This is a genomic window from Enterobacter sp. Bisph1, assembly GCF_000814905.1.
In the GTDB taxonomy this organism is placed as follows: domain Bacteria; phylum Pseudomonadota; class Gammaproteobacteria; order Enterobacterales; family Enterobacteriaceae; genus Kosakonia.
In genome coordinates, this window is sequence record NZ_JXAG01000046.1 from 1 (window position 1) to 57,671 (window position 57,671).

Genomic DNA, 57,671 nt, shown 5'->3' on the forward strand with positions numbered 1-57,671 from the left:
CACCTGCCCGCCGATATCAGCCGTGGTCTGCGCGGTCAGCGTCACATCGCCTTTCGCGGTAATAGTGGAGCCGGTGCCGCTAGTCAGCGCGCCGGCCTTGACGTTCAGGGAATCGTCTGCGGCAAGGGTGCCGCTGTTCTGTACCCCATCGCCGGAGGCAGCAAGCGTCTGCCCCTGCAGTGTGCCACTGTTATTCAGCGTCGAGGTGGTGGCGATGAGACTGCCTTTTGCCGCTACCGTCCCCTGGTTATCCAGTTGGGTGGCCGTAAGCCGGGTATCGCCTTCAGAGAGCAGCGAACCGCTGTTGTGCAGCACATCGCCGGTCACGCCCAGCGACTGGCCCTGTAATGTTCCGCTGTTGTTCAGCGTGGTTGTCGTGGCGGTCAGGCTGCCTTTCGCCGCCACCGTGCCCTTGTTATCAATCTGGTCAGCGCTGATCTGCGTGCCGCCACCAGTGATCAGTTGCCCCTGATGAGTGACGGTCTGTGCCGTCAGTACCGCACTGCCTGCTGCATTGGACCGGGTGTTGGCATCGCTGGTCAGCTGTTTCCCGTTAAGCGCCATGTCGCCGCCGCTGGTGAGTGAGCTGTTCGCCAGCGAGGTATTGCCGTTGCTGCTGAGCGTCAGTTTTCCGTCCGCAGCCAGCGTGGCGTTATTCAGCGCCACATCCTGCGCGCTGTTTACTGCGATATCACCCCCCGCTTTATGGCTGCCGGTCAGCGTCACGCCGTCGCCCTTCGCCGTCAACGACCCGCTGGCGACACTTTCCCGAACGGTCATTTTTCCGTTCGCGTCCAGGGTGATATCGCCCTGCCGCGCGGCCAGGTTGCCGAGGTTCACCCCCACGCCTTTTTCCGTGGAGACCAGGTGAATACGGTTGGCATACATCCCGCCGAGCGCCCCGGTATCAACTGCCACCACAGGTGCCGCACCTTCGCCGGCAATCGCCGTTGCTTTGCCGCTGGCATCCACCCGGTTGGCACCGGTGGTGACGGTTAAATCTTTCGCATGAATAGCGGCATTGACTTCGGTGGCGCGGGAAATCAGCGACAGTGCGTCGCTGCCGCTGGCATTCAGCCCCTGGCCTTCGACGGTAATGGTGCCTTTTGTCACTTCGAGTGATGAGAGGTTGCCCGCGGCATCAAACTGCGGTTTGCCGGTGGTCAGCGTCGCGTTCGGCGTATTGATAAACCCGCAGCCGTTACAGGTGATGCCATACGGGTTGGCGACCATTACGTTCGCGGCTTTACCCGCCACTTCGGTATAGCCCTGCAACTGCGAGCGGCTGCCGCCCGTCACTTCGTTGATAATGCCCTTCGCTTCCTGCCCGGCACGCAGGTTGGGGTTGTTCTGAATAAGCCCGCCGAGCTGGGTCTGCGTCAGTTGCCCGGTGGCGTTGTTAAGAATGAGCCCCTGCTGGCCGACGTTGTACTCGTTAAACTGGTTGTGCGAGATGCCCGCGCCGTTCGGCGCGGCGATATTGACCACCGGCACGCCGTTACCGGCTTTGTCCATGGTGGTCGGGCCTGTCGGCGTAATGGCGGCGGCAAAGGAAGGTGCGACGGGTTGCCACACCAGCAGACCGATAATCAGCCAGCTGAGTGCGCGCTGCGTGAAACGAACCGGTTTATCGGTATTCATTCTTTTCTTCCTTTAAAAAATGACAGCCATGCGCCAGTTAACAGTGAGATGATCGGGGCCAAGCCAGTCCGGGTAATGCAGCGGCGTACCGACAGAAACCTGGCTGGCAAACCAGCGTCCGCTGCTGCTCAGCCCTGCCGCCGCGCCCCATAGCGTGCCCGCAGCCTGGTTATCGAGAGGGTCTTTTTCCAGCCAGCCGCCATCGAGCGCTGCCGTGGCGCTGATTTGCCCGAGCACCGGTAGCGTGAAGAGGGCATAACTGAGTTCATTGCGCCAGTAACCGCCGTTGTCGCCGGAGATATACTGTTCTTTAAAACCGCGCACCGAGCTTTCACCGCCGAGCGTCAGGCGCTCGCTACCGTAGAGCCGGTCCGGCGACCACTGGCCATAGAGGCTGGTGAGCCATAACAGATCGTTAGTGACCGGGCGCTGAAAGCTGGCGCTGAGGCTCCATTTGCGAAACTGCGCACGCGGCACGTCGCCGGTTTTATCTTCGTCGGTCTCGCCGTTGAACCACGGCATACCGTGGCTCCAGGTCGGGTTAAAGGTCGCCACGCCGCCCAACATTTTTTGCGTGTGGTTAATACCAAGTTGCAGGCTGGAGAGATTGCGCGTGCTGCTGGTAAGCGGTGCGTCGTTGAGCCAGTTGCGCGATGAGCGCTGCGTGATGCCGCCGCTGAGCGCGGTTTTGATATCGCCGTTGCGGAACACCACGCGTGAAAGATTCAGGCGGTGGGTTTTTGTGTCGCCGGTGGAAATCCACGGGAAACCCCGATTCAGAATGGTGGTGCGGTAGTTACTCCAGGCGTAGCTGTAGTCCAGCAGGTTATAACCCAGCGGCAGGCTTACCCCGGTCTGAAAGGTTTGTGCGTCGTAACCGGTGGCGAAATCACTGCTGCGCCCGCCGCTGACAAACCATTTATCCGCCAGACCCAGCAGATTATTGCCGCTCAGCGAGCCGTTTAATTGATCTTCGCCGGTGCTTTTCTGCCCGCTGTTATCCAGCGACACGCTGGCACTTAACGGAAATTCTGGCGTGGCGGTTAAATTGACAATCGAATAACCGGGCTCAGTATCCGGGACGATTTCTATCTGAACGGGATTATTGCGCAGGCGGTTAATCTGCTCCATGCCCTGTTCGATATCCCGCAGATTGAGCACCTTTCCTTTCAGCCGAGGAAAGACCATGTTCAGCATATTTGGCGATTCACCGTTCAGGCGGATATCACGTAATTTTCCTTCCATTACTACAATACGTAATTCGCCCTGTGATAAGTCTTGCTCGGTAAGAAAGGCGCGGCTGGTAATATATCCCCGGCTGATATACCAGTCAGATATTGCGGTAGTGAGTTCGGTGATGTCCGCCATATTCAGGCAGCGATCCTGCCAGGGCGAGATCAGTTTTTGCTGCACTTTTGCACTGATTAGCGTCACGCCGGAAAGCATAATGGCGTGGATAGTAAAACAGGGGCCGCCGCTCTGCGAAGCAGGCGTGCTCTGGCCTGCGCGCGGCAGGGGCGTGCTGCGCTCCAGTTCATCGCGCTGCTGCTGGTTCTGGCGTAACAGTTGTTCCTGCTGCTGACGGACGGCATCACGATCCGCCGGAGATAATGGCGCAGCCTGCAATGTCGCCGTCACAAATAATAACAATACCGCTAAATAGCGCATGTTTACCCATCTCTGAACAATGCAAACGTCACCCAGCACTAATAATTTTGCTTAGGTAAATGGTAATGAGGATTTTTAAGTATTTTCCTATGGGATTAAGGTAAAAACAATAATTATGCTGCAAATAGATAATTGCCATTAAAATTTAACTTTAGTTTTGGATATATCCCAAATTAATTATTTCGTACGGGTAAAATCCTCAGAAAGCCGCAAAAATAAAAAACATCAGGTACTGCACACTCTTATTCACGACCTCTGGTTATTATTCATTTCGCAATCATTCAATTAAACCCGTTGTTATTTAATTTGATGGACGTCATATTTAAACCTTAATACAAACTTATTATTTAGCGTTCGGATAGTCGCTCGCTAATGGCGCGAGGCGGTAAATATTCCTTGCCCGGTCTTCATGCCGATGGACATGCGTGAAAGGAGGATTAGCAGAGAAACGGTGTGCGGAGAGGTGCAAAAAAATACCCCACCCGCGTGACGCGGGCAGGGTATCGGTGGCTATCTTAAATAAAGTAAGGACTTATTAAAGAGTAACACCGTGCTGGATCGCCAGCGCGGACAGCCCACCGGCAAAACCCTGGCCTACCGCTTTAAACTTCCATTCTGTGCCGTGGCGATACAGCTCACCAAACACCATTGCGGTTTCCGTCGACGCGTCTTCGGAGAGATCGAAGCGCGCAATCTCGGTGCCGTTGTCGTAATTGAAAACGCGCATATAGCTGTTGCTCACCATACCGAAGTTTTGTTTACGCTCTTCTGCTTCATAAATGGTAACGGCGAATACCAGCTTTTTGATATCGGCGGAGATATTCGCCAGCTGGATTTTGACCTGTTCGTCATCGCCATCCCCTTCACCGGTACGGTTATCGCCCTGATGCTCGACCGCGCCATCAGGGCTGGTTTTATTGTTAAAGAAAATAAAATGCGCGTCAGAGAGCACTTTTCCATCTTCGCCCACGGCAAAAACGGATGCGTCCAGGTCGAATGCCTGACCATCGGTAACGCGTGCATCCCAGCCCAGGCCAACCATGGCAATATTCATGGTTGGCGCTTCTTTGGTTAACGATACGTTACCGCCTTTTACAAGAGAAACTGCCATTTTTAGCTCCATCTAACCGTTGAATTTGAGCTGCGGGCACAGCCCAACATTAAAATGCAACGCCCTGTCAGGAGGCGTTAATACCGTACTGCGCACAGACGGATCCGAGGCCACCGGCATAGCCCTGGCCTACGGCGCGGAATTTCCACTCGGCGTTGTGGCGATAGAGTTCACCGAACAGCATTGCGGTTTCAGTAGACGCATCTTCCGACAGGTCATAGCGCGCCACTTCGTTCCTGGTATCGTCGTTGACCAGACGAATAAACGCGCCTGCGACCTGACCAAAACTTTGACGACGCGCCAGCGCATCATGGATGGTGACCACGAAGATGATTTTGTCGACGTCCGCCGGCACCGCATCGAGTTTGATTTTCAGGGATTCATCATCACCGTCGCCTTCACCGGTACGGTTATCGCCCGTATGGGTGACCGAGCCTTCAGCGGAAGTGAGGTTGTTATAAAAAATAAAATCCGCATCGCCGCGTACCTTACCGTTGGCGGCCAGCAAAAATGCGGAAGCGTCGAGGTCGAAATCCTGACCGTCGGTAGAACGCGCATCCCAGCCCAGACCAACCAGGACATTTTTCATTGACGGGTCGGCTTTGCTTAGCGAGACGTTGCCGCCTTTAGAGAGAGAAACACTCATAAATCACCTCTTCGAGAAGTAAGGGGTTTGGGTTTAATAATCGGGAGATTAATTCTGCTTTTTGTCTTCTGAGTTATCGGGGAATATCACGCTGGCAACGATGCCCAACGCCAGCACGCCCAGCACCACATACAGGCTGGTGGTCGCGGCGATACCGTAACCGTGATGCCAGATATGATCCGTCGCGTTTAGCCCGAGTTTGATGGCGATAAAGAACAACAGCGCAATCACGGCTTTTTCCAGATGAACGAGATACTGCTTCAGCGCTTCCAGAACGAAATAGAGCGTACGCAGGCCGAGGATGGCAAACATCATGGCGCTATAGACGATCAGCGGTTCGCGGCTGACGGCAATAATGGCGGGTACGGAGTCGAAGGCGAACATCACGTCGGAAAGCTCAACCACCGCAACGCAGAGGAAAAGCGGTGTGGCATACAGCGCCGCTTTCTTTCCGCGGCCAATGGTCACGTCGCTGTTCTCGGGTTTCGCCAGCTCCGCATCTACTTCTTTTTGTGTCAGCAGGAAATCGTGACCTTTAAGTTTCGGCCAGATGGGAAAAAAGCGTTTCACCATGCGGTACGCCAGGTGTTGGGAATAGTCCTCAAGCTCATCACCGTCATCGCCACTTTTCAGCATCATCACCGCGGTCCAGGCGACAATCAGGGCAAAAACGATTTCCACATACGGCCCGAGGCTCAACAGGCTGGTCCCGATAGCGACAAAGATCCCCCTGAAAAAGATGGCACCGATAATGCCCCAGTACAGCACCCGGTGACGGTAGCGATCCGGTACTGAAAACCATGAGAAAATAGCCATCATCACGAACAGGTTATCGACGGACAGCACTTTCTCAAGCGCGTAGCCGGTAATAAACAGGCTGGCGACTTCTTCGCCATGGTGCATATAGAGGAAACCGGCAAACGCCATCGCCACTACAACCCAAAAGACGGACCACAGCGCGGCGCTTTTCAAAGCGATAGGCCGATCGCTGCGGTGCATAAATAAGTCAATGCAGATGGCACCGACCGACAGCGCAACAAAAACGAGGACTGTTTCAGTCGGAAAACCGATGGATGTTGAAACCATAGCGTACCTTCAGGAATATCATTAGAGGGCGAATTCGGCCGGTTCAAAGCCCAGTGAAAGGGCAATTTCACGCGCGGCATGTTGCTCATCGGCATCAAAATCACCGTCGCTTTTCGCCACGGCGATACCGACGCGCAGCGCCAGTTGGGCGGCTTCAGGCTGATCTTTTAACGCCAGGATGTATTTCATCGCTTCGCCTTTGCCAATCTCGACGTCGAATTCGAAGCTCGCCACCAGCTTGTTGAAAAATTCGATTACCTCGCTGGTATCGAACACTTTCAGCTCTTCAGAGGCGCGCAGGAAGCTCATCATTTTTTGCTTCTCCTCCGCACTGACGCCATCGCTGGAAACCGCAATGCGAACGCATACGGCCACCGTGCCCTGCATAAATTTTTTGTTTTTGAAACGCCCGACCTGGCGGGTCAGTTCTTCGCGGCCAGAATTCAGCGCGCCTTTCACTTTGTTGAAAAAGCTCATCTTTACGTCCTTACCAGGATTGTTATTTTGAACCGGCGCTCCAGCGGAATCCCCAGCCAAACGCCCGGTCCAGTTCAGCCTGGCCTTTGAAATACTGGTTAATGCGCTCAACCTTGATGGTGCCGTTTTCATTCACCAGCCGGGCCACAGCACACAGCGTGCGGCGGTTTTCACCCTCAGTGAGACAGGTTTCAATCGGCGGCTGATCCGGGATGTGAACGGTGACGACGCCATTGGTCTTATCCCAGCTCGCCACACCTTCGTAGATAAAGGCGTAGATCAGCACTTCATGGATCCGTTGCCATTCGCGGCCGTTGATATGCAGCCATTCACCCTTCGAAACATCGCCGGTGCGATCGTCGCCCTGCAGCTGAACGTAGGGCTTATCGCGGTAATTCCCAAAGGCGTTACCCAGCGCCTGAATGACCGTTTTATAGCCGTCCTGCAATTTCACAAACGCGCCCAGATCCAGATCGATCCCTTTCTGGCCAAACATGCCGAACAGACCAGCGTTACCTGAACCGCGCTGCCAGTTAAGGTTGATGCGGATCTCACCGAAGTTATCCCGCTTGATCAGGCTGATGGCGGGCTTCTCTTTGGTCAGGGAAACTTTGCTGAGGTTGATTTTTGTTGCGGCGACCGGCGGCGTAACCACCGGTGGGACGGCGGCTGGCGGCGCGACGGGAGCAGGTTCGTCGGCGATATTCACGCCGAAATGCTCCGCCAGCGGCTTAAGGCCCCCATTGAAACCCTGGGCGATAAAGCGGAATTTCCACTCCTGATTGCGGCGATAAAACTCGCCGAGGATCAGCGCAGCCTCCTGACGCCCTGAGAGATCAACCAGGCCGCTGACCAGGCTTGTCGCCCCCTGCTCCACCTCAATGGATAAGTTACGCAGCGCGGAAACGGTCTGGCCGCCGTCGCAGGTCACGGTAAAAGCCACTTTTTGCACATCGGTGTTCAACTGATTGAGACAGACCGTAAAGGTGGAGAACTGCCCTTCGCTGGCGAGGCTAATTGAGCCGTCATCGTTACGCGGCTGGCCGTAAAAGACCATATCGGCGTCACCCTGTACTTTCCCGTCGGCGAAAAGGCGGAATGCGGCAGCATCAACCGCGCCGCCGGAAGTGACACGCACGCGAAGCTGCTGGGCTGGAACGGAGGCGTTTCCTCCCGGTGCCAGGTTCATGAGCGTACAACCGTCGCAACGATATCCGCCTGCATATCGTCAATGGTGCGCCCGCGACAGGCGTGACCATGGGCGGTGAAATCCCAGTTGCCGCCGTTTCGGCACAGCGAGGCAATCACAATGCCGGTATGGGCACCCTGCTCGGTGAGCTCATAGCGCGCCTGCTCTTTTCCAGACTGATCGACCACCCGGCAGAAGGCGTTTTTGACATCGTTGAAGCTCTGCCCGCGAAAGCTATTCACGGTGAAAGCGAGATATTCCACCCTGGCGGGCAGACGGGTGATATCAACCTTAATGACTTCATCATCACCGTCGCCTTCGCCGGTAAGGTTGTCCCCGCTGTGCATCACTGCGCCGCAGCTTGAATGCAGTTTGCGAAACCAAATGGTGTCAATTTTATTTCCGCCGCTGTCCATCAATACGCAACCGGCATCGAGATCGATAGAGTTATTGCCGCTCAAGAACCCCATAAGGCCTTTTTTCTTAATCGGATCCCAGCCGAGGCCAAAATGCAGCTGATTTAATGAAGAGGATTGTTTGCTAAGAGATACCGTCTGGTTTTTACTGAGGGAAACCATATTCAGTCCTTTAAAGGGTAATTAGCGGGGCTATCTGAGGCATTATTTAACGCCGGGAAAGAAAATCATATCATGATGAAGTTCTCTCTTAAGGTAAATTCAAACAAGGATATGTTTAGCACAGGAAAACAATTATAAAGTAGTGAAAATAAGGTTTTTAACTGATTGAAAATTTTTGGCTTTTCATCGTTATATATAAAGAAAAAAATTATGCCCCATTCTTTTTAATAAATGGCATCTTGCTAAACACCCAGGAATTACACCGCATAATTCTTTTCATCTTTACTCTTTTTTAATCCCCCGGATAGATATAAAACATGAATAATAATATTTGGCTGATGGAAGGTTTGTCATCACAAAAGCAGATTATTTCGCACATTAAACTATTTTGTGAGCAATTCCATTTCCCGGTAACGGTTTTTGCTTCCCATCGAAATAAGCGCCACGAGATCCTTTCTGTTTCTGATTATTGCTTAATAGAGCCAAGAAATTCAGAAAATCGTCTGCAATTTATCCGCGATAATATTGCGAAGTATGGCATTAACACCCTTCACGCCGGTACCCATCGTAAGTGGTTCGCCGAGAATCGTGCGGCGATCGAGGCGTGTGGCGTGACGTTAACGACCGGCGCGATGGATGCCAGCAGTCTTAAGCTTGCCGATGATAAAGCCGAATTCGCCGATGTGATGGCACACCACGCGCTCCCGGTGGTGCCGAGCTGGCGGGTGAATAGCCACGCAGAACTGCAGGCGTTTCTCGCGGCTCCGCCGTTTAATGACAGCCCGGTCTGTGTAAAACCGGTGGCCGGTATTTATGGCATGGGTTTCTGGCGCTTTGATGAAAACGCCAGCCCAATGGCGCTGTTTAATAACCCTGATAACCGCATCGTCCAGCCGCAGCAATATCTTGCCGCCCTGAGCGCCAGTACAACATTTACGCCGCTGGTTGCCATGCCTTATCTGCCCGGCCCGGAATACTCCGTCGATATTCTGGCCGATAACGGGGAGGTCCTTGCGGCCGTGGGCCGCCGTAAAGAGGGGGCAATGCAGTATCTCGTTAACGAAGGTGAAGCCGTTGAACTGGCCTGTGCCTGCGCGCGCATTATGAAAGCGGACGGCCTGGTAAATGTTCAGACGCGAAACGACAACCGGGGAAAGGCGCAACTGCTGGAAATCAATATGCGTCCCTCCGGCGGCATCGGGTACATCCTGCACAGCGGTGTCAATTTACCAGGTTTATTTGCCGTAAATCGGCTCGGGCTGATGTCTAAAGAAAAGATCATGGAGCACGCAAAAACCGCCTTTTATCCGGTGAGCGTAAGAACCGTTACCGACGCGATTATCTGTCCAGAAAGCCTCGCTAACAGACTGAATGAAGGATGAATGATGTCTTTGCACAAACAACAGGATGTTTTTTGTCGCACCCTTTCCGGCGGCACTATTCAGGTTAACCGGGAGCAGGGAGAGATTGCCCTTGCAGACTTGTTCGAGATTGCCGAGAGACGGAATCCAAAGCGGGCTTTCCTGTTCGTCAGTAAGGTGCTTGGTCGGCACATTCCGGTAGCGCCTTCGGTTATGCGCCAGGCCTATCGGCAGCTCGCCAAACGCTTCCCCGCGACCCTGCCCGGCCCGGTACTGTTTATCGGTCTGGCGGAAACAGCGGTTGGGCTTGGGGCGGGCCTGTTTGACGAAGTTCATCCGCGCTTTGCCGAAGCCGTTTATCTCACTTCAACTCGCCATCCTGTCGACGGCGAAATGCTGTGCGAATTTAAAGAGGCGCACAGCCACGCCACCGATCATCTGCTCTATCTGCCCGATGATAGCGAATTGCAGCGCCAGGTTACCCAGGCGCGTACCCTGGTGATGATTGATGACGAAGCGACAACCGGTAATACCTTCCTCAATTTACTCTTGGCGCTGATTGCCACGGGCAAGCTGCAACAGCTGGAGCGGGCGGTCGCCGTTACGCTCACAGACTGGAGCAATAATGCGCTGGCAGAACGTTCACCCCTGCCCGTCACGTCCGTTTCGCTGGTAAGCGGCCAGTGGCGCTGGGCACCCTTTCCCGATGCGCCAGTACCGGTTATGCCCGCGGTGAATATCACCGCCCGGGGAAAATGGCCGATCGCCGCAAAACAGTCGTGGGGACGCAAAGGGATGTGCAAATCTACCGACGATTTGGGCGCAGAGGTTACAACCCTATGCGATGAGCGGGTGCTGGTGCTGGGCACCGGAGAATTTGTCTGGCAGCCTTTTCTGCTAGCCGAGCGCCTTGCGGCAAACGGCGCGCAGGTTCTTTTCAGTGCGACTACCCGCTCGCCGATAGCGCCAGGGCATGCCATCCAGTCGGCGCTGGCCTTTAGCGATAACTACGGCCTCGGCATTGCCAACTTCCTCTATAACGTCGTCCACCAGCGGTTCGATCGCGTCTTGCTCTGTACCGAGACGCCCGCCGCGAGCGTGGACCGTCATTTGCTAAACGCGCTGGCTGAGATAGCCCCGGCGGTGGAGATTATTAGCTATGAATAAGCCCGTTGTACTGAGCGATCTTGATGACACGCTTTTTCAGACCCGCCGCAAGATGGTGAATGAACTGGCGCTGGAGCCCTTTCGCACCGGTGCGCTGGACCGGTCTATGCAGGCCCGCAGTTTTATGACCGAGGAACAGGCGATGTTCGTTGACTGGTTGCTGGAACATGCTGAACTCATCCCCGTCACCGCGAGGGGAACGGAGGAGATGCGCCGCGTGCAGATAGCTTTCCGCTCCTGGGCGGTAACAACCCACGGCGCGGTGATCCTGACGCCTGCGGGCGAGGCCGATAAACAGTGGCAATCCCATATGCTGCAGGCGCTGACGCCTTACCGCGAGAAGCTGATTGCCCTGCAGGGCGCTATCACCGCGCTGCTCGAGGCTCGCGGCATCAAAGCCTGGGCCAGGCTCAATTACGAATATGATGACACGCCCGTTTACCTGGTGATGAAGCACACGGACAGCACCCGGCTTGCCGAACTCAACGCTATCGCCGATGAAATCGATACGTTATTGCCATTGGAAGGGTTCTATATGCACCGTAACAGCAATAACGTGGCCTGGCTTCCCAACCCGGTTGATAAAGGGCTCGCGGTACGCTGGCTGCTCGACAAACTGCGGGCCGAGCGCGGCGTTTTCCCGCTGATGGGTCTGGGCGATAGCCTTAGCGATCATCGTTTTATGAAGCTGTGCAGCTGGTACGGCGTCCCTCATCAGAGCCAGTTCGCCGACGCTATCGCTAAGCGGCTGTTTGGAGAAGAATAAATGCAGCCGAATCACGTCTTTTCAGGCGCTTACTTACCCGGCGATGTTGAATTTCTGCTTCAGCCCATCACCATGGATATGACCTCCATCGCCGATAAAGAAGCGCTTATTCAGTCCGGCGAGAAGCATTATTCCGACATGCTGAGTCAGGAGCCAGCTCCTGAACAGTGGCACCTTGATTTATTCGCCCGCGCGCTGGATAGCGGCGCAGAAAGGCTCGCGCGTGACGTCGCGCAACTCGCCCTGACCCTTGCTCAACGCCAGGAGGATGAGCCGGTCATTCTGGTGAGCCTGGTGAGAGCGGGCGTACCCCTGGGCGTGATGCTGCACCATGCGCTGCGGGACAAAGGAATAGCCTCTTTTCATTACGGGATCAGCATTATCCGCGATCGCGGTATCGACACCACAGCGCTGGGGATAATCGAACAGCGCCACGGCTGCAAAGGTATTATTTTTGTCGATGGCTGGACGGGCAAAGGGGCTATCGCGGCTGAGTTGAAACGGTCGCTGGATGGGCGGGAAGGTTATCCGCCGCAGCCGCGCCTGGTGGTGCTGGCGGATCCTTGCGGTAGCGCCTGGCTGGCGGCCAGCGATGATGACTGGCTTATCCCGTTTGGCATTATGGGCGCGCCGGTATCCGGGCTTATCTCGCGCTCGGTCTGGTCGGCAAAGGGCCTGCACGGATGCGTGGTGTGCGATCACCTGCGCGAGTTTGAATGCAGCCGCATGCTGGTGGACACGGTATCTCATTTTCGTACCCGGCTGCCTGCCGCTTCTTTACGGCCGCTGGAAGGGGACGAAGAAGCTCGCCAGGGGCTGCAGCAAACAAGCCGCGAGGTCATCGCCTGGCTTGCGAAGACCTTCTGCGTCGATACGGTTAACCGCATTAAACCCGGCATCGCCGAAGCGACAAGAGCGGTATTACGGCGCGTGCCGGATCATGTTTTTGTTCGCACCATTGACGATGCGGACGTCGCGCTGCTGGTCGGTCTGGCGCGAGAAAAAGGGATTGCCGTGAGCGAAATGGGCAATCGTCTCGGCCCGTACCGTGCCGTCACCATTATCAAAAAGGTGCGCTGATGAATCATCGACTTTCACCCTGGCGCCTGGGCGCGACGCTGTATATGCCGGCGACCAGAGAGGATATCGCCGACGCTGTGCTACACGGTAAGATCCCCGGGCTGCGATCGCTGGTTATCTGTCTTGAGGATGCCGTCAGCGAAGCCGATATTCCCTCGGCTCTCGGCAATCTCGAACAGGTGCTAAAAGAGCTGAATCACGCCCGCAAAAAAGCGGGCAATAGCGCGTGGCCGCTGGTGTTTATTCGCCCCCGTCACGTCGAAATGGGTAAACGGTTAATTGACTACTTTAATCTGCACGCCGTAGATGGCCTGGTATTACCGAAATTTACCTTACAGGCGCTGCCGGTGTGGTGGGAAATGATGGGCGACACCCACCTTTGCCTGATGCCGACCCTCGAAACCGAAGAGGTGTTTGACGTGATACAGATGCGCAGCCTGGCAAGCGAAATCGTTACCCATCCCTGTCGTGCGCGCATTATCGCCCTGCGCATCGGCGGCAACGACCTGATGAACGTTATCTCTCTGCGTCGGCCCCGCAACCTGACGCTGTATGACAGCCCGCTGGGCTATATCATCAAAATGCTGGTCTCGGTTTTCGGCCCGCATGATTTCGCCCTCACCGCGCCTGTCTGCGAACATATTGACGATCACGCCGTTTTAACCCGTGAACTGGCCCTCGATATGGCGAACGGGCTGGTAGGTAAAACGGCCATCCATCCGCAGCAGATTCCGGTGATAGAACAGGCGCTAATGGTGACCCAGGGCGAGTATTCCGATGCGCTGCGTATTCTCAACTCAACCCAGGCGGTATTCAAATCCCAGGGCGCGATGTGCGAGCCCGCAACCCACCGCCGCTGGGCAGCGGGGATTTTAGAGCGCGCCAACGTGTATGGATTGCTTAGCGAGCACAGCGCGGAAGCGATCAGATGACACTCTCCCCGGCCACCCCATAATCATCCGTGCGGCGCGAATGTTCCAGCCACCTCGCGCCCTTCTCTTTGTGCGTTAGCAGGCATCCTTTCCTGCCAGCGCATATTTCTTAATTTTCCGGTACAGCGTCGCGATACCGATACCCAGCACTTCTGCCGCCTGCTTTTTATTACTGTAGCGGGAGAGCGCATCGTAAATCATCTGCCGCTCCATCTCTTCCAGCGCCGTTGCGCCTTCATCCTGAACCGCCGATGGGGTCACGCTTACGGCTAAGTCGACGACAGGTGTGAAAGTGCCGCTCAGCAACGTCGGCGGCAGCAGCGTCATTTCAATCACTTCTCCCGAGGGCACAACGTTGACCAGATATTCGATTAAGTTGCTCAGCTCACGAATATTACCCGGCCAGCTATAGCGTTTAAGGAAATCCACCACCTCCTGCGCCACGCCGGGGTAAACCAGCCCCAGCTGGTGGGTGTGCAAATTAAGGAAATAGTGGATCAGCAGTTCAATATCATCCTGCCGCTCACGCAGGGGCGGCAGACGCAGCGGGATCACGTTGAGGCGGTAATAGAGATCTTCGCGAAATTTCCCCTCCGCGATGAACTGCTCAAGGTTCTGATGGGTGGCAGAGATAATACGGATATCCACCGGGACCGGGCAACTGGCACCCACCGGCTGGATCTCACGCAGCTCAATGGTGCGCAGCAGCTTGGCCTGCAACGTGAGCGGCATATCGCCGATTTCATCCAGAAACAGCGTGCCCTGATTGGCGGCCTGAATCAGCCCGACTTTCCCGTGTGCCGACGCACCGGTAAACGCGCCTTTCACGTAACCAAACAGCTCGCTCTCAAGCAGTTGCTCAGGGATGGCGGCACAGTTAATGGCGATAAACGGCTTTGCCTGGCGGCCGCTCAGCTTATGAATAGCCCTCGCCACCACCTCTTTACCGGTTCCGCTCTCACCGGCAATCATCACGCTGGAAGGGCTTGGCGCAACGCGGCCAATTAGCTTTTTAAGCTGGCGCATCGAACGGCATTCCCCGACCATGGCTTCAATTTGCGGCCCCTCCTGAACGGCACTCAGATCCGCCGTCGAGTGCGACTGATGGAAAGCCATCAAAAACAGCCATTGATCCTGCACCGCATGCAGTTGCCCAATCACCAGCTCTTTGCGAGCATCAAAGGTAATAACGTGCTGCATATGGCCATGTTTGAAATTATCCTCAAAGGTCAACGGCTGAAACTGGACCGATTTACCTATTATCAGGCCCCGCCCGGTGCCGATAATTTTTAATGCCGTCTGGTTAGCGAATTTCACTTTTTGATCGTTACCCACCACCAGCACGCCCTGATCCATATTTTCAATCATGGTGAGAAATATTTGCTGAATATTGCCACCGGCCGGGTGATCGGATAAAAAACGTGAAACGAAGATATTGGAGACATGGCGAACATAATCAGAGAACTCTGGAATATTATCATTAATCCGTTTCTGCTGTTCGCGGGTAAGGGCCACCAGGCTTATCACGCCGACACACTGGTTATTGAACATAATGGGCGTCCCGAGAAAAGCTTTCTCGTTACACGCTTCTTTATTACTGCAATTTTTACACAGCGGGTCAAAGCGCGAATGGGTAACGACCTTCTCTTTTTCAGTTTCAATAATGTAATGCAAAAGTCGCGAGTTTGTAGATAATTTCCGTCCAATCTGGCTGCTGAAGATGCCGGTTCCCGCCACGCGATAGAGTGAACTATCAATAATCTCAACCTCAAGCTGGAGTACACTGGAGAGCATTCTGGCAAACTTTTGAATTTTAGGTTGAATTTCCATCAAAATGGAGAGAGATGTGGACGGTATCATTGTCTACCTTTTATCGTGCTTATCCGTTATGAACCAGTTGTTAACAGCCTGGAGATGACTTTTCATATTGATATTACGTTTTCTCACCCGGCCGTTAATACAGAAAGTGTTAATCATCCAGGCCTGAACAAAATATGCAGTTGATATCACAATTCATTATCAAAATGATAATTTAGATCGTCCATTTATCATATTGGCGCATACGACACTCGATAACCCTGCCTTTTTATCGCTTAACAAATGTGCTATTTCCCAACAATTATCGCACAGAAAAAAGCGTTATTAACGGCGCCCCTTCCCCGCCCTTTATTTAGTGATCCTTATCACATAAAACCGCACGGTTAACGGATGGTCATTTATTTATTCAGGAACTGGCACAGTTATTGTTAGTAACGAAACAGCGCTGACTTTCGCCATTCAGCACGGCGTTTTATGACCGCGCAGCAATTATTTCGCCCGTTATTGACTCCAGGATTGAAAAATGAAAACTGTGAATGAACTGATTAAAGATATCAACCAACTCAATTCTCACCTCAGCGAGAAAGATTTCCTGCTGACCTGGGAACAGTCACCGGATGAATTGAAGCAGGTTCTGGATGTGGCGGCAGCCCTGAAGACGCTACGTTCAGAAAACATTGCGACCAACGTGTTTAACAGCGGGCTGGGTATCTCTGTTTTTCGCGATAACTCCACCCGCACGCGCTTCTCCTACGCCTCCGCGCTGAATCTGTTAGGCCTGGCGCAACAGGATCTTGATGAGGGTAAATCACAGATCTCCCACGGCGAAACGGTACGTGAAACAGCCAACATGATCTCTTTTTGCGCCGACGCGATTGGTATCCGCGATGACATGTATCTCGGTGCCGGTAATGCCTATATGCGCGAAGTGGGTGAAGCGCTGGATGACGGTTACAAGCAAGGCGTTCTGCCCCAGCGTCCGGCGCTGATTAACCTGCAGTGTGATATTGACCATCCCACACAGGCGATGGCGGACCTGGCCTGGCTGCGTGAGCATTTCGGTTCGCTGGAAAACCTGAAGGGCAAGAAAATTTCCATGGTCTGGGCCTACTCGCCGAGCTACGGAAAACCCCTCTCCGTACCGCAGGGGATTATCGGCTTGATGACCCGATTTGGTATGGACGTCACCCTCGCGCACCCGGAAGGCTATGACCTGATCCCGGATGTTATCGAAGTGGCAAAAAATAACGCCAGCGCATCGGGCGGCAGCTTCCGTCAGGTCTCCAGCATGGAAGAGGCGTTCAGCGACGCCGATATCGTCTATCCGAAATCCTGGGCCCCTTACAAAGTGATGGAGCAGCGGACTGAATTGCTGCGCGCTAAGGACCACGATGGACTGGCGGCACTGGAAAAAGCGTGCCTTGAGCAAAACGCCAAACATAAAGAGTGGCACTGCACCGAAGAGATGATGGCGCACACGCGTGACGGCGAGGCGCTGTATATGCACTGCCTGCCTGCTGATATCACCGGTCTCTCCTGTGAAGCGGGGGAAGTGACGCAGGAGGTGTTCGAAAAATATCGCATTGCCACCTACAAAGAGGCGAGCTGGAAGCCCTACATCATCGCCGCGATGATCCTGTGCCGCAAATTTGCCTCGCCGGGCCAGATGCTGGCGCAGCTGATGAAAGACGCACAAAAACGCATTAAATAAGCCCCCGGTCTGGCCTGCGGGCCAGCCTCATCCTTTCGCCATTCCAGAATAAGGATCGATTATGTCTGCTTTCTCACTGCACATGGATATTGCCGACAATCACTTTTACACCGGGGAGAGTTCACCGCTGTTTTCCCGTCAGCAGGCGCAGCAGGCGCGCCACTTCCATCAAAAAATCACCGGCTACCAGCCCACGCCGCTGCTGGCGATGAACGAACTGGCCGCTCTGTTCGGCGTGCATAAAATCCTGGTGAAAGACGAGTCCAAACGCTTTGGCCTGAACGCCTTCAAGATGCTCGGCGGTGCTTACGCTATCGCCCGGTTGATGTGTGAAAAACACCAGATTGATATCAATGACTTCTCCTTTGCAACGCTGAAATCAATTATCACCGAGAAGATGACCTTTACCTCCACCACCGACGGCAACCACGGTCGGGGGATCGCGTGGGCCGCCCAGCAGCTGGGGCAAAACGCGGTGATCTATATGCCAAAAGGCTCGGCGCAGGCGCGCGTCGACGCCATTTTGCGTCTGGGGGCGGAGTGTATCGTCACCGATATGAACTACGACGACACCGTGCGCTTCACGATGCAAACCGCGCAGGAAAAGGGTTGGGTTGTGGTTCAGGACACCGCCTGGCAAGGCTACACCAAAATCCCGACGTGGATTATGCAAGGCTACACCACCCTTGCGGACGAGGCCGTTGAACAGATGGCGTCGATGGGCATTCCGCGCCCGAGCCACGTCTTTTTACAGGCGGGCGTCGGGGCGATGGCCGGTGGCGTGCTGGGTTACCTGGCGGACGTGTACGGGACCAGCAACCTGCACTCGGTGATCGTTGAGCCGAAGCAGGCGGACTGCCTCTATCGCTCGGGAGTTAAGGGCGAGATCGTCAACGTCGGCGGCAGTATGTCGACCATTATGGCGGGCCTCGCCTGCGGGGAACCCAACCCGCTGGGCTGGGAAATTCTGCGCAACTGCGCCAGCCAGTTTATCTCCTGCCAGGACGCGGTCGCCGCGCTCGGTATGCGCGTACTGGGTAACCCGCCCGGGCTCGATCCGCGCGTGATTTCCGGCGAGTCCGGTGCCGTTGGCCTCGGCGTGCTGGCCGCCGTTCATTTTCACCCGCAGCGCGACGCGCTAATGCAACAGCTCAAACTCGACCGCGATTCCGTGGTGCTGGTGATCAGCACCGAAGGCGACACCGATCTTAAGCACTATCGGGAAGTGGTCTGGGAAGGCCTGCACCCGGCAGCGCAATAACAGGCGACAAGCCGTAAAACATTCCTCCCGCCATGCGGGAAACATCAAGGACTGGAGAAGAGATCCATGGCTAAAAATATCCCTTTCAAACAAATTGTCGAAAAAGCTCAATTCTATCAGGACGATATGACGCGCTTCCTGCGCGATATGATTGCTATTCCCAGCGAAAGCAGCGATGAAAAGCGCGTGGTCCATCGTATTAAAGAAGAGATGGAAAAAGTCGGCTTCGACAAAGTAGAAATTGACCCGATGGGCAACGTGCTGGGCTATATCGGCCACGGGCCGCGGCTGGTGGCGATGGATGCGCACATCGATACCGTTGGCATTGGCAATATCAATAACTGGAACTTCGACCCGTACGAGGGAATGGAGACGGACGAGGTGATCGGCGGTCGCGGCACCTCCGATCAGGAAGGCGGCATGGCCTCAATGGTCTACGCTGGCAAAATCATCAAAGACCTGCAACTGGAAGATGAGTACACGCTGCTGGTAACCGGAACCGTGCAGGAAGAGGACTGCGACGGCCTGTGCTGGCAGTACATTATCGAACAATCCGGCATTCGCCCTGACTTTGTTGTCAGCACCGAACCTACCGATTGCCAGATCTACCGCGGCCATCGTGGACGGATGGAGATCCGCGTTGAGGTGCAGGGGGTCAGTTGCCACGGCTCTGCGCCGGAGCGCGGCGATAACGCGATTTTCAAAATGGCCCCGGTGCTAACAGAGCTGGAACAACTTTCGCACAATCTCGGGGATGACGCCTTTCTCGGTAAAGGCACCCTCACGGTTTCCGAGATTTTCTTTACTTCACCGAGCCGCTGCGCGGTGGCGGATAGCTGCGCCGTCTCCATTGACCGCCGTCTGACCTGGGGTGAAACCTGGGAAGGCGCGCTGGAAGAGATCCGTGCCTTACCGGCGGTGAAGAAAGCCAATGCGGTGGTGTCGATGTATCACTATGAACGTCCGTCATGGACCGGGCTGGTCTACCCAACGGAATGCTATTTCCCGACGTGGAAAGTGGAAGAGGATCACTTTACCGTCCGCGCCCTGAGCAACGCCTATGAAGGCCTGTTTGGTCAGATGCCGGTGGTGGATAAATGGACCTTCTCCACCAACGGCGTCTCGATCATGGGCCGCCACGGTATTCCGGTTATCGGCTTTGGCCCCGGCAAAGAGCCTGAAGCCCACGCGCCAAATGAAAAAACCTGGAAATCCCATCTGGTGACCTGCGCAGCGATGTATGCCGCTATCCCGCTGAGCTGGCTGGCCACCAAGTAACTGTTATTTCCCGCCGCCCTGCGCGGCGGGATGCTGAGGTTTTTATGCGTGTTCTAATTAAAAATGGCCTCGTCGTGAATGCCGATGGACGCAGGAAAAAGGATCTGCTGATTGAGGATGGCGTCGTCAAGTACCTTGCCGAGTCCATTGAGCCTGAGCAGCCCTGCGAGGTGATTGATGCCGAAGGGTGCTATGTGATGCCCGGCGGCGTGGATGTGCATACCCACTTTAATATTGATACCGGGCTTGCCCGCAGCTGCGATGACTTTTTTACCGGCACTCGCGCCGCGGCCTGCGGCGGCACCACCACCATCGTCGACCATATGGGCTTTGGCCCGCCTGGCTGTCATCTGCGCCACCAGCTACAGGTGTATCACGGCTACGCCGCCTATAAAGCGGTGATTGACTACAGCTTTCACGGCGTGATTCAGCATGTTAACCACGGCATTCTCGATGAAATCCCGATGATGGTGGAAGCGGGCATCACCAGCTTTAAGCTCTATCTGACCTATAAATACAAGCTGCTGGATGACGAAGTGCTGCAGGTAATGCGCCATCTGCAGCACGCCGGGGCGCTGACCACCGTGCATCCGGAGAATGATGCGGTCATCGCCCGGCGGCGGGCGGAGTTTATCAACGCCGGTAAAACCGCGCCGCGCTACCATGCCGAAAGCCGCCCGCTGGAGTGTGAGGCGGAAGCGATAGCCCGGATGATCAACCTTGCCCAGCTCGCCGGTAATGCACCGCTGTATATCGTTCATCTTTCGAACGGTCTGGGGCTGGATTATGTGCGGCTGGCGAAAACGCGCCATCAGCCGGTGTGGGTGGAAACCTGCCCGCAATATTTACTGCTCAATGACCGCTGCTATGAACGTGAGGATGCGCTGAACTATCTGCTCAGCCCACCGCTGCGTAATGCCAGCAATAACGATGCCCTGTGGTGCGGGATTAGCGACGGCTCGATTGATACCGTCGCCACCGACCACTGTGCCTTCTCAATGGTCCAGCGACAGGCTATCTCTGGCGGGGATTTTAGCCGCTGTCCAAACGGCCTGCCGGGCGTTGAAAACCGACTACTGCTGCTCTTCTCCCACGGGGTAATGAGCGGGCGCATCTCGCCCGAACGCTTCGTGGCGCTGACCAGCGCCACACCAGCCAAACTGTTTGGCCTGTGGCCGCAGAAAGGCTTGCTGGCCTCCGGTGCCGATGCTGACGTGGTGATCATCGATCCTAAACGTACCACCACCATCCGCCACGCCATGCTGCATGACAATGTGGACTACTCCCCATGGGAAGGCTTTATCTGCCAGGGCGCGATTCGCCAGACCCTTTCCCGCGGCCGGGTGATTTTTGATAACGGCACCTTTACAGGCCGCGCCGGACAGGGGCGTTTTCTGCGCCGTAAGCCCTTTCCCGCGCCGCCTTCCTCATCAACGAACCAAAAAGTTAAAGAGAGGACTCTATGAAGAAAAAAATCGTTCTCGCCCTCGGCGGGAATGCGTTGGGTAACGATCTCGCCGGTCAGATGCAGGCCGTAAAACAGACCTCGCAGGCTATCGCTGACTTAATCGCTCAGGGCCATCAGGTTGTAGTCACCCACGGCAACGGGCCGCAGGTAGGGATGATCAATCTGGCCTTTGAAGCAGCGGCAAAAACCCAGGCCCATACGCCGATGCTGCCGATGTCGGTCTGTGTGGCGTTAAGCCAGGGCTATATCGGCTACGACCTGCAAAATGCGCTGCGGGAAGAGCTGGTGTCACGCAAGCTGGATATCCCGGTCGCCACCCTGATTACCCAGGTGGAAGTGGATGCCAACGATGACGCCTTCCGCCATCCGAGCAAACCGATTGGCTCCTTTTTCAGTGAGCAAGAGGCGCAACAGCTGACCCAGCAGGGTTACGTGATGAAAGAGGATGCCGGTCGCGGTTATCGTCGCGTGGTGGCCTCGCCTGCGCCGGTCGATATTATCGAAAAACAGACGGTGAAAACCTTAATGGAGGCCTGTCATGTGGTGATAACCGTGGGCGGCGGCGGTATTCCGGTGGTCCGCGAAGGCCATCATCTGCACGGCGCCAGCGCGGTGATTGATAAAGATTGGGCCAGCGCCAAACTGGCGGAGATGATTGACGCCGACATGCTGATCATCCTGACGGCGGTGGAAAAAGTCGCCATTAACTTCGGCAAGCCCAATCAGCAGTGGCTGGACACCCTGTCATTAAGCGACGCGGAACACTTTATTGCCGAAGGGCACTTCGCCGCGGGTTCTATGCTGCCGAAAGTGCAGGCCGCGGCGGCATTTGCCCGCTCGCGCCCTGGCCGCAAAGCGTTAATTACCATGCTAGACAAAGCCAAAGAGGGGATCGCCGGCCAAACCGGCACTCTGATTAGCCAGTAAACCCTCGTCGGAAAGAAGTTAACGCAGCAGGCCCGGCAAACACGCGGGCCTGCTACTTTTCTCGATTCAGGCATCGCTGCTTTGCGCTTCACGAAGTTGCCGCTCTGCCCGCTGAGGGGGCTTGTTCACCTGCGTCATTAACCCACCCGCCGCTCTGTTTTTTACCTGCAGCACTTCCGCAAGAATACTGACGGCAATTTCATCGGGCGTCTCGGCGCCAATGTCATAGCCTACCGGCGCGCGTAAACGGTTCAGATCCGCCTGCGCTGCGCCATTTTCCCGCAGCTGCTGCAAAAAGACCTGCACTTTCCGGCGGCTGGCCAGCAGCCCCAGCCAGGCAACCGGGCGGGTGATAAGATTATCCAGCGCCTCGCGATCCTGATTATTGGTGGCTATGAGTACAAAATCCTCGCGGCAAATCGCCATGCTGTTAACGACCTCGGCGAAGCTTGCGCCATGAATAAACTGTGTCGAAGCGGGGAAAGCGTCCGGGCTGAGGCTTTCCTGATAAATGTCGCCAACGGCAATCTCAAAATCCACCAGCGCCGCAATCCGTGCGACCGCGCGATTAACATGTCCCGCCCCCACCAGCCACAGTTTCGGTCGCAGTCCGTGCACGCTGATATAGATAGACATCGCGCCGCCACAGTCGGATCCAACCGCATCGCTGCCCTGGCGGGCCATACGTGCATGAAACAGTCTGGATGCTTTCGCGCGCAGCGCCTGCAGCGCCTCGTCAATCACTTTACGCTCGACCATGCCGCCGCCGATGGTGCCAACAATTGACCCATCCTCATGAATTAACATCCGCGCCGAATGTCGCGGAGCCGATCCTCTGCTGTCGACAATTTGTGCCAGCGCGAAGGGGCGGTTTTGTTTTTCAAGTCTCGCGGCTTCTTCGAAAATAGTCATACACTCCTCAATCGATCGTTTTCTGGTCTGTCGCCTGCAGCGTTATTATTCCCGGCCCTGGCTGCTAGCTGTTTACAGGCGATAACACATTTCTCAGTTTGAGAGTTTCACCCCTGCAAATAGTGGCCGGGAAAAGGCAGCTGTCGATAATGCAATATTTATGCTGAATCGCCCTTTTCTGGAAAATTGAAGTGAAGAATTTACCGTCGGCGCTAAATAGCGCAGCGAAAAATAATCTTGCTTGCGAGCGGGATGATGATTCATGGCCGAAAAATATCAGCAGAAATTATCATTTTGATAATCCAGCATAGGTTTTGAGAAATAACCGCGCCCTGCATTAACGCCCGGATTCAGCCATCAATAACCCCCTGTGAAAACAGTAAAAAATAGCGCCGTGAGTTTCGATCTGTCTCACAAAATTATTATTCCCTACGCCTTTTATTTATAACTGGTGTGATTGTTGCTCTGCTCCTTTTACCCCGTCGGGATGATAACGCGCCCGGCAATGTCATTTACTAATAAGTCTAAGGAGAGGGTTATGGGAGATATTATGCGCCCCGTCCCGTTTGAGGAGCTTTTAACGCGCATATTCGAGGAATATCAGCAAAAGCGATCTATTTTCGGTATTCCCGAGCAGCAATTCTATTCACCGCAGGTTCTCCGCCCGCTACAGGTGTTTGGCGAAAGCTGCGCCACGCCCCTTGGTCCGGCGGCCGGGCCGCACACGCAGCTGGCGCAGAATATTATTACCGCCTGGCTTACCGGCGGGCGGTTTATTGAACTGAAAACCGTGCAGATCCTCGACCGGCTGGAGCTGGAAAAGCCCTGTATTGACGCCGAAGATGAGTGCTTCAATACCGAGTGGTCCACGGAATTCACCCTTAAAAAGGCCTGGGATGAATATGTGAAAGCCTGGTTTGTGCTGCATCTGCTGGAGCATATTTTCCCGCTGACGCCGGATAACAGCGGCAAATCCTTTATTTTTAATATGAGCGTCGGCTACAACCTCGACGGCATAAAACAGCCGCCGATGCAGGAATTTATCGACAACCTGCTGGATGCTTCCGCCCATCCGAAGTTCGTCCACTATCGTGAAACCTTAAACCGCTGGCTGCATGACACTGCGTTTGTCGCCCGGCTGCCCCACGGCACCCGTCTTGCCGAGCTGGATACGCTGGCGCAGCGCATTCCCGCTACGCTGGTGCACGGCGTGACCCTTTCCACCATGCATGGCTGCCCGCCGGATGAAATCGAGGCCATCTGCCGCTATATGCTGGAAGAGAAAAACCTCAATACTTTCGTTAAGCTCAATCCGACGCTGCTCGGCTATTCCCGCGTTCGGGAAATCCTTGATAGCTGCGGCTTTGGCTATATTGAGCTGAGTGAAGCCTCGTTCGAACACGATCTGCAGCTCGATCGCGCGCTCGGTATGCTGACCCGCCTGATGACGCTGGCTAAAACGCGCAATCTTGGCTTCGGCGTCAAGCTGACTAATACCCTCGGCACCCTGAATAACAAAGGCGTACTGCCCGGAAAAGAGATGTATATGTCCGGGCGGGCGCTGTTCCCGCTGGCGATTAACGTTGCGGCGCTGCTCTCAAGGGCGTTTGACGGCACTTTACCTATCTCCTATTCCGGCGGTGCCAGCCAGTTCAATATCCGCGAGATATTTGAGACCGGCATTCGACCGATCACCATGGCAACGGATCTGCTCAAACCCGGCGGCTACCTGCGCCTGACGGAATGTCTGCGCGAGCTGGAGTGCGCCAGCGGCTGGACGAAAACGCAGATTGATGTCCCGCGGCTGAACGCGCTGGCGGAGAAAGCCGTCAGCATGGCCTATACGCAGAAACAGTGGAAACCGAGCGAGCGCATTAGCGTCGGTGGCCCGCTGCCCCTCACGGATTGCTATATCGCTCCCTGCGTCAGCGCCTGCGCCATCAAACAGGACATTCCGCAATACATTCGCCTGATGGGCGAGGAGCGTTATGCCGATGCGCTGGAACTGATTTACCAGCGCAACCCTCTGCCCGCCATTACCGGCCATATCTGCGATCACCAGTGCCAGTACAACTGTACGCGCCTCGATTACGACCAGGCGCTGAATATCCGCGAGTTGAAAAAAGTGGCGCTGGAAAAGGGCTGGGAAGAGTACCACCAGCGCTGGCACAAACCGGCAGGATCGGCGTCGATGCGCCCGGTAGCGGTAATTGGCGCAGGTCCGGCAGGCCTGGCGGCGGGTTACTTCCTGGCGCGCGCCGGTTACCCGGTGACGCTGTTTGAGCGGGAAGCAAACGCCGGTGGCGTGGTGCAGAATATTATTCCGCAGTTCCGCATTCCCGCTGAACTTATCCAGCAGGATATCGACTTCGTGGTCAGTCACGGGGTGAATATCGTTTACGGCTGCGATCCGCACCTTACCATCGATAAACTGCAGGCGCAGGGTTTTCACTATGTGCTGGTCGGCACCGGCACCGATAAGAACAGCGGCGTAACGCTCGGCGGGGATAACCAGAACGTCTATAAATCACTGGCGTTCCTGCGCGACTTTAACCGCGGTGAAAAACTGCCGCTGGGCAAGCATGTGGCGGTAGTGGGCGCAGGCAACACGGCGATGGACTGCGCCCGCGCCGCGCTACGGGTGCCCGGCGTCGAGCGCGTTACGGTGGTGTATCGTCGCGCCCGTGAGCAGATGCCCGCCTGGCGGGAAGAGTATGAAGAAGCCCTGCTTGATGGGGTGAACTTCGAATGGCTGTGCAGCCCGGAGCAGTTTCACGCGGACGGCACGCTGGTGGTGCGCGTGATGACACTGGGCGATGCCGATGAGAAAGGCCGCCGCCGTCCGATTGAGACGGATAAAACCCGCCAGCTGCATGTGTCTGCGCTGATTACTGCTATCGGAGAACAGCAGGATGTCGAGGCGCTGGCGGCGATGGGCATTCCGCTTGACCCACAGGGCTGGCCGCTGGTCAATCCCACCGGCGAGTGTCGCAGGCGCAACGTCTTTCTGATTGGCGATGTTCAGCACGGCCCTTCGTCCATTGTCTCGGCCATCAGCAATGCCCGGCGCGCCACGGATGAGATCCTGACGCGGGAAAATCTCGGCGGCCAGCCTGATTACCCGCGCTGGAATAATGTTGATCCGGCGGAGATCTATCAGCGTAAAGGGGCTATCGCCGTCACCCAGGTTGATCGCGAGGATCGGGACGCCTTTATCGCCGAAGAGGCCAGCCGCTGCCTGGAGTGCAACGTTGTCTGCAGCAAATGCGTGGATGTCTGCCCCAACCGCGCCAACGTCTCTATCGCCGTGCCCGGCTTCCAGAACCGTTTCCAGACGCTGCATCTTGATGCCTTCTGCAACGAATGCGGCAACTGCGCTCAGTTTTGTCCGTGGCAGGGACGGCCCTATCAGGACAAAGTGACCGTCTTTAGCCTTGAGCAGGATTTTATCAACAGCCGCAATCCCGGTTTCTATGTCGGCAACGGCCAGGTGCGCATTCGTCAGGATGGCAAAACCTGGCAACTGCCGCTCACCCGGGATGGACGCTTCAACGTCGTGCCAGAAGAGCTTGATACCCTGTGCCAGATCATCAGCCATGTTCATCACCACCACCATTATCTGCTGGGAGCCGTGGAAGAATGAGTATTGTTATTTTAAAAAATGCCACCGCCGCGCAGCTCCATCCGGCGCAGGTGTGGGAAAATGTCGATATTGCCATTGTGAATGACAAGATCCTCGAGGTAGGCAGCGGGCTTAGCCAGTGCTACCCGCAGGCGAATATCAAAGAGATGCACGGGCGGCTGGTCATGCCCGGCATGGTCTGCTGCCACAACCATTTTTACTCCGGCCTGTCGCGCGGGATCCTGGCGAAGATTGCCCCCAGCCCGGATTTTATCTCGACGCTCAAACATCTGTGGTGGCGTCTTGATCGGGCGCTGGATGAGGAATCTCTGTACTACAGCGGGCTTATCTGCGCGATGGAAGCGGTGCGCAGCGGCTGTACGGCGGTAATCGATCATCACGCGTCGCCGAACTTTATCGCGGGCTCGCTAAGCCAGTTGCGTAACGCTTTTCTGAAAGTCGGGCTGCGCGGGATGACCTGTTTCGAAACCACCGACCGAAACGGCGGCATGCGTGAACTGCAGGCGGGCGTGCAGGAGAATATCCGCTTCGCCAACGAGGTCGACGCTGCGCGGGAAAAAGGCGTGGAGCCGTATCTGGTTGAAGCGCATATCGGCGCGCATGCCCCATTCACGGTGCCCGATGAAGGGCTGATGATGCTCAGGGAAGCGCTGCAGGCCACCGGGTGCGGGCTGCATATTCATGCCGCTGAAGACAGCTACGACGTGTCACACAGCCATCACCACTACGGTAAAGATCTGCTGGTACGGCTGGCGGACTTCGACCTTATCGACAGCAAAACGTTGATTGCCCATGGGCTGTACCTTTCTGATGCAGACCTCAAGTTGCTCAATGGCCGGGACGCTTTTTTAGTGCATAACGCCCGCTCCAATATGAACAACCATGTTGGCTACAATGCGCATCTGCCGCAGGTTTACAATCTTGCGCTGGGCACCGACGGAATTGGCTCCGATATGTTTGAGGAGATGAAGTTCGCCTTCTTTAAGCATCGTGATGCGGGCGGCCCGCTGTGGCCGGACAGTTTCGCCAGGGCGCTGTACAACGGCAATACGGTATTAAGCCGCAATTTCAACGCCCGTTTTGGTCGCCTGGAGGCGGGCTGCAAAGCGGATCTGACGATTTGCGATTACCTGCCGCCTACGCCGCTCACGGCTGAAAATATTGCCGGGCATATCGCCTTTGGTCTCGGTTCTAATAGCGTGCACAGCGTGATGGTCAACGGAGAGATGATCTATGAAAATCGCCGTTTTCCCTTCGACGCGGCACCCATTTTCCAGCAAGCGCAGAGGGTGGCCGAGAAGATGTGGCAACGCATGGACGCGCTGCCCTAAGGCTGGATAACCGCTTATCCGCAAACCCGGCCCGCTGGCCGGGTTTTTATTGCGGGCGTATCACCCCGGCTGATGTTGCTTAAACAGCGTCAGCATCTCTTTTGCCGCCTGCCGTCCGGCGGCCATCGCCGTCACCACCAGATCGGCACCGGTGACCACATCGCCACCGGCGAAGATTTTATCGTGGCTGGTCTGCCGGGTGGCGCGCCCTTTGCCGCCGGTTACGATATTCCCCCAGCGATCGCGGTCAACGCCGAACCCGCGCAGCCACGGCATATCATGGGCCTGGAAACCAAATGCCATAATCAGCACATCGGCCGGGAGTTCAAACTCCGAACCGGCGATCGGCTGCGGACGGCGACGGCCATCCGGCCCCGGCTCACCCATCTGTGTGCGGATCATACGTACCGCGCTCACCTGGCCTGCGCCGTTACGCTCGATGCTCTGCGGCTGGACATTGAACTCAAAATTAACCCCCTCTTCGCGGGCGTTGGTGACCTCTTTTTTCGACCCCGGCATACTGCGTTCATCGCGTCGATAGGCGCAGGTGACGCTGGCCGCTCCGCGGCGAACAGCGGTGCGCAGGCAGTCCATCGCCGTATCGCCGCCGCCAAGCACTACCACACGTTTACCCTCTATCTCCGTTAACGGATACTCCTCGCTCGCCCCAAGCCCCATCACCTCGCGGGTGCTGGCTATCAGGAACGGCAATGCCTGAATCACCCCCGGCGCATCTTCCCCCTCTAACCTTGCGGTCATCAGGCCGTAAGTGCCGACGCCGAGAAAAACAGCATCATATTTTTCCAGCAGATCGCTGAAATCCACATCCCGACCCACTTCCTGATTGAGATAAAAATGAATGCCCATACTGCTGAAGATCTCACGGCGTACGGCCAGCAGTTGCTTATCGAGCTTGAAAGGTGGAATACCGAAGGTCAGCAGCCCGCCGATCTCCGGATGACGGTCAAAGACATCAACCTGCACGCCTGCACGTGCCAGTATGTCGGCACAGCCCAACCCGGCGGGCCCCGCGCCGATCACCGCCACCCGCTCCTCGCGCGGCATCACGTTTTTTATCGTCGGCCGCCAGCCCATCGCCAGTGCGCTATCGGTGATATAGCGTTCGAGATTGCCGATCGCTACCGATCCGCCCTCATTTTTTAGCGTACAGGCGCCTTCGCAAAGCCGGTCCTGAGGACAAACTCGACCGCAGATCTCCGGCAGGGAACTGCTTTGATGGCTCAGTTCCGCCGCCGCGATAATCTCGCCCGCGTTAACCAGACGAATCAGATCGGGAATGGCGTTGTGCAGCGGGCAGGTCCAGTTACAAAAGGCTTTCTGCGCACAGTAAAGACAGCGCTCGCTTTCATAGTGCGCATCGCACGCCGCCAGCGGCCGATAGATCTCCTCAAAGTGCTGTTTACGTTGTTCGGCAGCGATTTTTTGCGCGCCCACCCGTGGCGGTTTAGCCAGCATGGCCTGTCGGCGTTCACCGTGAGGGGCCGCTGGCTGGCCCGTCGCCGAGCGCAGCTGACGCTCGCGACGAAGCTGGCTGATATCGGTTTCTTCCAGCAAACGCAGCGCCCGCGTCGGGCAGTTTTCCACACAGGCGGGCTGTCGGGAGAGACTGCTACTACACAGGTCGCACTTTTGCGCCCATTGCGGCGCATCAATATCATTAGCCACCATCTCGATGGCACCAAACGGACAGGCGATCACGCAGCTTTTACAGCCAATGCAGCGCGCGCCGTTAAGCTGCACGCTGCTGTCGGTAAACTGCAGCGCCTGCGTGGGGCAAGAGGTGACGCAAGGCGCATCATCACACTGGTGGCAGGTGATAGCGGTACTGGCGTGACGGTGGGAATAAACATGAATGCGCGGATAAAAATCGGTGCGCTGTTCCGGCCAGATGCCCTGATGATGGCTGGTCACGCAGGCCACTTCACAGGCGTGGCAACCAATACAATTTGCCGCGTCGGCAACAATAAATTTATTCATTTGCTTCCCTGTGGTTGTAAGTTTAAAAGAGGGAGCAATGCAATAATCAGGCGCTATTCACCGCTTTATACAGGTGACAATTATTTTTGTGAGTCACCTCAACAATTATTTCCTGCGATGCCAACACCGGCAGGAAAATTATTTTGCGCAAGACAAATTTCCTGATTCCTGTTAATCAGATTGATAATTTTTTCCCCCCGGACGCCAACCAAAATGAGAGAGTTTCTCTCTCACAATGAGAACAGCCGCTTATTTCCCAGCGGACGGCAGCGATTCTCGCCTGTTCACAAAATATCCCCTTTCGCCGCGCGTGACGTATTTCACATATATATCTGCCGATAAAGGCCATCCCTATTTTTGGCACAGCTTACGCATAGCACAGGCGAGCATGGTGTATACGCCATCAACGCAGGGAGGCTTCGGCCTTCGAATCGTAACTTCGGCTCTGTTTAACCCTTAACGGAGAGAAGTCGTACAGGAGACACTCATTTCATGAACGATAATGTCATTCCGGTCGCGCGAAAGACGGCAGTCACCGCGCCTGTCGATGAAGTTTTACCTGTTACGCAAATGCTGCTGTATGGTCTGCAACACGTCCTGGTGATGTACGCCGGTGCGGTCGCGGTGCCGTTAGTGGTGGGTAACGCGGTAGGGTTACCGCCTGAACACATTATTTTGCTGATCAGCGCCGATCTGTTTATCTGCGGCGCGGCAACGATAATGCAGTCACTGGGCGCAACACGGTGGCTGGGCTGTAAAATGCCGCTGATACAGGGCTGTACCTTCGCCGCCCTGATACCGATGGTGCTGATTGGCAAGCAGTACGGTATTGGCGGCATCTCCGGCTCGGTGATTATTTCCGGGCTGTTTATCCTCTGCTGCGCACCGTGGATAAGTAAACTGATCCGCTTTTTTCCCAACGTGGTGATGGGCAGCATTGTGACCCTTATCGGCCTGTCCATCATGCCGGTTGCGGGAGGCTGGATCGGCGGCGGCTCCAGCGAGATGGCCGGTTTCGGCTCCCCCTTCGCGCTGCTGATGGCGGCCATTACCTTAGTGGTGATCCTCAATATTTATACCTTTGCCGCTGGCGTGGTTAAAAACACCGCCGTACTTATCGGTTTGATCATCGGTACGGTGCTGTGGAACCTGTTTAAACCCCTCGATTTCCAGTTGGTCAACACCACGCCGTGGCTCCACTTACCTACCTTAATGCCCTTTGCGCAGCCTGAATTTCATATTATCCCCATTGCGCTGCTGTCGATGGTGATGGTGGTGGTGATGGTGGAAACCATGTCTTCGATGCTCGCCACCGGGGAAATGGTCGGTAAGAAAGTCGATGCCAAAATGTTGCGCAACGGGCTTAATGCCTGCGGCGTAGCGACTACCGTTTGCGGCTTCTTTAACCTGTTCCCCTATGCCGCCTTTGCGCAAAATGTCGGTCTCATTGGGCTGACCGGCGTACGCAGCCGCTTTGTGGTCTCGGTGTCCGGTATCATTTTGATTTTAATGGGCGTGTTCGCCAAAATGGCGGCGCTGGTGGTGCTGATACCGAAACCGATTCTGGGCGGCGCGGGCATTGTGATGTTCGGCATGGTCGCCGTTTCCGGCATCCGTACCCTCGGGCAGGTGAATTATCGCAATAATAATAACGGTATGGTGGTGGCCCTAACGTTGGGGCTTGGCATGATGCCAGTGCTGGTACCGAACTTATTCATGCAGTTCCCCCCCATGATCAAGCTGTTCCTGCATAGCGGCATCACTATCGGTACGCTGACAGCGATAGTCGCCAACCTGACCCTGAATGGCAGCGTGGCGTTCAAAATCTCCCATGAAACCCCGGTTCCCGATCCGCAGCCACCGAGTTCGGCGGCACGTAATATGGCCGTCAGAACGGTAAGAATGTGGCTGCTGCTGCGCAAAGTGCAGAAAGAACAACAGGCCCACGAGGAATCGACATGATGCTGCGTCTGGTTCAGGCCGTGCTTGTCCTGCTGCTGCTCACCCTTTCGCTGGTGCAGCAGGGCATCGCCCTCGGTATTGAAAGCCGCTTTAGTTATGGGCTGCTGTTTTAAGGGGGAAGATTCTGGCTGGTGCGGAAGCAGGAATAAGCCCCGCAACTTGCGGGGCGCTGTTTTAGTTTTGCTCAACCAACAGGCTGTGGCGCAACTGGGCAATCTGTTGATACTGCAGCGGTGTATCCACATCCCAGTGAATCCCCTGCTCTGTTACCGGCACAGCGCAGGTGGCGATCTGTTTGATCACATCTCTTAACGTTGCGCCCGGTGGCGCGTTATGGATAAGGGCGATAGCAGACTGCGGCAACAGGATCGGATGCCCTTTACCCTGCTGATAAACGGGGATAAAACAGGTATCCCGCCCGCTACAGGCCCATAACGTGCGATAGACGTCGCCAGTGACTTCCGGCATATCTCCCAGCGCGAGAAAAAAGCGTTCTGCGCGAATATGGCTTACACCGTACTGAATCGAGGAGAACATCCCGGCCTGATAATTTGGGTTGTGCACCACCTTAATTGCCGGATGATGCTGATAGTACGCGGCTAATTCATCGCCGCGAAAGCCCGTTACCAGCACTACCCGATCGCAAAAAGCCAATGCGCTGTCGAGGGCGCTATCAAGGATGGTTCCCGCGCCCCAGGGCATCATCATTTTCCACTTTCCCATGCGGCTGGAGAGCCCGGCCGCCAGCATCACGCACTCTTTCATTCTCTTTCTCCGTTAAACCTTGCCACGCCGCCGCGGCTGACGGCGGCGGCGTTAACGCCGTTATCCCTTTAGTACCGCTTTTATGGAGGTAATAATTGGTTGATAGCCGGTACAGCGGCAGAGGTTGCCCTCCAGCGCTTCCATCAGTTGCTCATCGCTCGGATCGGCGTTGGTATCCAGCAGCGCTTTGGTACTCATCAGCACGCCGGGCGTACAGAAGCCGCACTGCACGCCGCCGTGACGCACGAATGCATTTTGTAATTTTTTGCCCACCGGATCGTGGTGCAGCCCTTCGATGGTGGTCACATGCGCGCCGTGGCACTGCGCCGCCAGCAGCAAACAGGAGCAGACGGATTTGCCGTCCATAATAACGGTACAGGCACCGCACTCGCCGACGGAGCAGCCCTCTTTGGTGCCCGTCAGGCGTAATTCATCGCGCAGAAAATCAATCAGCCGAAGGTTATCTTCAACATCACGGGCAATGCGGATGCCATTCACTTTGAGTTCAATATGATGCATGGTTACAGCTCCTTATTTTTGCTTCTCGGCTAACACGTCCTGCAACATCTGGCGGAACATATCGATAAAGACGGGGATTTTGTACGGCGCAGACCAGCGCCCGCCGATGGCCTCTTCCATCAGCCCGTTAAGCACCTGCACGGCCTGTTCAATGGTGACGGCGTTCAGCACCTTGCCCGTCAAGGCTTGTTCCACCGCCACCAGCCGCTGCGGTTTGCTTAGCAGCGCGCCGTCCACCAGACAGCACATGCGCATCACCTTGTCGTCATCGACGACAAACTGGCCGGTTAAACTCTGGCGGGTGATATTGAGGGCATTACGCCGCCCCAGCTGCAGATAGCGATTGATCACCGGCACGGAGATTGGCGCAGGCAGAATAATTTGCGTCATTAGCTCGCCAGGCTCCAGACAGGTGCGGTAGCCGCCAATAACAAATTCGCTGACCGGCATGCGCCGCGTGTAGCGCTGGCTGCGCAGTTCCACTTCAGCGTCATAGATAATCAGCGGCGGCATCGAGTCGGCGCAGGGGGCAGCATTCACCAGATTGCCGCCAAGGGTGGCGCGATTGCGCAGCTGCAGGGAGCCGATGGTTTGACAGGCCGTCACCAGCAGCGGGTAATGCTGCTGAATCAGGGGATGGGCGATAAGATGGGTAAAGCAGACACCTGCACCAATAGCGACGCCGCCATCGACGGGCATAATCCCTTTTAACTCCGGCAAGGCGGCAATATTCACCAGCGGGACACTGCCCGATTGCATTCTCGCCTGCACCAGCACATCGGTTCCCCCGGCAAGGGGCATTGCCCCCTTCTGCTCCATCAGCATTAAGGCTTCTGACAGAGTTTGCGGCAGATAAACTGACAGGCTATTCAGGCGAGGAACATGCTTTTTCGCCGCCGATTCATTGATCTGTTCGCTCTGGCGCTGGGGCTTTTTCAGGTTGTAGCCCAGACGCACCTGCTCTAAGGTCAGCGGCAGCGTGCGGTTGCGTCGACCAATGGCAAAGCTTACGGCGTTGTTTAGCGCAGCGGCCCCGAGTTCCAGCACCGGCTCGCCAACCACCTTCCCGCCCATCGGCCCGGCGTTATCGTGATTTTCCACGGCGATAACATCGATATGCGGCATATCTTTAATGGTGGGCAGCAGGTAGGTATCGAAGTTCTCGGACTTCACAATGCCATGCTCGATATTGAAGTCCTCCAGCATGCCGTAGCCGATCATCCCCTGCAGGACGCCGCCGTAGACCTGGCCGTTAAACCCAACGGGGTTGATCACTTTGCCCACGTCATGGGTGGCCACCACGTTATTGACCGTCACTTTCCCGGTGCGCATATCCACCGCCACATCCGCCAGCTGGCAACCGTAGACCCAGGTAAAATAGGGGCTGCCGCAGCCTTTCTCCTCATCCCAGTGAATACTCGGCGCGACGTGCCAGCCGTAAGAGGACAAATTGGCCCCGCTGGCTTTGGTCATATCGACCACCTGCTGAAAACTGAGGCTCAGTTCCGGGCGATGAGTGTTAAACACCCGTCCCTGCTGCCAGACGAGATCCTCAACGCCTTGCGCCTTGAGCATCTCTTTGATGGCATCCGCCATGCGTTTTTTAATCTTATTCGCCGCGCTCAGGATCGCCTGCCCGCCCATCAGCGTACCGCGTGAGGCCACCGTTGACCCGCCGTCGGCAATCATCGCGGTGGCCGGTTCGCTAAACGTTACCTGATCCAGCCCAACGCCGAAGGCTTCCGCCGCCAGCAGGGACATGGTGGTTTGCAGCCCCTGGCCGTTCTCCGAGACGGAAGTGGAGATATTGATACTGCCATCGGCATTCACCTGAATCAGCGCAGACGAGGCATCCAGCCCTTCGGCACCCAGTGAGCAGCCCCGGTGGCTTAAGGCGAAACCGATGCCGTAACGAACAGGCCCACCTTTGGCGTTGAGATGCTGATAGTGCGCCCGTTTGGCTTCGTATTCGGCTTTGATTAAGGTCTTTTCCAGCACTTCCTGCGCGGAGACGGTGTGCTTATCGAAGACCTGGCCGGCCATGCTGGTATCGCCCTGGCGGAGCACATTGCGCAGGCGCAGCTCAACGGGTGAAAGCCCCATCAGCTCCGCCACTTCATCCATCAGGGATTCATTCGCGAAGATGACCTGCGGCGCACCGTACCCGCGATACGCCGAGGTGTAGTTATTGTTGGTATAGACACCAACGAGATCGACGCGAACGTTAGGGATGTTGTAAGGCCCGGCCGCCTGCACCGAACTGCGCCAGGTGACGAAGGTGGTTTGCCCGGAGTAACTGCCGCCATCGGCGATGATCTCGATTTTCATCGCCTGAATCCGCGCGTCGTCATCCAGCCCTATGCGGTATTTCATTTTATAGGGGTGGCGCTTATAGCTCTCGCGCATGGATTGCTCGCGGTTATACGCGATTTTCACCGGCCGCCGGGTGAGATGCACCAGCAGCGCCGCGCGACAGGAGACATTATCGATAATGTCATCTTTGCCGCCAAAGGAGCCGCCCAGCACCGAGCGCTTAACGTTCACTTTCGACTGGGGAAGATTGAGATATTTAGCGACCACCGCGCGGGTACGGTGGGCGTTCTGGATTGAACCGGCAATGGTCATAAGCTGCTGATCATCATCGAGCCAGGCGACTATTGCTTCCGGTTCAATATAACCATGCTCCTGAAAACCCACTTCGTATTCACGTTCAAATATATGGGTGGAGGCGGCAAAACCGGCGTCAATATCGCCTTTCACCGTGTGGTGGCGATTAATCACATTGCTGTCGAGTTCACTATGAATAAGCCTCGCGCCGGGCTTTAACGCCTCTTCCGGGGACGTAATCGGTGCCCAGGCGGTATAAGTAACATGAATTTTATCGACGGCAATACAGGCAGCTTCGTACGATTCGGCGGCGACCACCGCTATAACATCGCCCCGATAAGCAATTTCATCATCGATAATAGGCGGATGATCGGGAATAATCGCCCCGAGTTTGCGCTGGCCGGGAATATCATTCCAGGTGGCGATACAGACCACGCCGGGAACATTTTCCGCATCGGTCAGATCAAGTGAGTCAATTCGCCCGGCGACTATATCCACATAGCGGCACACCCCATACAGCATATCTTTTAGTTTGATGTCATCGCCGTAAACCGCTTTCCCCGTTACCTTCGCGAGCCCATCCACGCGCGGCACTTCACTGCCAACCAGCAAGGTTTCCATGACATTGCGTCTCCACTATTAAGAAAGATAGCTGAGCAAAGCAACGGTTATGCCATATATTCCGGCACACGCGTTTCACAGGTAGATATGTGAGTCGCTTCAAAAAGCATGGCGGAATAATAAAAACCGCGTTCATTTGTGCCGCTGCGTATTATCAAAAAGAGACGCGGCGTATCAAAATGAGAAGGCTTTAATGGCGAGGGTTTAAACAGGTTTGATTTTTAAGCTGTAGACATGATTATTACTGTTTAAATAAGGCGCTGGGTATTTGCAGATTATTGGTTTCACAGATGCGACGTGGTTAAAGACAAACAACCTGCCCGGCTTTTTGCTGCCCGTTCAGGTACGATCACCCTCGCGTTGCCAAAGTGGGAGCAACAAACGCAGAATCGCCTCCTGCTGCCGCAGATTTACTCGATCGGGCTGATCCTTGTGCTTGCCCGGTTAGGACCCTTGATGGAGAAGAAAAAGATTATGGATATCAGCACCGTTATTTTTGCCGCCGGTCGCGTGCGGCTATTACCCGATGAAGGCAAAATCCCCTGGGATGAACCGGCCTTTAGCCAGCGCATGCTGGAAAATCATCTGTCGCAGGATCATGACTGGGCCAGCCGCAGGCTGAGCGTAATCGATCGGCAGGTTGAATGGATTGGTCGCCAGCTTCCCGCCAGCGCACGCATTCTCGATCTTGGCTGCGGCCCCGGTTTTTATGCTCACCGGTTAGCGAAGCGCGGATTTCACTGTACAGGAGTGGACTTCTCACCGGCTTCCATCGAATGGGCTCGCCAGCAGGCGCAGGATGCGCACCTAAATATCGACTATGTTCAGCAGGATATTCGCACCTTCCGCCCGCAACAATCCTTTGATTTCATCATGATGACCTTTGGCGAACTGAATGTGTTCAGCGCGGCAGACGCGCGCGCCATCATCGAGCGCTGCGCGCAGTGGCTGGCGCCGGGCGGTAAGCTGCTGCTTGAAGTGCATACTTTCGCTGAAGTGAAACGCCAGGGTATGGCGCAGGCGAGCTGGCAGCGTTGCCCGCACGGGTTGTTCCTTGCCACGCCTCATCTGCTGTTGACGGAAAATGGCTGGGATGAAGAAAGCCAAACCAGTGCCACGCAATTCTGGGCGATTGAGGAAAATGGCCGCACCACTCGATTCGGCAATCAGATGACCGCCTGGCATGATGATGAATATGTCAGTCTGCTTGGCGACGCGGGTTTCAGCGTAGCGCAGCGCCCGGGCAGCAGTGAATGGCCGGTCAGCGAGACGTTTGAGGGCAAGCTATTTGTGCTGCTGGCTGAAAAAGAAAAAAACGATTGAGAGCAGCGATAGTTTAAGGGTAACCGCCTTAAGGATGTTTAAGGCGGTGTGTTACGGCTACCCACCAGAAGGCAAAGCGTGTGGACAAAGAAGCAGTGAAAAAGGCCTTGCATGATTTACAGGTACCCCCTGATAGCTACGCTATCGATGAGGTGAAAGATGAAACCTTATGCTTACTGTTCGATGGGGCATTATGGTGCGTTTTTTATAGTGAGCGTGGGAATCGCAGCGAACCAGAGTATTTTACCTATGAGCAGGATGCCTGCGAAGGGTTTCTTGCGCGGATACGAAATGGATTTAGTTGTATAAACTTTTTTAATTTTCAAAAGTAAATCATCACAAGAGCTACACGTTTTTTTGAAGTAATTTTATATCCTTTGTACGAAGCCATAATGTATTGTTGTAGCCCATTAACTAAGATAAGCCAACCTTGGTTGATCAAAAATTTTGTTGCTCGCCGTGCATTAGGATGAACTCATCAGTCGAACTTAAGGAATCCTTATCATCTCTTTTGGCGCTTGTTTGAAATATTTACAAAGGTGTAGTTACTTACTGTTAGAGAAAGTGAGATCTAACGAAAAGAAGCATAACGATCAGAAGATAATTCAATATTTATACTTACATCCAAATCATAAGACATCTGATATGATTCAACAATCAAATAGTTCCTCTCCCAGACGTGATTTTCCGTTTCAATGATAAGCGAGCCAGATGCCACCAGGAAATGATAAATAATTATCAACTGTTGATTAGGGAGAGAAATGAAGGATGTTTCGGGATTCATAAATAGGAAGGTGAACACATAATATTTCGCAGCAAAGTTAGTACCAACGTTGATATGGCACTAAAAAAACCAGTGAGAAAAGATTCTGGATTATTGTTTATATCTGAAATTATTCCATATCTTCCCTGCCAACCGCATTTCAGAAATAATTAATGGGAGTTATCAAATGGACATGTATAATTTTAATCAATGCAAAGAGATGACAAAATCAACTTCCTGGACTTTTGTTGATTTTTTCCGCTGGAAAGCCCTTCCTGACAGATTCGGCGGTGGTAGAAACTATCTAAGAACATTTAAAGACTTTTGGGTTAAGAAAAACAGCTCGTTAATCCGCTCAACAGCCCTTTACTATCAACTACCTTTAGAATTACTCGCTGGCGTTTGCTGGATAGAGGTTGGTGGGGATCCAAATATTATGGATCGAATAGCTCTAAATGTTCGCATTATAGATTGGAGCGGTTCACCTTTTTTAGATCGTCATTTCACCGTTACCTCGCCACCGAATAAAACCTCTTTTGGATTCGTCAGTATACAACTACGTACCGCTGCTAAAACGCTTGGCCTCAACGCAGAAAAAATGGATACAAATGAACTACGAGCATTATCAAAGTGCCTTGAAAAAGACATCTATAATATTAAAATTGTGGGGATGCACTTACGTCAACTTGCCAACTATGACAACTTACCAACTCCTCTTAGTATGGATGATGTAAGGATCATTGGAGCCAGATATAACCGAGGCACCAACCCTAGCCTGGAAAATATCAAAAATGACACGCGGTATGGTGATTTTATTGTGAGAAACTGGGATCACTTTACTTCATTGATTAATGGATAGGATTATAGCCACATGAGCAAGTTCATTAGAATAATTTTCTCTCTATTTTACCTCATATGCATATCACTTATTTATTTATCTACTGTTGATAAATACGATTTTCTATATGATTTAGATCCGGCTTTGCCGCATGGCTCTCTGACACCCAACAACTCTAATGGTAAAGTATTTGCTGGATTAATCTTGTTTCTACTCTTCATATTTCAGATGTTGTTTATATACCTTGAGAAATCGACTCGATGGAAACGAATAATAAGTATAATGACTGTAGTGGCAATAGTGTTTTTTCTTTTCAGGTAAGAATTTCTTGAGTAGCCGAATATAATTTATCGCGTCTATTGAAGAGATTACTATTTAACGCTTCAAATAACCTTTACCTGTAACCGCAGCATCTTAAATGATTTTGAGGCAACTGTTAAACCAGGGGCGACTCACTATTTAAAAATCAAATTTTCCGCCCCTAACCTTCCCTTTTCAAACTGGCCATTATTAGCTGCCGCGGCCTCTCCGCACTGATAATAATTTATTGATTTGTATTGATTACACGATATTATTCCACGTTACCTTTCATTCTAAGAACAGTAACCACTATATTTATTTATATTTTCCGCGCATATTTAAAAGAATTGAAAATTCACTTAAACATATATTTTATTTAATACATCTGAACTCAATTAATTAATTTAAATTCAAATTTCACCGTTATTCAAGGTCTATTTCGGATCATAAAAACAGTGTGCGAATGATTATATGGTCACTCCCATTTGATTTATTATGAGCTGAATAATATGAATAAAATATCCCAGCATTCCCGGTTCGGCACGCTAAGCGTGCTATCCGCCAGCCTCTGGTCGTTCGTTATTTTGCCCGTACTCCCCGCTTACGCCTCTTTTCAACGGCCGCAGCCGGAAAACACACTGACGTCGCCGGTTGATAATCAGGCCGCACGCGCTCTCGCTGGCCATATACAGTCTGCCAGTAACGGTGCGGATCTCAGTATCGTGGCCAGCAACCAGGCGCGCAGCGCCCTCTCCGGAGCCGCGACTGCGGAGGTCGAACGCTGGCTCTCCACCTTCGGCACCGCCCGGGTCCGTATCGGCGTTGACAGTGATTTCACCCTGAAGGATTCCGCCCTTGATTTCCTCCTGCCCTGGTACCAGACGCCGGAATGGGTAGTTTTCTCGCAGCAGAGCATTCACCGCACCGATGACCGCACACAGATGAACCTGGGTGCTGGCGTACGCCACTTCGGCAGTGAGTGGATGACCGGCGCGAACGCCTTTTATGATTATGACCTGACGCGCTACCACAGCCGCGCCGGTATCGGCGCCGAGCTCTGGCGCGACTACCTCAAGCTCGGTGCCAACGGCTACTTCCGCCTGAGCGACTGGCGCTCCGCCCCGGAATTGAACAATGATTACGAGGCCCGCCCGGCACACGGCTGGGATATCCGTGCCGAAGGCTGGCTACCGGCCTACCCGCAGGTGGGGGGCAAACTGGCTGTTGAGAAATATTATGGTAAGGACGTGGCCCTGTTCGGCAGGGATAAGCGTCAGGAGAATCCGTATGCCTTCACCGCTGGCGTGAACTGGACGCCTGTCCCGCTGGTGACGCTCAGTGCGGAACACGCCGCCGGTAAGAGCGGGATGGATGACTCCCGCTTCGGCCTGCAGCTGAACTGGACCCCAGGCATGAGCATGGCGCAGCATCTCAACCCGGACGCAGTGGGCGAACGCCGCACGCTGGCGGGCAGCCGTCTTGACCTGGTGGAGCGTAACAACAACATTGTCCTTGAGTACCGTAAGAAGGAGCTGATTAAGATGGCCCTGCGCGAGCGCGCGGAGGGGCTTCCGGGTCAGGCATTTACGCTGGTGACTTCCCTGCAGACGAAGCATCCCCTGCAGGCTATCGACTGGAGCGCGGGAGAGTTCCTGGCGGCCGGCGGGCAGATAACCGGCAGCGGCACCGCCACGCAGTTTATCCTGCCGTCGTATCGCACCGGGAGCACGGCGGCAGAGGCGCAGCGGCTGAACAGCTATACCGTCAGTGCGGTTGCCCGTGACGCTCAGGGCAATGTCTCGGCGCGGGCGCAGAGCGTGCTGGTCGTACAGGGAACAGGGGTACCGAGCCAGGGCAGCCTGGAGGTAACGGTCGCGCAGGATAACGCCTTCGCTGACGGCATCGCGACCAACCAGGTACAGGTGGTGGTGAAAGACGGCGCGGGTGCCGTACAGGCAAACACGGCGGTGAATTTCAGCGTCACGCCGGGCGCGCGGCTGTCGGCCACGGATGTGGTGACAGATAGCAACGGGACCGCGCAAGTCACGCTGACCAGCGCCACCGCGGGATCGTACACGGTGACCGCGTCGGCGGGCGGGGTCGATCGCACGGTGCCGGTGACATTTGCAGTCGTACCCTGGCAGGGAACTCTTACGGTAACGCCGGGTGTCTTCATGGTGGGTTCACCTGGCGACATCGTGGTAAGGCTGACGCTCCAGGATTTGAATGGTCAGCCACAGCCGGGAAAAGCGGTCAGTTTCAGTGATAACCTTGGCTACCTGGGCTTCACCAACGTGACGGACAGTGGCAACGGGACGTACACGGCCAATGTCGTAATCCATCAAACGTTGGCTAATTTCCCCTGGGACCTGACCCTCACCGCCTGGGTAAATGGTGCCAGGGTGACGACAGCCAGCCTGGCCGTTATCTCCCCGTTCTAGCTGACGGTGAACATACGCACATCTGTTTATAAGTTAAACTTCGGCCCCCGCAAAATGCGTTGCGGGGGCTTTTTTTGGCATGGTGGCATACCGTCTTGCCATGATAGCCGATAAAATCCAAACCGTTGTGAAACCAAATTTTCCCCATTCAAACCCTTCTCTGGATAGCCTGCGAACGGATACATGCTTTGGAGCGCTTCGAAAGGTGAAGCGGTATTTATCATCATTCCGGTACTGCGCTCGCGCTGACTTTACCGGCGGAAAAATTTACCCAGGCCATACGGCGATTTGAATGTTGTGACATGCGTAGCATGGCGGTGCAGAACAACGTAGCGCTATGCTTAACTGGCATAAAGCCCGTCACATAAATCCGCTAAATAATCTCATGATTACAGTGGCCTGCCGGTGAATGTTTATGAGAAACTTCTACTCCTGAAAAATGTGGTGAGATCCGCGTCATGTCAGAACAACCTCTACTCAGCCTGTTCACTGAAGGGCAGGTCACACTCCCGGACAGCTATCAGGATCGTACGGTCAATGTTTTTACCGCACCGGGCAATCAGTCACCCTCTTTTAATATCGCCCGCGACACGCTGAACCCCGGCGAGCACCTTGCGGCGTATATCGACCGCCAGCTTGCGCTGATGCAGCAGCACCTTAAAGGCTGGAAGCAGGAAACCCGCGAAGCCGCCGTGCTGGGCGATAACCTGTTGCAGGGTGAAATCGTCCATGCTAACTACCTGCGCGAAGGCAAACGCATCTGGCAGCAGCAGGCGGTATTTAATACTCAGGGCGCACATGTCCTCGTTTTCACCATGACATCAACTAAAATCCTGTCAGACCCTGACAATGCACTGTTCAGCTCACTGCTCGGAAGCTTTCGCCTCCACGCTTAACGGTAAGGATGAATAATGTTCGAAGCGGCTCGCGTCGGTGATGATATCGGCCATTCCGGTGCCCTGGCAGGCATGATCGCCGGAACGATTGTTGGTGGGTTGATTGCGGCGGTGGGCGGAATCGCCGCCGGGGCACTGTTGACGGCCGGTGTTGCGGCGTCCTGCCTCGGTGTCGGCTTGCTGCTGGTCGCTGCCAGCCTTGCCGTCGGTTATTTCACAGGAGAATTAGCCACCGCCGCCAGGGACAAAGTTGCCGAAGACGGCGCTGCGAACATGACAAAAAAAGGCGACATTACCTCCGGTTCGCCCGATGTCTTTATCAACGGCAAGCCCGCCGCCATCGCCACCAACAGCGCGGTAGATTGTTCCGACGACGGTTCGCAGCAGATGGCGGAAGGCTCCTCGCGGGTTTATATCAACGGCCTGCCCGCTTCTCGTGTTAAAGACAGTACCACCTGCGACGCCAAAGTCATGACCGGCTCGGACAATGTGCGCATTGGCGGTGAGGCGGAACAGACGCTACCCATCAAGCCTGAAGTCCCCGAATGGCTGTATAAAGTGTCGGATCTGACCCTGCTGTTCGCCGGGCTGATTGGCGGGGTGGGCGGCGCGGCCAGTAAAGTCGGCGCGCTGGCTAAACTGCTGGGTAAACTTCCTGGCATTAACAAACTGGCGCGCATTGCCTGCCGGGTCGGTACGCTAATGATCGCAGGATCCGCGGCGGGGATAATCGCCCGTCCGGTGGATATCGTCAGCGGACAGAAGTTTCTCAGCGGCGATGACGAACTCGATTTTGTCCTCCCTTCCCGCCTGCCCGTTCTCTGGCAGCGCTACTGGCGCAGCGGCAACCCTGCCGAAAGCGTGCTGGGGCGCGGCTGGAGCCTGTTCTGGGAATCGCGTCTTGAGCGCTACAATGACGGGCTCGTCTGGCGTGCGCCGTCCGGGGATTATGTCGCTTTCCCGATGGTGCCAAAAGGGTTGCGAACTTACTGTGAAGCCGAAAAGCGCTGGCTGGAGCACCATCAGGATGACAGCTGGTCGGTTTATGACATCAGCGGTGAGCGCTGGCACTACGCCGCGCTGAAAGGCGATGCCCCTTCCCTGTTGCAACGCATTGCCGATCCCTGCGGCAACGACATCCTGTTTGCATGGAACGATAACCATACCCTGCATGCCCTGACCGACAGCGCCGGACAGCGCGTGGTCTGCCGCTACGAGGGCGACAGGCTCGCCGGTGCCTGGCTGGATGATGAAGTCTGCCTGGTACGTTACGCATATGATGAGCAACGCCAGCTGATTACCGTGACGGGCCGCGGCGGTCAGTTACGCCGTCGCTTCAGTTGGCAGGACGGCCTGATGCGCAGCCATGAGGATGCGAACGGGCTGCTGAGTGAATACCGCTGGCAGGAGATCGACGGTCTGCCGCGCGTAACGGGCTTCCGCCACAGCGGCGGCGAAGAACTGACGCTGGAATATGATTTTGACAACGGCCTGCGTCGCGCCATTCGCGATGACGGTGCACAGGCGGAGTGGCTGGTTGATGACGATGATAACGTTGCCCAGTTCACCGACTTTGACGGCCGCCAGACCACCTTTGTTTACCGCGACGGCGAGCTTTGCGACGTCATCCTGCCCGGCGGCGCTCTGCGGCGCAGTGGATGGGACAAATACGGTCGCATGCTGCATGAAACCGACCCGGCAGGCCGCCGGACGGAATATTTCTGGTACCGCCTGACGGACCGCATCACCCGCACCGTTTACCCGGACGGCACTTCCGTCCAGGCGATGTACGATCTGCAGGGTCGCCTGCTGGCGGAAACGGACGTCAGCGGCAATAGCACCACTTTTCACTATCCTGACGAAACGGAGTCCCTGCCGGAGAGCATCACCGATGCCATCGGCGGCGTGGTGCACCTGGAGTGGAACCGCCAGGGGCTACTGACCCAGCGCACCGACTGCTCCGGCAGCGTTACACGTTTTACCTACGACCGCTTCGGGCAGCTTATCGCCAGTGAGGATGCGGAAGGGAATATCACCCGCCGCGAATGGGACGACAGCGGGCAACTGCGCGTGGTAACGCGCCCGGACGGCAGCCGCGAAACCCTTCAGTGGAACGAACGCGGGCAGCTTGCGGCCTGGCGCGATCCGCTGGAAAGCGAGGTACGCTGGGCCTATAACGCCCTCGGAATGCCGGTCAGCCTCACCGATCGCATCGGGCGCACCCGCCGCTGGCACTACGATCCGCGCGGCAACCTGCTGCGCCTTGAAAACGGTAACGGCGCAGAATACCGCTTTACCTATGACGCCGTTGGCCGCCCGCTGAGCGAAAGTCGCCCGGATAAAACGTCCCGCCAGATGGAGTGGGATGCGCGGGGCTTTCTCAGCGCGTTGCAGGAAAACGGCAGACCGGCTGCCGATGGCGATATCGCCCGCCGTAGACAGCAGTTCAGCTATGACGACAGCGGCCTGCTGACCGGGCGCGACCATCAACACGCGGAGTATCGCTATTTCCGCGACCTGAGCGGCCAGCTAAGCCGCATTCACCGCACGCCCACCGCCGAAGGAGTCGCGCTCGGTATCGAAAACGATGTCGTTGCGTTTACCCGTGATGCCGCCGGACGCGTGCTGAGCGAGTATGGCGTTAACGGCACCGTCGGCTACGAATGGGATGCCCTGAGCAACCTCACCTCTCTGACCTTGCCCAGCGAGCAACAGATATCCTGGCTGCATTACGGCTCCGGCCACGTCAGCGCCGTGCGCTTCGGCAGCCAGCTGGTGAGCGAATTCACCCGCGACCGCCTGCACCGCGAGATTCGCCGCAGCCAGGGCGCTCGTGAACAGCTGCGAAGCTATGACAGCCTGGGCCGTCGCACGCTGCAGCGCAGCGAATTAACCACCGACGTCACGCTGCCGGAACAGGCGATACTCGAGCGTCAGTATCGTTACACGGCACGCGGCGAATTGGCCGGCGTCAGCGACACGCTGCGCGGTGAAATCAGCTACGGCTATGACGCAGAAGGCCGCATTCAGAAGCATTACGAAGCCCGCCAGGGGCACAGCAGCGCCCATTTCAGTTATGACGCTGCCGATAACCTTGCGGCGAATGATGATGACCTGCCGGTGACCGATAACCGCCTACAGCACTGGCAAAACCTGTTTATGAAGTACGATGCGTGGGGCAACCTGGTCAGCCGCCGCAATGGATTGTACGAACAATTTTATGCCTACGACGCCGAAAACCGGCTGGTGACGGCGAAAGGCACCGGGCCAGAAGGCAAATTCGAGGCGCACTATTATTACGATGCGCTGGGCAGGCGAACCCGCAAAACCGTCACCACGGCTCACGGCCCGCGCGACACCCGCTTCCTGTGGCAGGGCTATCGCCTGCTGCAGGAGCAGCATGAAGGCGGGCATAACAGCAGCTATATTTACGATCCGAATGACGCATGGAGCCCGCTGGCGCGTGTCGACCAGCTGCAGGGCGATAAACAGGGCGAGATCTACTGGTTCAGTACTGACCTGAACGGCGCGCCGCTGGAAGTGACGGATGCCAGTGGTGCTTTGCGATGGAGTGGTCAGTACGGTAGTTTTGGCGAAGTACGGTATCAAACGGATGGCTTTATACGGCAGATGCAAAGCACCGCCCTGCCCCATCAGCCCCTGCGCTACGCCGGGCAGTACGCCGACAGCGAAACCGGACTACACTACAACCTGTTCCGCTACTACGACCCGCAGGTTGGACGGTTTACTGTCCAGGACCCGATAGGGTTGAATGGCGGGTGGAATTTGTACCAGTATGCGCCGAATCCGCTGGGGTGGGTGGATCCGTGGGGGCTAACTGGAAAACCTCTTAATTCGCCTGATATGTCTAAATGGCTCGATAAAGGCGGTACCATCTGGCAGGAAACTGATGGACGAGCATGGGTCTACCAGGATTGGGAAGGCAATATGGTTCGCTATCCTGACGGATACCCTGATTTTACACCTTATGAAAGACAACACATTGATATATTAGATTTAAAAGGCGATCATAGTAAAACTTCTGGAGGCGACTTTGGCAAAGCGGATGCTCTAGCTCCTAAAGGCAAAGCAAATTACGATGCCAACACCTGGCATCATCATCAAAATGGCATCACAATGCAGGAAGTACCTAAAAAAATACATCGTCGATTTACGCACAGAGGCGGTGTTTCACATATTAAAGGTAACTGTTAAAAGAGGAGATTCACGTTGGCTATTCAAACGGGTACAAGCATCGGTCAGAGTGAGATAGATCTGCTCGAGAAAAATTTTGCGGTTACATTCCCTGATGATTACAAAACTTTTTTAAAGCAATACAACGGATTTAGAGTAGCTTCTCCAGATAACTGCGATATACCATTTGATAAAGTTGATAACGGGTATATTTCATTCGACGCTTTGTTCGGCCATCAGGTTAATAACGAAAATTATGAACTTACCATGATGAATGATGAGTTTCTTGATGAACTTTCTTTCATAGAGAATGCTGTCATTATCGGTATTGACCCTGGTGATAATTTTTATGTTCTTATTACAGAGGGTGAACAAGCCGGTGTTTATTATTGGGATCGTTCATGCTTACATGCAGACGACCTTAAGCGGGATTATGTAATTACGGGCGAAGAAGATTCCCAGCACCTTTATTTATGTGACACTATTTTTAGCAAGTTCCTCGAGTCTTTATTATCGCTGACCATTAAAAAAGGCATGAGCAGCTCTAGCGAATTATAGCTTGCAGCCTATATTTAAAACCCTTTACCCTCCGTTGCCAAATGAGCCTGGAGGGTAGTATTCCTGATCCCCGTCGTTTATTATGATCTTAACCGTTCCAGAAGTGAAGTCACCCCATGATGGCAGCCACTTCAAAATGAATTTTCAAACCATTATATATAATTAACATGTTTCTATTGCTATTTATTTTGAGGTTGCTTGATGACCAATGAAGTTTAATTTCATCATATATTTAACGTAGTGGTTTTGTTTAATTTAAACATATAGTCTGTTAGACATTAGGCTAGTCAGAATCCTCATTACATTGTGATTGCAAAACTCTCTCTAATAACTTACATTCTTCTGGCCTTGGTATCATCCTCTCGAAAGCGATGAAGAAAAGGAACATAACTACTGAACCTGTACACAATGCTATGTGACCCCAAACAGAAATTTGTTCATACCTGTAAGTGAATAATATCAGAGCTAAAATTGCGAGTAATAAAAATTGAAGTGAGAATAAAAAATACATACCAGTCTCAAACCAGAAAGAGAATCCCTTTTTAAATATAAGACGCCTATCTTTAATTACCAAAAACGTTCTGAATTTTTTAAAGAAACCCACTGATATTAAATCCAAGTTTTGCACCACTAACCGCAAAATGATTTTTTGTCTGGCAACATCACTAATCCCAGTCACTCGGTAAGCAGTTATCCTTTCCATATCCTCTTTTATGCAGAGACGAATTTCATCCGATAGTTCAAATCCATTCAGAATATGCTGAAATTCATTTAATTTTGAATTTCTTACTTCATTAACAAACGCGATGATCCCTCGTATTTTCCAGATAACAAGCGCCAATGGTCCAGCGATAAACAAAAAAAGAAGAACCTGCTTTATTTCAAATGTACCACTAGACACCGCTGTCGTTAGCCATCCATTCATAATGTCCAATATTTTATCCATAGTCTATTTCTCATAAAATAAAACCCGTAACAAGGATAAAACATCACGACACAAGCTGGTATTTATATTTTCATTTTATGCCTTAAATTTTCTTATGGATGGCTGCATGATACGTAACATGCCAATATTGAGGATAAGCCGCTTATACAAGTCATCACGATGTTTATTGCCAGTTAGCTCAACTTTTACCACCCTAATAGAGCGCGAAAAACTTTCCCTTCACTCATATCATTTTACCCAAATTCTCGCTCCACTTAGCCTAACAGAGCGCCAAAACTGACATCAATGATTGTTACTGCTTCGACCAGCCACATATCTATAGTGCTATTAACGCGCTGCGTAGTAGGATTGTACATTAACCGGCCCCGCGCTCGTTCATTCACATGATATTGAACTGCTCCCCTCTAAGAAAGAGCATTTATAAAACTTCGGTGTCTAAAAAACGAAGCCTTATACATAGAATTGTGTGCGATTATGCTTAATACGAAAAGCGCTGAGAGGTCCCAATAAATCGACTGCCCTTGATTAAAACGCGTCAGGTTGCCTTCCATCTTGTTAGATATACATATCACCGAAAATACCAAAATCAGTAGCTCCCCACGCGTCTAAAAACCCTGTATCTATAATCAGCATGATCAGTATTGGGAAAGCCAACATTATGAGCTGGGAAAGATATAACCTTTCAGTCGCTGTGTTCGTCCTGCTTCTGAAAGAGAACGAAATCTGCATGCTGCGAAGATGTAAAACGGGCTGGATGGATGGCTGCTTTAGCTTACCCGCCGGTGGGCTAGAAAAAGGAGAAACCCTCTCGGCTGCCGCGGCCAGAGAGTTAAGAGAAGAGACCGGAGTCCACGCTTTCCCCTCAGAAATGACACTTGCACATACCATGCATGTTTGGACAGAAAACCGTTCATGGATGGGGCATTTTTTTATATGCAGAGAGTGGAGCGGTGTTCCTTTCTTGGCTGAACCTGATAAGCATTCAGAACTAAGCTGGAAAAATTTAGAAACGCTGCCGGAAGAGACAATACCTTATGTTCGGCAAGCCATTACAGCCATAAAAAATGCTCAGACATACTCCGAATTCGGCTGGGCGAGTTATAGAACGTATGTGGAGAAAGCAGTTTGAGAACCGTTGAGATACTGCAATACAAGGTACCGGAGCCGCTTTTCACACCCTAATGCAGGAAATCAGCGTTCCTCTTCATCGGCGTAGCGGGATCGACGTTGTTTCCTGCGGAAACTCGCTGCATGATTCCGATTGCTACTACCTGATTCGCGCCTTTGATAGCCCGGATGGCATGGCGACAATGCTCGATGCCTTTTATGCCAGCACTGACTGGCGCAACGGCCCACGCGAAGAGATCATTCGATGCATCGAAACTAGCATTAAAACAATCATTAGCCTGCCATCGGAAAGCGTTGAAGGGCTGCGGATACAATCGTAGAGCATCAGACTTCGCCTGATGCTCTCTGAAATGCAGAAAAATGAACCAAAACACCATTCGCCTGACGAATAAAGGCACCAGAAAACCGCTGGCAGCCTTTCTCAAAAAAAAAGTAAATTATATTCGTCTGGAATTAGTTACTCACCTGAAAATTAATGTGTGGCAAATTCGTTTTACCATTCGCTTCATAGACTACGGAATTGCTAAACGAAAATACCCGACCACTGTATTTGATATTAATGGTATCGCCCTCAGCGCTTACATTCGCTGCACTATTGGCAGCAACCAGGAATGGAACCTGCTTTGCAAGGCTGGCAGTGACATTACCTTCCAGCTTGCCCGATAAATAATACCGGTAAGAGTTAGAAACAGTGGTTCCCCCACCTGAATACTCCGTTACATAAAGCCACGTGCTATCGCTAATTTGTTGCGAACTCACCAGCTTGTCTTCAGCGCTGCTATCGCCATCCGAATTGAGGATCACAAAGCCAATGACGATGATTAGCAAGCTGGCAGTCAGCGCACGATGAAACCACTTAATAGCCGTTTTCAATGGCATATTTGATCCCTTCCTTTATCGAATACTGGTCCTGTATAAGGAACCCTGTCGGGCACTCCAAGATGTCTTCAAATGGGAATTTTTGACGAGAATGTGTTACGGAGCGAGTGATAGATTAAAAATGCCCCTATGATGCCGGGGATTTAAAAAGATAAATTAATCATCCGTTTCTTTTGCCAAATCGGGAGCAATAAGCGCAGAAATTGCTTTACGTTTCTTGGAATCCGTTTTGTGCCAAAGCGCAATGACCGAGGCCAGTTCATCGTCATCCGCATAGAAGTACGCTACTGGCACTTCAAGTACACGAGCGAGCTGCTGGACGATTTCAATATTCGCCTGATGGATTCCGTTCTCATACCGATTGATCCGTGGGCTGGCAACAAATTCGTCTATCCCGGCAAGGATCCCAAGCTGTTTTTGTGAAAAGCCTTTAGCAAGGCGAGCGGTCTTTAAGCGCCGGCTGAAAATTTCGTTATGGTGGGTGATTTTTTTCATGGCTACGATAATCGTAGTAATACCGCTAAAGCGATACTACGTAAAACGTAGATCCCATACCCTTTTCGTCGATTACATCTTAGTTGCATGAAGACAAGATCTCAGTTCAAAAACTACGACAAACGTAGTTTTATGCCTTCCCTTTATGACTACGAATAACGTAGCATTTATCAAGATTCACCAACTTAATCAGAGGGAAATGGAATGAAAAAAGGATGGCATAAAGCAGACATCATTGCATCACTGCATAAAAAGGGAACGACTCTGGCTGCGCTTTCTCGGGAAGTAGGGTTAAGCTCCTCGACACTAGCTAACGCGCTTGGTAGACCCTGGCCGAAGGGTGAAGCCATAATCGCTAAAGCGATTGGTGTTCCGCCTGAGGAGATTTGGCCGGAGAGATACTACAGAGATGGGAAGCTTGAAGACCGTAGTTTGCTTATTCGGAAGCGAGCGGGGGCTTGATGGTCTAAATAATTGGTTACGTAAATATAATCATTGGTTAGTGCTTGATGTTTATATGGCAATTAGATCTTTCTTTACTATTAATAGAGAAAGATTTAATCCTGGTCGTAGGTTTGGATTCGAAGATCGGAATTGAATTTAACTATCTGTAACCTCCTCTTACCATGTGCCTGTTCGTTTAAAAAACGGGATTGTCGGACGTCTCCGTCAGAGACGTTAGAAAAGAATTTGCTTGTTATCACAGAATACCTATTGATTAGTCGCCTGGATATAAATAGACACTTCCCTCTTTTTAAACGAAGGGATAGTCTTAAACCTTACTCAACCTCGGTCGCTTTTTAAGCTTTGCGCGATGGTGGCGCTAATAGGGACATTATGCTTAATCACTATCAGGCAAAATCACTGGACAAAATCTACCTTGAGGATATCCCCTACATTATCTGCCCACATACGGCAGCGCGTTACCTTGAGGAGACCGCACAACCAAATAGAATCATTCAGGAGTGGGACTTACCGGGCAACTATGGTTTTTTTGTCAGTCGATATCGCCAGTTCCACTTTCAGCAACCATGGATGGCATATCGGGACGTGCTGGATGATATCCGCTCTGGGAAGGTTGTTTTACTGAGAAAGGACAAAATTAGTCATATCCTCACGGGCGTGCAAACATCTTCTGGCAACCTCCGAAATGGCCTGCCTTGGCTCCTCCACTCCAGGCTTAGCTACCTCATTTCACATCAACTAAAACGCCCGGTATACTACGTTCGCCCGTCAGTGCCCGTTCAACATGCTCAAGCAGCAAAAACCATCAACAGCAAAGCAGCGGGCAGGCTTCTGGCTGCGGGGGGCGTTTATAACGGCAACATAGATGGATTCAAGAAGACAGCAGAGCAACTCGGCGGGGATGCGCCAGCAGGTTACGAGCAGGTAATGGATAACAAAGGTCTGCTGATTGCAGGTACATCTCTTGCTGCCGGGCTGACAATGGGAAGAATGCGGTTTCCTGAAATAGAGGAACTTGAGCATTTTGGGGCCAGAGGGGCTGCGTCAGGGAGACAATTTGATCTGGAAAAAGCTGGTGGACCGATTGAAAACCTAACAACGGATGGCGTTAATATAACTCATGAAGGGATTGCAACCGTTGAGAAACATATATCTCGTTTCGACCACGACCCGGCAAATGACGTAATGATAGGTAGGCTGAAAAGCATCGCAAAAGGGGAAATGCCCCCTGAGCAAGTGGATTTAAACTACTACACTCATGAATGTCGGGAATATCAGCGTTACTGTAACTTGGGATGGGAAGCAGGTGAACCAGACGGCGTTGCAGGTTATGATATGTGGAACAATGCCCATACTGCAACGCTGGAAGATTTTAAACTCAAAGACGGTGATTTATTCCACCCGGATGCACTGAAATGAAGATAACGAATACCGAATTTAATGTATTGAAAGTCATGGCAGAAAAAGACATCGACTGGACATGGATGATACTGGATCGCACTCTTGCTACAAGGGGTATTCCCGGGTTTAGCAATGTTGCAAATATAGTAACCAACTTGATGAATGAGGGGATGGTTGATGCTGTTTATAACGAAAACTCATCGAGACCACGTTATCGAGTATCAGAGCAAGGTCATCAGCTGTTGGGACAAATAAACGGGGTTACAAGGCATAACGATATCTGATGATAGGGCAATTAGATCTTTCTCTACTATTAAGGAAGAGTTCAAATCCTGGTCGTAGGTTTGAAGTCCGAACTCATAAATAATGATTAATTATTTGATATAAAATCAATTAAATATAATTTTAGTTAATGTACCAACATCAATACCTGTACATTAAATCACTGATTTCGGGACTCGAATCGGGGCAGGATTTACCTGGAAGATGCTCACCATCGAGCATACTTCTGGCTCTATGCATCAATCACATCCAATACAGTTTTGCGAAAACAGGCATAAGCATCTTCCTATGAAACCTTGCTTTCACCGAATACCATTGGTGTGACGAACTGCAGATAGCGTTCCTTATAAACAGGATTACTAACGAGTTCTTCCAGCCCCATTTTCAGTTCTTCAATAGGTGATTCACAGAACTCAAGGTACCGGGCACTGTAACGTTCAATATCCTGCTCAATACATTCCTGCACGAAGTGTTTTAAAACGGGAACGTCAGCACCTTTTTCCCTTACTATACAAAAATTGTCGTAGATATGACGTACCAGTGACTCATCCACTGCACGCTCTACATCACGCATGCTTGCAGCCGTTCTGCACATCATCGAGATCAGTTTTTCAGCCTGCGTGCTAGCGATAGTTGCGCAGGGGAAAGCCCCCACTATTTCACCCTTCTTTGTTAGATCCATTACCAATGAGCTAACAGGACGGTTTTCCGCAGCCTCAAGCAAATCTGTTTCCATTAATTCCAGTTTAATAAATGGTCTTAAGCAAGGAGCTTGTGAATATTTCTGCGGGTAACGCACTGGGATTTCATTATAACGGTATTCATCACGAGTAACCTTTGGATATTCTTCATCCAAGCGAAACGTACCTGAGGCGGCAATCGTTTCAATAATGGTCTGAATAATATCCTTACGGATGCTTTTACGCTGACCTCTGGAATATTGCTGGGAAAAACCGGCGACAGAGACAAGCTTAATGTCCACATCCTCAGACATCCTGTTCAAAGATATACCCGCTTTTGATAATGCAGTTCCACCTGCAAAACCAGTTGATGCATGTCAAAAGCCAGAGGCTGGAGCAATCGCAATAACTCAACGATGTAATAATCTTTTTCTACAATTGCAACAGATTCAATGCCTAGTGCGTCGGCAACGTCCGGGAATAGCTTTGTTAAATCATCCATTTAATTTGCTGTTCCCTACTGACAATATTCTCTTAAAACGTGGGGAGGTTTTGATTTCCAGTAACGCAGGGATCTGGGTAGATTTACCGCTATTATAGGCGCTTGTTGCTCCTACCAGGCGGTAATCTACTTTCAGACGTTCTAGTGCTTCAATTACTACCGCCGCAGAACCTCCGGGAGCAGCAGGCATCAGCTTACCGGTAATCGCATTTTGCCGCGCTTTAGTGTAGACGCCATAGCCTACTTTCAGCAGTTGCCCTTCCTTCACCAGTTCACGCAGTGCTCTGCCAATTTGATCGTAGCCAGCAACATCTTTGAAATCGTTACGAGTGAAAACCTAACGCTTTGAGCGCTTCAGTCGCGACTGAATACGAGCTTTTATGGTCATGTAATCCTCCTTTGGTTGTTTCTTAAACATAGCAAAAACACGACACTTCTAACAGCAAACATACGACATTTAACTTATCTTGAAGCCAGCATTCCCGGATAGTGTTTAGCAATGATGTCATTCATCCGCTCAATCAACTCCAGACGCCTGAAGCTTAAGTGCGCCGTGCCCTTCTTAAAGTAACGGATACTGAAAAACTCGTCTTCGTAAACATCCTTCGAAGGGCTGTCACGAATGTGTTCCATCAGCCGAGTAGTGACATCACCACGGCTTTCAGGAATCGGTCTACCATCAAGGAGAAACAGCATCCGCTCCAGGTCCGCCAGTTGATCCATACGCCAGCCCCAATTAAGGCTAAAACCCCAACGATTATGATTCACCAGATTGTTAACGATGATTTTCTTACCAAAACGACAAGGACTGTTAGTTTTGTAATCCCACGACAGGCCTTTGAAGACATTGATGATGCCACGTTCGAAGACATCCATTTTTTTCAGATGTAACTGCTCAAAAGTACTAAGAATATTCGCCTCGCTGATAGCAGGTAGATCGCCCTCCTCCAGGTTCTTGTGCCAATAGTCGCGAGCCTGTGCATCCATCAAGGCCAGCATGCCAGATTTCAACATCAAATCGCGCCAGATACTGCGGTCTATATTGCGGGTGATAGCAGGTATCGCTTTATCAATATCTTCAGTCAGCCAGCTATCGTACCGGTGACCTGACTTCATAGCCCAGTCTTGCGCTGTACCACCGCCGACTTCTGAAGTTAACCGTGAAATGGCATCAAGCTGCTCAATGATTTGTTGAATCTGCATAAGTGCGGAATCGCGGCCAGCCACTATGCGCTCGATACTGGTCGATAGGATGAGTTCATTGTGTTCCGTCAATACGTCGGATTCTGTTTGCATCGCTTGTCGCCCATAAAAGCAAACACGCCTGCCGGGAGTGGCAGGCGCATTATGCGATGGATAAATAACGTGGGAAGTTCAGAAGTAAAAATCAGGAATGAGGCTCGAAAAATACACGTATTCATCAACCCGGTAGCACGCCTTGCTCTGAAAATATCGGTGGCGGTCAGGAGCGGTGTCTGCTCCTGCCAGCTGAATTCCTTTTGGTCAGAGCTCATAAGTTCATAGCGTTTCACCAGTAGTTAATTAGCAGGGCCTGAAAGGTGGTAAAAAAGTATGAAGCAAGCTGCAGCATATTTTGGCCATCAATTTCAGGGCGCAATTGAGCTTTATATCGGCAACGATACCTTTAACTGCGTATGTGTGTTCTTACAGTGCATACAGATCTGGGTGATTGATATAGCCTTTCTGCGTCCGCAAAGCCACTTACTCGAAAAAGCATCACTGGATCTGATATAGGTACAGTCGATAAGAACAAATTGCGTTAAAATCCCGTCAATAGCAGATGCTAAGAACCGTCGTACACAGGATAAAAAATGACAAGCTATCAACAGCGTGCAGAACTCCACCGTCAAATCTGGGCCATCGCCAACGATGTCAGAGGCTCGGTAGATGGATGGGATTTTAAACAGTATGTACTCGGCGCGCTTTTTTACCGCTTTATCAGTGAAAACTTTTCCAGTTACATCGAAGCCGGTGATGACAGCATTCGCTATGCGGCGCTGAATGACAGTGTCATTACCGATGACATCAAAGATGATGCAATCAAAACCAAAGGCTATTTCATTTACCCGAGCCAGCTATTCTGCAATGTTGCTGCTAAAGCGAATACCAACGACAGGCTGAATGCTGATCTCAACAGCATTTTTGTCGCCATTGAAAGTTCAGCTTATGGCTATCCATCTGAAGCTGACATCAAAGGCCTATTTGCTGATTTTGACACCACCAGTAACCGTCTGGGTAACACCGTTAAAGACAAAAATAGCCGTCTGGCCGCCGTGCTGAAAGGTGTGGAAGGTTTAAAGCTGGGTGACTTCAGCGACCATCAGATTGACCTGTTCGGTGATGCGTACGAGTTTTTGATTTCTAACTATGCGGCAAATGCCGGTAAGTCTGGCGGGGAGTTTTTCACGCCACAGCACGTTTCAAAACTGATCGCACAACTGGCAATACACGGTCAGACCCAAGTCAATAAAATATATGACCCGGCGGCAGGCTCTGGCTCATTGCTGCTACAGGCAAAAAAGCACTTTGACAATCACATCATCGAAGAAGGCTTTTACGGCCAGGAAATTAACCATACGACTTTTAACCTGGCGCGTATGAACATGTTTCTGCACAATATCAACTACGACAAATTTGATATCAGGTTGGGCAATACCCTGACTGAACCACACTTTGGCGACGAAAAGCCGTTCGATGCGATTGTTTCGAACCCGCCGTATTCGGTGAAATGGATTGGCAGTGACGACCCGACTTTGATTAACGATGAGCGTTTTGCTCCAGCAGGTGTGCTGGCTCCAAAATCAAAAGCTGACTTTGCGTTTGTGCTTCATGCGCTGAACTACCTGTCCGCCAAAGGCCGTGCGGCGATTGTCTGCTTCCCGGGTATTTTCTACCGTGGTGGAGCTGAGCAAAAAATCCGTCAGTATCTGGTCGATAACAACTATATTGAAACGGTCATTTCACTCGCACCAAATCTGTTCTTTGGTACCACCATTGCCGTTAACATTCTGGTACTGTCAAAACACAAAACAGATA

General features: G+C 53.2%; 42 protein-coding genes and 5 pseudogenes (1 of these 47 running past the window's edge). 26 read left to right on the forward strand and 21 right to left on the reverse strand.

Annotated features, from left to right (window positions below; all coding sequences use genetic code 11):
- From RW65_RS15110 to RW65_RS15145, 8 genes are all read right to left on the reverse strand, one after another.
- A partial coding sequence (locus RW65_RS15110; protein ID WP_039057613.1) for a filamentous hemagglutinin N-terminal domain-containing protein occupies window positions 1-1,641 on the reverse strand: 1,641 nt, incomplete at its 3' end.
- A gap of 12 nt (window positions 1,642-1,653) precedes the next feature.
- A complete protein-coding gene (locus RW65_RS15115) occupies window positions 1,654-3,309 on the reverse strand; it encodes a ShlB/FhaC/HecB family hemolysin secretion/activation protein (protein ID WP_039057614.1) in 1,656 nt (551 codons plus the stop codon).
- Window positions 3,310-3,844: 535 nt separating this feature from the next.
- Window positions 3,845-4,420, reverse strand: coding sequence for a TerD family protein (locus RW65_RS15120; protein WP_039057615.1), 576 nt, complete (start codon window positions 4,418-4,420; stop codon window positions 3,845-3,847).
- 67 nt (window positions 4,421-4,487) lie between these two features.
- Window positions 4,488-5,066, reverse strand: a complete 579-nt coding sequence (gene terD / locus RW65_RS15125; protein ID WP_039057616.1) for a tellurium resistance membrane protein TerD — start codon at window positions 5,064-5,066, stop codon at window positions 4,488-4,490.
- A 48-nt stretch (window positions 5,067-5,114) separates the two neighbouring features.
- A complete protein-coding gene (locus RW65_RS15130; protein WP_039057617.1) occupies window positions 5,115-6,152 on the reverse strand; it encodes a TerC/Alx family metal homeostasis membrane protein in 1,038 nt (345 codons plus the stop codon).
- 21 nt (window positions 6,153-6,173) lie between these two features.
- Window positions 6,174-6,629 (reverse strand): tellurite resistance TerB family protein, encoded by a 456-nt coding sequence (locus RW65_RS15135; RefSeq protein WP_039057618.1) that lies wholly within the window; start codon window positions 6,627-6,629, stop codon window positions 6,174-6,176.
- Between the two features lie 22 nt (window positions 6,630-6,651).
- Entirely contained in the window at window positions 6,652-7,818 is a 1,167-nt protein-coding gene (locus tag RW65_RS15140; RefSeq protein ID WP_039057619.1) for a TerD family protein, read from the reverse strand.
- Window positions 7,815-8,396: a TerD family protein gene (locus tag RW65_RS15145; RefSeq protein WP_039057620.1), complete on the reverse strand. Its 582-nt coding sequence runs from the start codon at window positions 8,394-8,396 to the stop codon at window positions 7,815-7,817. Before RW65_RS15145 ends, RW65_RS15140 begins: the two co-directional genes overlap by 4 nt.
- Window positions 8,397-8,713: 317 nt before the next feature.
- On the opposite strand from RW65_RS15145, the gene RW65_RS15150 reads away from it, so the two are divergent.
- Genes RW65_RS15150 through RW65_RS15170 form a run of 5 tightly spaced genes read left to right on the forward strand, consistent with a single transcriptional unit; the run spans window position 8,714 to window position 13,702 of the window.
- Window positions 8,714-9,778: an ATP-grasp domain-containing protein gene (locus tag RW65_RS15150; RefSeq protein WP_039057621.1), complete on the forward strand. Its 1,065-nt coding sequence runs from the start codon at window positions 8,714-8,716 to the stop codon at window positions 9,776-9,778.
- Between the two features lie 3 nt (window positions 9,779-9,781).
- Window positions 9,782-10,924, forward strand: a complete 1,143-nt coding sequence (locus RW65_RS15155; protein ID WP_039057660.1) for a phosphoribosyltransferase domain-containing protein — start codon at window positions 9,782-9,784, stop codon at window positions 10,922-10,924.
- Window positions 10,917-11,690, forward strand: coding sequence for an HAD family hydrolase (locus RW65_RS15160; protein ID WP_039057622.1), 774 nt, complete (start codon window positions 10,917-10,919; stop codon window positions 11,688-11,690). Before RW65_RS15155 ends, RW65_RS15160 begins: the two co-directional genes overlap by 8 nt.
- A complete protein-coding gene (locus RW65_RS15165) occupies window positions 11,691-12,770 on the forward strand; it encodes a cysteine protease StiP domain-containing protein (RefSeq protein ID WP_039057623.1) in 1,080 nt (359 codons plus the stop codon).
- A complete protein-coding gene (locus RW65_RS15170; RefSeq protein WP_039057624.1) occupies window positions 12,770-13,702 on the forward strand; it encodes an HpcH/HpaI aldolase/citrate lyase family protein in 933 nt (310 codons plus the stop codon). Before RW65_RS15165 ends, RW65_RS15170 begins: the two co-directional genes overlap by 1 nt.
- 75 nt (window positions 13,703-13,777) lie before the next feature.
- Here RW65_RS15170 and RW65_RS15175 read toward each other — a convergent pair whose 3' ends face one another.
- Window positions 13,778-15,562 carry a sigma-54-dependent Fis family transcriptional regulator gene (locus RW65_RS15175; RefSeq protein ID WP_039057625.1) on the reverse strand — a complete coding sequence of 595 codons (1,785 nt, stop codon included), beginning with the start codon at window positions 15,560-15,562 and terminating at the stop codon, window positions 13,778-13,780.
- A gap of 481 nt (window positions 15,563-16,043) precedes the next feature.
- Between RW65_RS15175 and ygeW the strand changes: the two genes are divergently transcribed.
- From ygeW to arcC, 5 genes are all read left to right on the forward strand, one after another.
- Complete coding sequence (gene ygeW, locus RW65_RS15180) at window positions 16,044-17,231, forward strand: knotted carbamoyltransferase YgeW (protein ID WP_039057626.1); 1,188 nt, start codon at window positions 16,044-16,046, stop codon at window positions 17,229-17,231.
- Window positions 17,232-17,292: 61 nt separating this feature from the next.
- Window positions 17,293-18,492 carry a diaminopropionate ammonia-lyase gene (gene dpaL, locus RW65_RS15185; protein WP_039057627.1) on the forward strand — a complete coding sequence of 400 codons (1,200 nt, stop codon included), beginning with the start codon at window positions 17,293-17,295 and terminating at the stop codon, window positions 18,490-18,492.
- 66 nt (window positions 18,493-18,558) lie between these two features.
- The gene (locus RW65_RS15190) at window positions 18,559-19,770 is read left to right on the forward strand and encodes a YgeY family selenium metabolism-linked hydrolase (RefSeq protein WP_039057628.1); all 1,212 of its coding nucleotides are present in this window, start codon (window positions 18,559-18,561) and stop codon (window positions 19,768-19,770) included.
- 44 nt (window positions 19,771-19,814) lie between these two features.
- Window positions 19,815-21,236, forward strand: coding sequence for a dihydropyrimidinase (gene hydA / locus RW65_RS15195; protein WP_039057630.1), 1,422 nt, complete (start codon window positions 19,815-19,817; stop codon window positions 21,234-21,236).
- Entirely contained in the window at window positions 21,233-22,165 is a 933-nt protein-coding gene (arcC, locus tag RW65_RS15200) for a carbamate kinase (protein WP_039057632.1), read from the forward strand. The genes hydA and arcC overlap by 4 nt, the downstream gene beginning before the upstream one ends.
- 66 nt (window positions 22,166-22,231) lie before the next feature.
- Here arcC and RW65_RS15205 read toward each other — a convergent pair whose 3' ends face one another.
- Window positions 22,232-23,077, reverse strand: a complete 846-nt coding sequence (locus tag RW65_RS15205) for an XdhC family protein (protein WP_082022453.1) — start codon at window positions 23,075-23,077, stop codon at window positions 22,232-22,234.
- A gap of 538 nt (window positions 23,078-23,615) precedes the next feature.
- Between RW65_RS15205 and ygfK the strand changes: the two genes are divergently transcribed.
- Entirely contained in the window at window positions 23,616-26,720 is a 3,105-nt protein-coding gene (gene ygfK, locus RW65_RS15210) for a putative selenate reductase subunit YgfK (protein ID WP_039057633.1), read from the forward strand.
- Complete coding sequence (gene ssnA / locus RW65_RS15215) at window positions 26,717-28,051, forward strand: putative aminohydrolase SsnA (protein WP_039057634.1); 1,335 nt, start codon at window positions 26,717-26,719, stop codon at window positions 28,049-28,051. Before ygfK ends, ssnA begins: the two co-directional genes overlap by 4 nt.
- 60 nt (window positions 28,052-28,111) lie before the next feature.
- On the opposite strand, the gene ygfT is transcribed toward ssnA, so the two are convergent.
- Window positions 28,112-30,049, reverse strand: a complete 1,938-nt coding sequence (gene ygfT / locus RW65_RS15220; RefSeq protein ID WP_039057635.1) for a formate-dependent uric acid utilization protein YgfT — start codon at window positions 30,047-30,049, stop codon at window positions 28,112-28,114.
- A 492-nt stretch (window positions 30,050-30,541) separates the two neighbouring features.
- Here ygfT and RW65_RS15225 point away from each other — a divergent pair, with 492 nt between their 5' ends.
- A complete protein-coding gene (locus RW65_RS15225) occupies window positions 30,542-32,011 on the forward strand; it encodes a nucleobase:cation symporter-2 family protein (protein ID WP_039057636.1) in 1,470 nt (489 codons plus the stop codon).
- Window positions 32,012-32,185: 174 nt separating this feature from the next.
- Here RW65_RS15225 and RW65_RS15230 read toward each other — a convergent pair whose 3' ends face one another.
- Genes RW65_RS15230 through RW65_RS15240 form a run of 3 tightly spaced genes read right to left on the reverse strand, consistent with a single transcriptional unit; the run spans window position 32,186 to window position 36,523 of the window.
- Window positions 32,186-32,776: a CTP--molybdopterin cytidylyltransferase gene (locus RW65_RS15230; protein WP_039057637.1), complete on the reverse strand. Its 591-nt coding sequence runs from the start codon at window positions 32,774-32,776 to the stop codon at window positions 32,186-32,188.
- A 60-nt stretch (window positions 32,777-32,836) separates the two neighbouring features.
- Complete coding sequence (locus RW65_RS15235) at window positions 32,837-33,295, reverse strand: (2Fe-2S)-binding protein (RefSeq protein WP_039057638.1); 459 nt, start codon at window positions 33,293-33,295, stop codon at window positions 32,837-32,839.
- Window positions 33,296-33,307: 12 nt separating this feature from the next.
- Window positions 33,308-36,523 carry a molybdopterin cofactor-binding domain-containing protein gene (locus RW65_RS15240; RefSeq protein ID WP_039057639.1) on the reverse strand — a complete coding sequence of 1,072 codons (3,216 nt, stop codon included), beginning with the start codon at window positions 36,521-36,523 and terminating at the stop codon, window positions 33,308-33,310.
- A 456-nt stretch (window positions 36,524-36,979) separates the two neighbouring features.
- Here RW65_RS15240 and RW65_RS15245 point away from each other — a divergent pair.
- From RW65_RS15245 to RW65_RS15280, 7 genes and pseudogenes are all read left to right on the forward strand, one after another.
- A pseudogene (locus RW65_RS15245) lies at window positions 36,980-37,831 on the forward strand (class I SAM-dependent methyltransferase); the annotation flags it as partial.
- Window positions 37,832-37,926: 95 nt separating this feature from the next.
- Entirely contained in the window at window positions 37,927-38,178 is a 252-nt protein-coding gene (locus tag RW65_RS15250; RefSeq protein ID WP_052250323.1) for a hypothetical protein, read from the forward strand.
- A 618-nt stretch (window positions 38,179-38,796) separates the two neighbouring features.
- On the forward strand, window positions 38,797-39,468 hold the full coding sequence (locus tag RW65_RS15255; protein ID WP_082022454.1) for a hypothetical protein: 672 nt from the start codon (window positions 38,797-38,799) through the stop codon (window positions 39,466-39,468).
- Between the two features lie 788 nt (window positions 39,469-40,256).
- Complete coding sequence (locus tag RW65_RS15265) at window positions 40,257-42,188, forward strand: inverse autotransporter beta domain-containing protein (protein WP_156124010.1); 1,932 nt, start codon at window positions 40,257-40,259, stop codon at window positions 42,186-42,188.
- Between the two features lie 458 nt (window positions 42,189-42,646).
- Window positions 42,647-43,084 carry a DcrB-related protein gene (locus RW65_RS15270; protein ID WP_039057641.1) on the forward strand — a complete coding sequence of 146 codons (438 nt, stop codon included), beginning with the start codon at window positions 42,647-42,649 and terminating at the stop codon, window positions 43,082-43,084.
- A gap of 15 nt (window positions 43,085-43,099) precedes the next feature.
- The gene (locus RW65_RS15275) at window positions 43,100-47,299 is read left to right on the forward strand and encodes an RHS repeat-associated core domain-containing protein (RefSeq protein ID WP_082022455.1); all 4,200 of its coding nucleotides are present in this window, start codon (window positions 43,100-43,102) and stop codon (window positions 47,297-47,299) included.
- A 15-nt stretch (window positions 47,300-47,314) separates the two neighbouring features.
- Complete coding sequence (locus tag RW65_RS15280; protein WP_039057642.1) at window positions 47,315-47,836, forward strand: SMI1/KNR4 family protein; 522 nt, start codon at window positions 47,315-47,317, stop codon at window positions 47,834-47,836.
- A 283-nt stretch (window positions 47,837-48,119) separates the two neighbouring features.
- On the opposite strand, the gene RW65_RS15285 is transcribed toward RW65_RS15280, so the two are convergent.
- Window positions 48,120-48,782 carry a hypothetical protein gene (locus RW65_RS15285; RefSeq protein ID WP_039057643.1) on the reverse strand — a complete coding sequence of 221 codons (663 nt, stop codon included), beginning with the start codon at window positions 48,780-48,782 and terminating at the stop codon, window positions 48,120-48,122.
- Between the two features lie 658 nt (window positions 48,783-49,440).
- Here RW65_RS15285 and RW65_RS15290 point away from each other — a divergent pair.
- Complete coding sequence (locus RW65_RS15290) at window positions 49,441-49,911, forward strand: NUDIX hydrolase (RefSeq protein ID WP_039057667.1); 471 nt, start codon at window positions 49,441-49,443, stop codon at window positions 49,909-49,911.
- Window positions 49,908-50,230 (forward strand): annotated as a pseudogene (locus RW65_RS15295) (NIPSNAP family protein). The gene RW65_RS15290 and the pseudogene RW65_RS15295 overlap by 4 nt, the downstream one beginning before the upstream one ends.
- Before the next feature lie 133 nt (window positions 50,231-50,363).
- Here the strand turns inward: RW65_RS15295 and RW65_RS22715 are convergent.
- Entirely contained in the window at window positions 50,364-50,789 is a 426-nt protein-coding gene (locus RW65_RS22715; RefSeq protein ID WP_072037769.1) for a hypothetical protein, read from the reverse strand.
- A gap of 156 nt (window positions 50,790-50,945) precedes the next feature.
- Window positions 50,946-51,284, reverse strand: a complete 339-nt coding sequence (locus RW65_RS15305; protein WP_039057645.1) for a helix-turn-helix domain-containing protein — start codon at window positions 51,282-51,284, stop codon at window positions 50,946-50,948.
- Window positions 51,285-51,488: 204 nt separating this feature from the next.
- Here RW65_RS15305 and RW65_RS15310 point away from each other — a divergent pair, with 204 nt between their 5' ends.
- From RW65_RS15310 to RW65_RS15320, 3 genes are all read left to right on the forward strand, one after another.
- Window positions 51,489-51,746 carry a helix-turn-helix domain-containing protein gene (locus RW65_RS15310; protein WP_039057646.1) on the forward strand — a complete coding sequence of 86 codons (258 nt, stop codon included), beginning with the start codon at window positions 51,489-51,491 and terminating at the stop codon, window positions 51,744-51,746.
- A 375-nt stretch (window positions 51,747-52,121) separates the two neighbouring features.
- Complete coding sequence (locus tag RW65_RS15315) at window positions 52,122-53,168, forward strand: hypothetical protein (RefSeq protein ID WP_039057647.1); 1,047 nt, start codon at window positions 52,122-52,124, stop codon at window positions 53,166-53,168.
- A complete protein-coding gene (locus tag RW65_RS15320) occupies window positions 53,165-53,434 on the forward strand; it encodes a hypothetical protein (RefSeq protein ID WP_039057648.1) in 270 nt (89 codons plus the stop codon). Before RW65_RS15315 ends, RW65_RS15320 begins: the two co-directional genes overlap by 4 nt.
- 284 nt (window positions 53,435-53,718) lie before the next feature.
- On the opposite strand, the pseudogene RW65_RS15325 reads toward RW65_RS15320, so the two are convergent.
- From RW65_RS15325 to RW65_RS23065, 4 genes and pseudogenes are all read right to left on the reverse strand, one after another.
- A pseudogene (locus tag RW65_RS15325) lies at window positions 53,719-54,614 on the reverse strand (nucleotidyl transferase AbiEii/AbiGii toxin family protein).
- Window positions 54,607-55,002, reverse strand: a pseudogene (locus RW65_RS22090) (DUF6088 family protein). The pseudogenes RW65_RS15325 and RW65_RS22090 overlap by 8 nt, the downstream one beginning before the upstream one ends.
- 74 nt (window positions 55,003-55,076) lie before the next feature.
- On the reverse strand, window positions 55,077-55,910 hold the full coding sequence (locus RW65_RS15330; RefSeq protein ID WP_039057649.1) for a DUF4942 domain-containing protein: 834 nt from the start codon (window positions 55,908-55,910) through the stop codon (window positions 55,077-55,079).
- Window positions 55,911-56,026: 116 nt separating this feature from the next.
- Window positions 56,027-56,149: pseudogene (locus RW65_RS23065) on the reverse strand (TA system toxin CbtA family protein); the annotation flags it as partial.
- Between the two features lie 297 nt (window positions 56,150-56,446).
- Here RW65_RS23065 and RW65_RS15340 point away from each other — a divergent pair.
- Window positions 56,447-57,671, forward strand: partial view of a type I restriction-modification system subunit M gene (locus tag RW65_RS15340; protein ID WP_039057651.1) — the 5' portion only. The gene runs 332 nt beyond the window's last position; only the first 1,225 of its 1,557 coding nucleotides appear in the window; its start codon is at window positions 56,447-56,449; the stop codon falls past the right edge of the window.

Bases quoted from the DNA above. Each gene is read 5' to 3' on its own strand.
- RW65_RS15115 (WP_039057614.1), bottom strand. From the start codon at position 3,309: ATGCGCTATTTAGCGGTATTGTTATTATTTGTGACGGCGACATTGCAG.
- RW65_RS15120 (WP_039057615.1), bottom strand. From the start codon at position 4,420: ATGGCAGTTTCTCTTGTAAAAGGCGGTAACGTATCGTTAACCAAAGAA.
- terD (WP_039057616.1), bottom strand. From the start codon at position 5,066: ATGAGTGTTTCTCTCTCTAAAGGCGGCAACGTCTCGCTAAGCAAAGCC.
- RW65_RS15130 (WP_039057617.1), bottom strand. From the start codon at position 6,152: ATGGTTTCAACATCCATCGGTTTTCCGACTGAAACAGTCCTCGTTTTT.
- RW65_RS15135 (WP_039057618.1), bottom strand. From the start codon at position 6,629: ATGAGCTTTTTCAACAAAGTGAAAGGCGCGCTGAATTCTGGCCGCGAA.
- RW65_RS15140 (WP_039057619.1), bottom strand. From the start codon at position 7,818: ATGAACCTGGCACCGGGAGGAAACGCCTCCGTTCCAGCCCAGCAGCTT.
- RW65_RS15145 (WP_039057620.1), bottom strand. From the start codon at position 8,396: ATGGTTTCCCTCAGTAAAAACCAGACGGTATCTCTTAGCAAACAATCC.
- RW65_RS15150 (WP_039057621.1), top strand. From the start codon at position 8,714: ATGAATAATAATATTTGGCTGATGGAAGGTTTGTCATCACAAAAGCAG.
- RW65_RS15155 (WP_039057660.1), top strand. From the start codon at position 9,782: ATGTCTTTGCACAAACAACAGGATGTTTTTTGTCGCACCCTTTCCGGC.
- RW65_RS15160 (WP_039057622.1), top strand. From the start codon at position 10,917: ATGAATAAGCCCGTTGTACTGAGCGATCTTGATGACACGCTTTTTCAG.
- RW65_RS15165 (WP_039057623.1), top strand. From the start codon at position 11,691: ATGCAGCCGAATCACGTCTTTTCAGGCGCTTACTTACCCGGCGATGTT.
- RW65_RS15170 (WP_039057624.1), top strand. From the start codon at position 12,770: ATGAATCATCGACTTTCACCCTGGCGCCTGGGCGCGACGCTGTATATG.
- RW65_RS15175 (WP_039057625.1), bottom strand. From the start codon at position 15,562: ATGATACCGTCCACATCTCTCTCCATTTTGATGGAAATTCAACCTAAA.
- ygeW (WP_039057626.1), top strand. From the start codon at position 16,044: ATGAAAACTGTGAATGAACTGATTAAAGATATCAACCAACTCAATTCT.
- dpaL (WP_039057627.1), top strand. From the start codon at position 17,293: ATGTCTGCTTTCTCACTGCACATGGATATTGCCGACAATCACTTTTAC.
- RW65_RS15190 (WP_039057628.1), top strand. From the start codon at position 18,559: ATGGCTAAAAATATCCCTTTCAAACAAATTGTCGAAAAAGCTCAATTC.
- hydA (WP_039057630.1), top strand. From the start codon at position 19,815: ATGCGTGTTCTAATTAAAAATGGCCTCGTCGTGAATGCCGATGGACGC.
- arcC (WP_039057632.1), top strand. From the start codon at position 21,233: ATGAAGAAAAAAATCGTTCTCGCCCTCGGCGGGAATGCGTTGGGTAAC.
- RW65_RS15205 (WP_082022453.1), bottom strand. From the start codon at position 23,077: ATGACTATTTTCGAAGAAGCCGCGAGACTTGAAAAACAAAACCGCCCC.
- ygfK (WP_039057633.1), top strand. From the start codon at position 23,616: ATGGGAGATATTATGCGCCCCGTCCCGTTTGAGGAGCTTTTAACGCGC.
- ssnA (WP_039057634.1), top strand. From the start codon at position 26,717: ATGAGTATTGTTATTTTAAAAAATGCCACCGCCGCGCAGCTCCATCCG.
- ygfT (WP_039057635.1), bottom strand. From the start codon at position 30,049: ATGAATAAATTTATTGTTGCCGACGCGGCAAATTGTATTGGTTGCCAC.
- RW65_RS15225 (WP_039057636.1), top strand. From the start codon at position 30,542: ATGAACGATAATGTCATTCCGGTCGCGCGAAAGACGGCAGTCACCGCG.
- RW65_RS15230 (WP_039057637.1), bottom strand. From the start codon at position 32,776: ATGAAAGAGTGCGTGATGCTGGCGGCCGGGCTCTCCAGCCGCATGGGA.
- RW65_RS15235 (WP_039057638.1), bottom strand. From the start codon at position 33,295: ATGCATCATATTGAACTCAAAGTGAATGGCATCCGCATTGCCCGTGAT.
- RW65_RS15240 (WP_039057639.1), bottom strand. From the start codon at position 36,523: ATGGAAACCTTGCTGGTTGGCAGTGAAGTGCCGCGCGTGGATGGGCTC.
- RW65_RS15255 (WP_082022454.1), top strand. From the start codon at position 38,797: ATGGACATGTATAATTTTAATCAATGCAAAGAGATGACAAAATCAACT.
- RW65_RS15265 (WP_156124010.1), top strand. From the start codon at position 40,257: ATGAATAAAATATCCCAGCATTCCCGGTTCGGCACGCTAAGCGTGCTA.
- RW65_RS15270 (WP_039057641.1), top strand. From the start codon at position 42,647: ATGTCAGAACAACCTCTACTCAGCCTGTTCACTGAAGGGCAGGTCACA.
- RW65_RS15275 (WP_082022455.1), top strand. From the start codon at position 43,100: ATGTTCGAAGCGGCTCGCGTCGGTGATGATATCGGCCATTCCGGTGCC.
- RW65_RS15285 (WP_039057643.1), bottom strand. From the start codon at position 48,782: ATGGATAAAATATTGGACATTATGAATGGATGGCTAACGACAGCGGTG.
- RW65_RS15290 (WP_039057667.1), top strand. From the start codon at position 49,441: ATGAGCTGGGAAAGATATAACCTTTCAGTCGCTGTGTTCGTCCTGCTT.
- RW65_RS22715 (WP_072037769.1), bottom strand. From the start codon at position 50,789: ATGCCATTGAAAACGGCTATTAAGTGGTTTCATCGTGCGCTGACTGCC.
- RW65_RS15305 (WP_039057645.1), bottom strand. From the start codon at position 51,284: ATGAAAAAAATCACCCACCATAACGAAATTTTCAGCCGGCGCTTAAAG.
- RW65_RS15310 (WP_039057646.1), top strand. From the start codon at position 51,489: ATGAAAAAAGGATGGCATAAAGCAGACATCATTGCATCACTGCATAAA.
- RW65_RS15315 (WP_039057647.1), top strand. From the start codon at position 52,122: ATGCTTAATCACTATCAGGCAAAATCACTGGACAAAATCTACCTTGAG.
- RW65_RS15320 (WP_039057648.1), top strand. From the start codon at position 53,165: ATGAAGATAACGAATACCGAATTTAATGTATTGAAAGTCATGGCAGAA.
- RW65_RS15330 (WP_039057649.1), bottom strand. From the start codon at position 55,910: ATGCAAACAGAATCCGACGTATTGACGGAACACAATGAACTCATCCTA.